Source organism: Pseudomonas sp. QC2 (genome assembly GCF_002859085.1).
GTDB classification, from domain to species: Bacteria; Pseudomonadota; Gammaproteobacteria; order Pseudomonadales; family Pseudomonadaceae; genus Aquipseudomonas; species Aquipseudomonas petroselini.
This window is the reverse complement of sequence record NZ_PKKS01000022.1, coordinates 1-57,671: the sequence shown is the minus strand read 5'-3', so window position 1 is coordinate 57,671 and position 57,671 is coordinate 1. Positions and strand designations below refer to the sequence as shown.

Genomic DNA, 57,671 nt, shown 5'->3' with positions numbered 1-57,671 from the left:
GCAGCGCGGGCTCATCCCCGCTGAGCACCGCCATGCCCGGCCGCCGCGCCGCAGCATAGAGTCGGTCAAGCAGATCGCCACCGGCCCACGTCAGCGAGTTTGCCGAGAGAGGCCAGGCGTAGTAACCCGACTTGGCTACCGAATACACCCTACCCTCCTTCTCCAGCAATGCGTAGGCGTACTGGATAGTGGAGATCGATACGTTCAGGCGCCCGGCCAATTGCCGCAGGGATGGCAGTTTTACCCGAGTATCGGTGCTGACTTCGTTGATCAACGTGATCAGGTAGCGGTAAACCGCCTGATACGCGAAATCCGCCTGCCGTTCGCCGTGCAGTGTCATCGCCCGGACAATTGACAGGCCTGCGCGCTGTCGCCGGACAGAGCGCCAGCATCGTGCAGTTTGCCACTCGCGGTAACCGATGGACGCTTGCGGTAAAGCTGCTGCAGCAATGGCATTGGTAAGCCGCTGGTGTCGGTGACCCACTGTTGCAGCATATCGGCGGATGGCTTGCCCTGCAGGACCTTGTGCAGTTCAGGCAGGGCCACCAGCATGCCCGGATGGCATTGGCGCAAGTAGCCTTCCAGCCGCTCTCCATGATGAATAAACGGCGAGAACAGCAGGCAAATCAATTGAGTTTCGTCCAGGCCAAAGAACTGCTGGGCGTACGTGCTCGCTAGGGTGCGCCCTTCACGGCTGCCCGCTTCGATGAGCAACGTTTCGGGCACGTGCATGCGGCGCAGGTAGTGGGTCGCCTGCTGGATAAAGCCCTGAACGCCGGCCTCATAATCCAGGTCTCGCAGGGATTGGGCCTGCAACCCACGCAAATGGGCCATCAACAGGGGGTTGGAATAGTTCGGATGGCTGAAATGAAACCCCAGCGGATCAGGGGTAAAGGCCATGAACTCGGAGAGCATGGACGAGGATGAGAGGTCTGCGTCGCTGAGCAAATCCGCAATGCCAATATAGGCCAAGTGACGGTGACCGGACTTGCTGGGGTTGTCACTTGCCGCATAGTGCTCGCCATACACATCGCGGTAGTAACCGACGCTCAACTCGTCCATGCGTGCAAACAAACCTGTGAGCGACGATGGCCAGGTCTCCGGCATGGCGACACCCGCGCCGGCCGCCATGCCCTTGAGCCAGGCAAGATACTGACCTTGCTTGCGCGGCGAGTCACCGCTGACCACCGCGTGCGCGCCGCCGCTCCACGTGGTGACGCGCTGGTAGAAATCCCCCAGGGCAAGGTAAGTATCACTGCACAGGGTCGTGCGACAGTCACCTGAGCTCATGTGGCCGACCATCAGCCTATTGCGTTGGCTGGTTTCGCGCCCAACCGTAGACGCGGGTCGCAGAGGGTTGAAGGGCAATACCTCCTGGTTTTCCACCATGAGTAGCTCAACCCTTGGATCATCGTGGAGAAACAGGCGGCCATAGCCCTGATTGAGGCCGTTGAGCGTCCCCTCGGTCATGCCTGCGTGTCGCAATGTTGCAACGCGCAACTGAAAGGTCCGGGGTGCTCGGCCAGCAATGGTCAACTGTGCAGCACGTAACAGCGCCAACGTATAGCTGCTGACGGCGCCGCCACCATGGGCAATCAACACCTTGTAGTCCCCCACTTGCTCCATGCCTCCCGCTGCCACAACGATACGTTGGACCAACAACTGGAGTGCCGTTCGTTCTACGCGAGCGAAGTGCCCGATCAAACGTTGCAGAACTTGTTGGTAAACATAATTCATGGCCTGCTCGTGAATAGTGCTCATTGCTGACTACCTGAGTTGAAATATTGGTTTCAAGCAACCGCTGAGCGTGTTTGCTCGACCTATTGCGTGTGTAAGAAATTTGCGCACAACCTTGTACGCCGATGACTAGACACTAGCACTGCGCAACAACGCGACACAGGTATCCTCGGGCAGCACCCAAGGCCTGCAAGCGCGTAAGCCACCGGATTTACTGGGGGCAAATGGATTCGCTTGCACTCCTAGGAGCTTTCCGACAAGCGCTTACACACCGTTAACCAATTATTAAAAGAAACGTCCGACCTGTAACTCAACCAACTTTCCCACTTATTGGATTGATACTTTTCAGGCGCCCACCTGTTTCCTTGTGGCCGCGCGCCTGACGCGCAATTAGTTACAGGCACTCGCGACAGTAGTGTCAGATAATCAATCATTGCTCAGTCCTTGAGATGAAAGTGAAGGCGCAATTATCAGTGTTGGAATAATGATTAATAGATACAGAAATTTGGCGAAAAGCAGTGCAGATGAATAACGGGCCACACATTAACTACGCGCACACGAAGACGCCGCGCTGGAATTCAGGGCGGCGTCAGCTAAAAAGTCACGATTCAGGGGTTAGCGTGCCGGGCAGGCACCTGATGGGCTATGCAGGTTCAGCCCTGCCAAATGGCGCATTTGCCCCATGTGCCAGTGGCAAGCAGTGTTTGTTAGAGAACATTCCTACACACTAAACAGCTTCGACCTGCAACGCGACACGTTCGCGGCACGGGCATTCATCCATGTAACGGTGCGCTTCGACGAACTGATTGAAAGGAAACACCGTGGTTTTCAGTGGCACCAGCACGCGGTCGGCGGTCAGTTGATTGATATCCCGCAGGGCTCGCTGCAAGGCCACCTGGTCCTGGATAATGCCCAGTTCAGGTTTGCCGGTGAAGTTACCGATGCAGTGCACAAAGAACTGAATGTTCTTCTGGAACGCCGCACACGCCGGGAACGGTGTCTGGTTACCGCCCTGCAGGCCATAAAGTACCAGGCTGCCACGGGGTGCCAATACGTCGCCGAGCAACGACATTTGCGGGCCGCCCAAACCATCGAACACCACGTCTACGCCGCGGTTATCGGTGAACTTGTTGATTTGCATCAGCAGGTCCTGCTCTTCGGTAACAATGACCTTTTCGGCACCGAGGGACAGCAGGTACTCACGCTCCGCGCTGTCCTTGGTGGCGGCAATTACCCGTACCCCCAAGGCTTTACCCAGTTGCACAAAGGACGGGCCGGCGCAGTGGCTGGCGTCAGTTACCAGCGCAAATTGCCCCGGTTTGACGCGTGCCAGATCCACATAGGCAAAGTAGGCGATCAACAGCGGCGTGTAATGCACGCTGGCTTCGATAGGGCTCAGGACATCCGGATAACGGGTCAGGGCCGAACGGGGCAGGACGATTTGTTCGCCATACACCGGATAATCATTAGGGCTCTCGGCCGGGAAACTGGCCACCTTATCGCCCACCGCCAAGTCATCCACGCCATCGCCTAAGGCGACCACAACCCCGGCCATCTCATGGCCAAGGCCGGACGGCAAGCGTGCATGGGAAGACGCCAGGTTCTGGCGCCACAGAATGTCATACCAGCTGATGCCAATCGCTTCGACACGCACCTGCACTTCGCCCGGTGCGGGCTGCGCGGCTGCATGCTCTTCGCATTTGAGCACCTCGGCCGGACCAAACTTGTGAAAACGGATCGTGCGGGACATCGCAAACCTCGTCAAAGTAACCTCTAATGCCATGAACTCTATCTGGGCTTTCCGGGTATGACCACCGGTCGCCATTAATAGTCGACATGCTTGTCATTGATTCCGCAACTGAGGAATAGACCTCAGCTCTTGTAAGAAAACTCAATTTTCTTGTGCAGAGTAACAGCCTTTGCCCGTAAGATTCATGCCGGTCATTCTTCCTATACGGCCGCTCTCGTCAAGTTTGCTGACTCTTCCAGGACACAAGATGAACCGTAACGACCTGCGTCGTGTCGACCTTAACCTCTTGATCGTATTCGAAACCTTGATGCACGAGCGCAGTGTGACCCGTGCTGCCGAGAAGTTGTTCCTCGGCCAGCCGGCGATCAGCGCGGCCTTGTCACGCCTGCGCGGGCTGTTTGATGACCCCCTGTTCGTGCGCACGGGGCGCAGCATGGAGCCTTCAGCCCGAGCGGTAGAAATCTTCGCCCTGCTCTCCCCGGCCCTGGACTCAATTTCCACCGCCGTGAGTCGCGCCGCCGAATTCGACCCCGCCACCAGCACCGCGGTATTCCGCATCGGCCTGTCCGACGACGTCGAATTCGCCCTGCTGCCGCAACTGCTCAAGCGCCTGCGCGCCGAGGCACCCGGCATCGTGTTGGTGGTACGCCGCGTGAACTACATCCTGATGCCCGGCCTGCTGGCCTCCGGCGAAATCTCCATCGGCGTCAGCTACACCGCCGACCTGCCGGCCAACGCCAAACGCAAAGTCCTGCGTCGCAGCCTGCCGAAACTGCTGCGCGCCGACAGCGTGCCGGGCCCTCTGAGCCTGGACGACTTCTGCGCTCGCCCTCACGCGCTCGTGTCCTTTGCCGGCGACCTGAGCGGCTTCATTGATGAGGAGCTGGAAAAACTCGACCGTAAACGCCATGTGGTCTTGGCCGTGCCACAGTTCAACGGCCTCGGCACGTTGCTGGCGGGCACGGACATCCTGGCGACAGTGCCGGACTACGCGGCCGAAGCATTGACCTCGGCGGGCGGGTTGCGGGCGGAAGATCCGCCGTTACCGGTGCGCAGCTTTGAGCTGCACATGGCGTGGCGTGGCTCGCAGGATAATGATCCGGGAGAGCGGTGGTTGCGGTCGCGGATTCAGATGTTTTTCGGCGATCCTGAGAGTCTTTGATTCAAGCCGTCGCACACTTAAACGCTGGAGGATCGGGCACTCACAACGGTCCGCAAAAGAGCTGCAGGCACTGCTGCTGAGCCAGGTGGGTGGCGACCAGCAAAGTACGCCAACCCGCAAGGTCATATGACAGCATCTGCCATACAAGCCACAGCCAAAGATAACTGAGTTGGAACATCCCCCAGGTCAATCCTGGCTATCCATGGCGGTCAAGCATGGCGATTGTCCGCACCGCCCATGATGCAGCGGGCCTTGGCGACCGTATCTGCGGCCAGGCGCCCTTGCTCCACCAGTGCCTGCAGGGCCGTCAGGCAGATCGCCTGGCTGTCTACCTCGAAGTAACGCCGCAGGGCGCCTCGGGTGTCTGAACAGCCGAAACCATCCGTGCCCAGCACCTTGAGCGGCGCACTGACATAGGGAGCGATGAGTTGCGCATAGGCCCTGACATAGTCCGTCGCCGCAACGACCGGCGCAGACCCGCCCAGGCATTGCTCGACATGCCCCAATGTCGTCTGCGTACCCGCCAGACGCGCGTGTTGGGCAGACCTGGCATCGCGTTCAAGCTCGCTGAAGCTGGTGACACTCCAGACCTGCACCGTCACGCCCCATCGCTCGCGCAGTCGGTTCGCCGCCGACAGCACTTCATTGAGGATCGCGCCGCTTCCAAGCAGGCGTACCAAAGGCGCTTCCGGCCCGGCGTCCAGTGTGTCGAGCAGGTACATGCCCTTGATCACATCCGCCTCGGCACCGTCCGGCAGCGGCCGCTGCAGGTAATTTTCATTGGTCACGGTGAGGTAGTAAAAGACGTCCTCCTGGGCGGTCATCATGCACTTGAGGCCATGGTCCACAATCACTGCCAATTCACCGGCAAAGGCCGGGTCGTAGGCTCGGCAGTTGGGCACGGTCGCCGCGACAACATGGCTTGAACCGTCTTGATGTTGCAGCCCCTCCCCGGCCAGGGTCGTGCGCCCTGACGTCGCCCCGATCAGAAAGCCGCGGGTGCGTTGGTCAGCCGCAGCCCAGATCAAATCGGCAACACGCTGGAAACCGAACATGGAATAGAAAATGTACACCGGCAGCATCGCCATGCCGTGGGTGCTGTAGGCGGTACCCGCTGCGATCCACGAAGACATCGCCCCAGCCTCGGTGATGCCTTCCTCAAGGATCTGACCATCGCGAGCCTCGCGGTACGACACGATAGAATCCTTGTCCTCGGGTGTATAAAGTTGGCCCTGGGGCGAATAGATACCGTACTTGTGGAAGAGATTGGCCATGCCGAACGTGCGCGCCTCGTCGGCCACGATCGGCACGATGCGCTCGCCTAACACCGGAGCCTTGAGCAATGAGCCCAACATGCGCACGAATGCCAGGGTGGTGGACATCGGTTTGCTTTCCCCGGCTGACGCAAAGCCCGCAAATGCGCTCGCCGCCGGCGTTTCCAAAGGCACTGCAACGCTGCTGCGGCTCGGTAGGTAGCCGTGGAGGGCCTGGCGACGGCTATGCAGGTAACGCATCACCAGGCTATCGGCTTCAGGTTTGAACAGACGGGCCGCGCGAACATCATCGTCGCTCAAGGGCAGCGCGAAGCGGTCGCGAAACGCCAGTAGCGCCTCATCGTCAAGCTGTTTCTGCTGGTGCGCAATCATCTTGCCCTGCCCCCAGCGCCCCATTCCATGACCCTTCTCGGTCTTGGCCAGGATCACTGTCGGGCGCCCCTTGCAGGCCAGCGCGGCCGTGTAGGCGGCGTGAATCTTCAACGGGTCGTGGCCGCCACGGCGCATTTTCTCGAGCTGGCTGTCCTCCAGGTGCGCGACTTTCTCCAGCAACCGTGGGTGTCGAGCGAAAAAGCGTTGGCGCCTGGCCGCGCCGTCCAGCGTGGAGAGCGACTGGTATTCACCGTCAACGGTAATGTCCAGGTAATGCTGGAGCACGCCATCATGGTCCTGGTCGAGCAGTGCATCCCACTCGCTGCCCCACAGCACTTTGATCACGTTCCAGCCGGCCCCCAGAAACTGGGCCTCAAGCTCTTCAATCACTTTGCCATTGCCACGCACCGGGCCGTCCAGACGCTGCAGATTGCAGTTGATCACGAACGTCAGATTGTCGAGCCCTTCACGTGCCGCCAGGCCCAGTGCTGCAAGCGACTCAGGCTCGTCCATCTCGCCGTCGCCAAAAAAGCCCCAGACGTGGCGTGTCGACGATGGACGCAGGTGACGATGTTGCAGATAGCGCATAAAGCGCGCCTGGTAGATGGCGCTGATCGGCCCCAACCCCATGGAACCGGTGGGAAATTGCCAGAAATCAGGCATTGACCACGGGTGGGGGTAGGAACACAGGCCCTCCCCGCCGACTTCGCGCCGGTAGTTGGCCAGTTGGCGCTCGCTCAAGCGACCTTCGAGGTAAGCGCGCGCATAGATACCCGGCGCTGAATGGGCCTGGAAGAACACCAGGTCATTGGTTTCCCCGCTGGGCCCGGCGCGAAAGAAGTGATTGAAGCCTACCTCGAACAGGTCGGCCGCCGACGCGTAGCTGGCAATGTGGCCACCCAATTCGCCCTCACGGCGGTTGGCCTGGACCACCATGGCCATGGCATTCCAGCGGACCCACGCCGCCAGCTGGCGTTCCAGTTCCAGGTCACCACTAAAGAGCCCTTGCTCACTGTGATGAAGCGTATTGCAGTAAGCCGTGCGCAATGTGGTAGACGCTGCAATGCCGCAACGCCCGGCCTGCTTGATCAGGCGCTGCAACAAGTAGCGCCCGCGCGCCACTCCAACGTGGCGCACGACGCCATCAAAGGCATCCAGCCATTCCCTGGTTTCCTCGGGGTCGACGTCAACGGGAAGCTGCAGCGCAGCACCCAGGTGCATCCCCCCAAGTCTGGCATCCATTGTCATGTTGATAGGCTCCGAAAAATTCAAAGTAGCGCGTCGGCATCCGGCGAGTGCTCAGCCGACCGCTCAGGTCACCAGGCCACCGTCCACCACCATGACCTGGCCGGTCACGTAGGCCGCGTCCTGCGACAACAGAAAAGCCACCACCTTGGCCACCTCTTGCGGGGCGCCGAAGCGACGCATGGGGATCCGGCTTTCCATTTCCGCCACCCGTCGCTCGTTAAGCTTGCGGGTCATATCGGTGTCGATAAACCCAGGGGCGACGACATTGAGACGTACGCCACGGGCAGCGAATTCAACTGCCATCGAGCGCGTCATACCGATCAAGCCCGCCTTGCTCGCGCAATAATTGGCCTGCCCAGGGACGCCGATCAGCCCGGAAATCGAGGCCATGTTGACCACCGCACCAAAGCCCTGCTCGACGAACAGCGGCAACACCGCCTTACAGGCATGAAACGCGCTGTCGAGGTTGCTGCCTATCACGCTGTGCCACTGTTCGGCGCTCATGGCCAACGCACTGCGGTCCTGGGTGATACCGGCGTTATTGACCAAGCCCTCCAGGGCACCAAAGTGCGCCACGCAACGCTTGACCGCCTGCTCGATGGCAGTGGCATCGCGCCCGTCGGCACGCACCGCCAGCACCCGGTCGGTGCCTAGGGACGCCGCCAGTTCTTCGGCCTGTTCCGCGTTATTGAGGTAGGTAAAACACACGTTCAAGCCCCGTGCCACGAGGTCTTCGACTACCGCGGCGCCCAGCCCGCGTGAACCGCCGGTTACCAGAACCGTACGCATTGAGCTAACAGCGCCGTTGGATGTATCGGTCATGGACGCGCCTCCCTGGCAGGTGTATCGAAGGAAAAAATCTTTCCGGGGTTGAGAATGTTGTCCGGATCCAGCGTGCGCTTGATCGCGCGCATCATCTCGACGGCGCCTGCGCCTGCCTGGTCGACCAGGTAGCCCTGTTTGTGCAGCCCGATACCATGTTCGCCGGTGCAGGTGCCCGCGAGCCGAATAGCCCGTGCCACCAGCCGATCGTTCAGTGACTCGGCCAATGCCCTTTGCTGAGGGTCGTCAGGATCAATCAAGTAGCCGAAATGGAAATTCCCGTCACCCACATGCCCTACCAGGAAATACGGCAGTCCTGTCGCATCGACTTCAGCGATGGATTCAAGCAGGCACTCGGCGAGGCGGCTGATCGGCACGCACGTATCGGTGCTGATTGCGCGGCAGCCGGGCTGCGACTGAATCGCGGCAAAATAGGCATGGTGCCGGGCCGTCCATAGCCGCCGACGCGCCTCGACGCTGGTCGCCCATTCAAACGCTTGGCCGCCCCACTCGCCAGCAATCTCTTGCACAGCCTGCGCTTGCTCACGCACACCCAGTTCGCTGCCATGGAACTCCATCAGCAGCATCGGCGTCTCGGGCAGTTCCAGTTTGCTGTGCACATTGACCATGCGCACGGTGTTGGCGTCGATCAGCTCGATTCGCGCCACGGCGATACCGGATTGAATGACCTGGATCGCCACGTTGACCGCCTGGTCGATGCTGTCGAACGAACATACGGCAGCGCAGATCGACTCCGGCACCGGGTGCAAGCGCAAGGTGATCTCGCTGATGATGCCCAATGTGCCTTCGCTGCCAACCATCAAATGGGTAAGGTCGTACCCGGCGCTGCTTTTTTTCGCGCGGGTGCCGGTACGGATGACATCGCCGCCGGCGGTGACCACTTGCAGGGCCAGCACATTCTCTTTCATCGTGCCGTAGCGTACGGCATTGGTCCCACTGGCACTTGTGGCGCACATGCCACCGATGGACGCATCAGCCCCAGGATCAATGGGAAAGAACAGACCGGTACTTTTCAAGGCTTCTTCAAGCTGGCGGCGGGTTACGCCCGGCTGCACGGTGACGCTCATGTCTTCGGTATGGATCGCCAGGATCTGGTTCATCTGGCTCAGGTCAAGGCTGATACCGCCCTGCACTGCCAAGAGATGACCCTCGACCGACGACCCCGCGCCGTAAGCGATCAGCGGCACGCGGTGAGCGGCCACCAGGCGTACGGTGTCAACAATGTCCTCGGTGCTGCGGGCAAACACCACGGCCTGGGGCAACGGCGCATCGACATAGGCCGACTCGTCGCGGCCATGCTGCTCACGTATGGCCGTCGCGGTCGAACAGCGCTCATCGAAACGCGCAGCGAGCGCCTCGATCAGCTCGGCCGGCGCTTCACGCAGTACCTGAGGGGTAAAGGCCTGGGCGAGTTGGGTCATGTCACTTCCTTATAAAATGCGCGGCATACTTGACGCTGCGCGCCCAGGCCAACCACTTCGGCCTCGACCACATCGCCGTCGCGTAGAAACGGCTGGTCTGGTCGTCCCAAGGCCATGCCGCCCGGGCTTCCGGTGAGGATCACGTCACCAGGGTGCAGCGTCATGAAGCGGCTGAGGTAATGAATCAGATGAGGTACGTCGAAGATCATGTCCTCGCTGCTGTCACGCTGCATGACCTCGCCATTGACCCGGCAGATCAGTTCCAGCGCCTGGGGCGACGGCACCTCATCAGCCGTCACCAGGTACGGTCCCAGCGGGGCAAACCCATCGAATGATTTGCCCTTGATCCATTGCCCGCCCCGTTCCAATAACCAACTGCGTTCGGACAGGTCATTGGCGGTGCAGTAACCCAGGATGCAGGCGGCCGCGTCAGCGGGCGTGGCGAGGTACTGAGCGCGACGCCCGATGACCACGCCCAACTCCACTTCCCAGTCGGTCTTGTCGCCGTCGACTGGCAGCACCAGGTCATCAAACGGGCCTCCCAACGCATGCACCGATTTGCTCGACACAATCGGCTCTTCCGGCACAGCCATCCCGGCCTCCCGCGCATGCCGGTGGTAGTTCAGCCCGATCGACAGGATCTGCCCCGGCCGTAAGGCCGGGCCAATACGCTCGTGCTCGATATGAACCTGGGGCAGTTGGGCCCATTCCAGCGTGAAGCGCCGTGACAACGTCTCCATTGCCGCTACGGCCAGCGCTGCCCCAGTCCAGTCATTGACCCACTCACTGAGGTCGCGCACCGAACCATCGACGCCGACTGCGCAGGGCCGCTCGCACCCCGGTGCACCGACCCTCAGCAGGCGCATGACAGCGCCTTGCGTGGGTTGAGGGAGCGTTCGAAAAACGCCGTTTCCTCATCGCTCATGGTGCGCGGATAGCGGCCTTCGTAATTGAAGGGTGCCATGGTGGTCGATGCCAGGGCGCACAACGTGTCGCCGTCGCGCACTTCATACTCGATCGTTACGGCGGCGGCACGAACGTCCGAGACCCACATATGGATGGCCACGGGTTCGTGGCGGTGGACCAGCGGGCGCTTGTACTCGATCGCATGCCTGACCACCACCGAGCCGCCGCTGAAGAAGGCATCGCCCTGCTCCGCGCCCAGGCGCCAGATAAAGTCCACCCGCGCTTCTTCGAGCAAGCGCAGGAACGAAACATTGTTGACCACCCCATACACGTCCATATCGGACCAGCGGACGGGGCATTGATAAATATGTACAGACATGGAAGTCTCCGCAGTGGCCGAAGGGGCAACGCGTGCGCTGGCGGTATTAGTCGACATTCGCGTGCACCTGCTTGCAGAACGCTTGGATATAGTCACCTTCTGCGATGGGCGCACGCAGTAGCTCAGGCGACAGGGCAAAGCCGTCGATCAGGGTCGACACGCAAGGGCGCAGGGCTACGCACTGCTGGTCGATCCTCCCTGGCAGCGACAGGGCCTGGCCGGCGTCGATAAGCTCATGAGCCAGAAACCACGCTGCGTCACGCTGCAGCAGGTTCAGGCCATAAAGCGATGCCAGGCCATTGAGTGCCGCCTTGGCCTCGTCCTGCTGCGCATGCAGCGCGGCACTCCAGAGTTGCTCCAGGGCCAAACGTTCACCACGCAGACGTGCAAGCTCAAGGCCGGGGTTCATGGCGTCGTTCCACACCTCGAAATAGCCGCGCTCGTCAGCGTTCATCTCCTCGCGAACCGTCAGCCACAGCTGGTACTCGCGAAAGGCGATAGCAGCGATCAACCACTCCGGCTCGGCCAGACGCCGCGCACGTGCTGGCCGCAGCGGCAACGGACCTTGCCAGGCCTGGGCGAGCAGTTGGCCGGCTACGGTCGCAAGCAGTACCAGGTTGTCACCTTCGGCCGTTACCAAACCTTGCAGCAGGGAACCGTAATCGGCGATGCGGTTAACGCTGAAAATGCCTTGTGCTCCACATCGCTCGCGGCACTCGGCGATAACGGCGGAGGCATCCCAAGTCGCCAGTGCCTTGGTGATGTTGATCAGGCTGACGACATCGGCAGCCGGCTCAGCTGTATTAGCCAGGAAACGTGCCTTGGCTTCGTTGAGCAGCAGCGTCATCGCATAGGTGCTGGCCAGTGCCGAGAACATCGCACGCTGGTAGCTGCGGTATTCGATGACCGGCATGTCGTTGGTCCCCGGGGCGTTGGTCAGCCGTTGCTGTCCATAGCGCAACGCGATGTACAGGCTCGCGCGACTTGCGCCCTGGGCGGCGCTGGCCACGCACAGGCGGCCTGGCACGATCCGCGACATGGCGCGCAGAAAGCGCGACCGGGCATTGCCTGCGCCGAGCACGAAGCTGCCATCTTCAGCGAAATGGCCCATGTCGCCGTGCAGCAGGCTGCTACGGGGCACACGCACGTTGTCGAACCAGGTCAGGCCGTTGTCCAGCCCTTGCACCGGTTTCTCCGGGCACAAGGCCGCGCGGATACCGGGGCATAGGCCTGCCTCAGTGGACAGCCTGATCAGGAACGGAAATACGCCGTGATCCTTGCCTTCGATTTTCAAGCGCGCCATCACGGTCGCGACTTTGGGGATATCGCCGAACCCACTATAGGACATGTACTTTTGCGCACCGGCACTCGGCGTGTTGAGCGTGAAGGTCTGGCTATGGCGGTCATACACCGCCTCGGTCTGCAACGCCGCGACGTTATTCCCAAAACCCAGTTCAGTCGCCATATAGGGGCCGAACGAGGTCAGTTCGTCCAGCGCCTCGGTGAGCCCGGCGATGTCCGGACGGCCCTGGGCATGATCGAATACCGTGCCCAGGCACAGGTTGTAGTGGACCATCAGCAGCGAGAAGCTGGCGACGTCCAACAGGCTTGGCCATTCCGCCAAGGCAAACAGCCGACGCGGGTTAGCCAGAATCTGCAGCGGGCGTTCGAGCGCCGCGTGCACATGGCGGCTGCGGGCATAGGCCAGCCGTCCGGCTTGCTCCATGTTCAGGCCCGGCTGCGGGTCGAAGATCGGGTCGAGCAGCACCTCGCGGATGCTCTGGTGATGGCTCTCGAATGTGCCGGCGAATAGCAGGTCGCGCAGTTCGTCGCGCGCCAAGGGGGCGACAGTTCCCGGGTTGCTTGGATGAGTCATGACATGTCCTGTGCAGTGAGCAGCGAGGTCTCAGGCGGCGAACACCAATGAGACATTCTGGCCGCCAAATCCGAACGAATTGGAAAGCGCCACCTTGATCGGCTGCGCACGCGCCTGGCCGTGCACCAGGTCAACCGTTATCTGCGGATCGGGGTTGCGCAAGTTGGCCGTCGGCGGCAGCAGCCCGTGTTCAAGCGCGAGCAAGGTGTAGGCCGCCTCGATGGCACCGGCAGCGCCCAGCAGATGCCCGGTGACGCCTTTGGTCGAACTGACCGGCATGCGTGCACCAAACAACTCGGCGATGGCACGCGACTCAATCACGTCGTTGCCCGGCGTCGACGTGCCGTGGGCATTGACGTAATCCACTGCGTCAGCCTCGATACCGGCATCGCGCAACGCCGCCTGCATCGCCAGGCGGGCACCGAGCCCCTGGGGATGGGGCGTGGTGACGTGGTGAGCATCTGCCGATGCGCCATACCCAAGCAGACGCCCGTGGCTGCGTGCACCTCGGGCGCGGGCATGCGCCTCGGACTCAAGCACGAACATCCCCGCGCCCTCACCGATGACGAAGCCGTCACGCGCGACATCGAACGGGCGCGATGCGCCGCCGGCATCGGTGTTGCGCGACAACGCCCGCATCTTGGCAAACGCGGAAACATACAAAGGGGTGATCGGTGCTTCCGCACCACCAGCCACCACGATATCGCAGAGCCCTCGGTTGATCAGGTCCTTGGCCATGCCCAGTGCGGAGGCCCCTGACGCGCAGGCCGAACAGGGGGCCAGGCATGGACCGCGTGCGCCCAGCTCAATGGCAACCTGCCCGGCGGCCATGTTCAACAGCCCCATGGGCAGAGTCAGCGAGGACACATCGTCAGGCCCCTCAGCAATCAGCACCGCGTGCTGCTGCTCCAGGGTGGCGGTGCCCCCAGCCCCGGAGCCGATGATCACCGCCACACGGCTCTCATCTTTCCAACTGCCGGCCTTGAGACCAGCATCCTCCAGGGCCTGGCGCGCTGCCAGCAAGGCGAACTGCGCATAACGGTCCCACTGCCAGGGGCTCTTGACGCCCAGCAAGGCGCTGTCAAAACCGGGTACACGGCACGATATCTCCACCGGCATCGCTTTGAGGGTCTTGTCAGGCGTGGCCGTGGCTTCACCTGCCACCACCCGCCGCCAGTTCGCCTCGATACCGATGCCGGCGGGCGTGACCAGGCCGATACCGGTCACAACCACCGCTTCGGCGACCATCACGCTTTACCGTTGGCCAGTGCCAGAACGTCACCGACAGTGGCGACCTCCGACAGCTGCGCATCGCTGATCTGCACACCCAGTTTCTTTCTCAGCAACTGGGCCAGGTCGACCTGCGACAGCGAGTCGAAACCCAGGTCTTCAAGGGAGGCATCAGGGACGATACGGCTTTCTTCGATGTTGAAACGCGCGGCAATGGCTTGGGCGATAGCTTCGTTACTTACGGTCATCACATGACTCCTGTTGTGTGGAACTGTAGGTTGGGAAAAGTCTGAATCAGTCCTGCCACTCGCTGTTGCGGGTAGTCAGTTGCGGCCAGCGCAGTACGGTCGAGCCCCACGAGAGGCCCGCGCCGAATGCACTCACCAACACACGTTGGCCGGCCTTGAGGTCGCCGCGCAGGGCCAGGTCGTTGAGAAGCAGCGGGATGGAGGCCGTCAGGGTGTTGCCCAGCCGCTGGATATTCACCGCCACCTTATCTGCGGGAAGGCCAAGCTCGAATGCCACGGATTGCAGGATGCGCACATTGGCTTGGTGACCGACGAACCAGTCGACCTGGTCCAGCGACCAGTGGGAGCGGTCCAGCACGCTCTGGGCCGATGTGGACATGCGTGCAACGGCCTGCTCATAGACCGCGCGACCGTCCATGTGCAGATAGAACTCACCCGGCGCTACCGCTTCATGGCCAAGCCCGGCGCTGGCCGAACGTTGTCGCGAGCCGCCGGCTGGGATGGCCAGCAGGTCCGAATGGGCACCGTCGCTGCCGAGGTCGAAGCACCCGAGCGCGCCGGCCTCGTCCACCTCGCCACGGCGCAGCACCACGGCACCGGCACCGTCACCGAAGATCGGTCGGGTGGCGCGGTCTTGCGGGTTGACGAAGGTGGTAAAGGCTTCAGCGCCGATCAGCAGGACACTGTCGGCGATGCCCGCGGCAATCAGTCCGGAAGCAGTGGCAAGCCCATACACGAAGCCGCTGCAGGCAGAGGTGATGTCATAGGCGGCGATGTCGCCCAGGCCCAGTACCGACGCCACTTCTGGTGCCACCGCCGGGCAGATGCGCTCCGGCGAGGTGGTCGCAACCACCACCGCCTGCACCGCCCGCCCCTCTGCCGAGGCGAGCGCACGGGCGCCGGCCTTGATGGCCAGGTCAAGCATGCTCAACCCATCACTGACCATTCGACGCTCACGAATGCCCGTGCGCGATTCTATCCATTCGGGCGTGGTATCCAGCCCGCTGGAAATTTGCTGATTGTCAATTATCTTAGGCGGAAGGCAGCCTCCCAGGCCACACAAGATCACAGTCACGATCAACTCCCTTGATTTAACGATGGTTCAGATGGTGTGTGGTGTTGGGCCCAGCCCTAGGTCACTTCCTGACGCGGGGCACGGCCCAGCGACCAACCAAAATTCATGCCCGCCGCCGCCAGCAGGATCGCGCTCGCGCCAAGCACTTGCAGGGCACTGAGCGGATGGGCGAAGGCAACCCAATCGACCAGGATGGCGACGATCGGATAGATGAACGACAGTGCGCCGACCAGCGCCGTGGGGATTTTCTGGATGGCGCTGTACAGCAGGGTCGACATGAGCCCGGTATGGACCACGCCGATAATGATCAAGTATGTCCAGGCGCCCTCGACCGTATCGACGCTGCTGAAATCCACGAACGGCGCCAGGACCAGCACACCTACCACCATCTGGATCAGCACGATCAGGTGCGCGGGCAGGCCCTTGAGGCGCTTGGTGATCGCCGCCGCCACGGCGTAGAAAAAGGCCGAAGCCAGGGCCAGGCAGACGCCAAGCACATAGTCGGCGCCGGGGGCCTGCCCACTACCCTTGGCGGACACGATCAGCATCAGCCCGGCGAAGGCCAACAGCAGCCAGCCAACCTTGGCGGCGCTGAGGCGCTCAGCGAAAAACAGCACACCCAGACCGACTAGCATGAACGGCTGAACGTGGTAGACCACCGTGGCGATGGCGATAGAGGAATGTTTGTAGGCACTGAACAGCAGCACCCAGTTGAGAATCAGCGCCACCCCGCCCAGGCACACCAGAATGAACTGCCGGGCGGTGATCAGCGAGCGACGCAGCACCCCAAGCACCAGGCACGCGACCAGCATCGCCATGGCGCCGAATACGCAACGCCAAAACACCACGGCCTCCGGGCTCTGCCCCGACATGATGACAAACCAGCCCACCGTGCCGGAGATCACCATGGCCGAAATCATTTCGAGCGTCCCACGGGTTTGCGACTTCATCACTCACTGCTTCCTTGCCGTCGACATTGCCGTAACCTAAGCCGTCGTTCGCGGGGGTGGCTCGGCAAATCAAACTTTATAATGAACTAATGACCGATATACTGAACAAGGCGCCTGAGAGCGTCAACCCTTTTAAGGATGATTTAAAAAACAAATGACCGACATAGCGAACACTCTATTGAAAAACAACCCGAGCCGAATCGATCTGCTGGCGCTTTCAATCAAGCGCGAACGCTTGGCCGCTGGGCTTTCCTTGACCGAATTGGCGAAACGCGCCGGTGTGGCGAAGTCGACGTTGTCTCAGTTGGAGTCGGGAATCGGTAACCCCAGCATCGAAACCCTATGGTCGCTGGCGATGGCAATGGGCTTGCAAGTCACCCGGTTCTTCGAACAACCCCAGCAGCCGTTGCGGGTGATTCGCGCCAACGAGGGCATGACCACCTATGCCGAGACTGCCAATTACGCAGCGACACTGCTTGCCGATTGCCAGGCGGGAGTACAGCGCGACATCTACCGGCTCAAGGTGCAGCCCGGCGAAGTTCGACTGTCTCAGCCTCACCCACCGGGAACCGTAGAGCACGTAGTGCTGTGCAGCGGCAGCGCCCATATTGGCCCGGCGACTGGGCCTGTATTGCTGAATGCCGGCGACTACATCAGCTACCTGGCGAATGTGCCTCACGTGTTCGAAGCACTTGAGGCGGACACTACTGCAGTGATGGTGATAGAGCATTCCTGAGGTAGGCGCCATGGACACGCCAAATGCTAAATTTTGCCAGCACTCGCCCTTTCCGTTCGCTCGTGTACCACGAGCGACTTAGGGGTAAACGTGGGGGCATATCTGAGGGCATGCTTTGGATGGTTTAAAAAGGATACCCCCCGTCCAAGCTCCCACACTTCCCTTCACGAAAAACATGCGTCGATGCCATTAAAAAAGCAGAGCGACCTTCAGGGCAATTCGGCATGCCCATCGGCGTGAGGCCCCCTCTCTCATCGATTTGGCACCCCGGCAATTTCAATTGCGGCGTAACAGCGTATTCGGCGCCACACCAAATGCCTTGCGAAACGCATGGCTGAAATGGGAGAAGTCAGAAAACCCGAAGTCCAGCGCCGCCTCGGACACGCTGCGTACCTGGCCGCGTTCAATCGCTTCTCGACTGGCATTCAGGCGTTCTTTCCAAATCTCTGCAACGGGGGTTTTCTGGTAGCGTGCGAAGGCCCGCGTAACGGTGCGGGTGGACACATTGTGGGCTTTGGCGATGGCTTCAATCGACAGGTCCGGCTCAGTCAAGTGCCGTTGGATGTACTGCATGATGCGGCCGTAGAGGTCCATCTCCTGATGGCTTGTTTTCAGGTCCTGGAGTTCCAGGCTGATCACAAGCAGATCAAGCAAAGCACTTGAGTAACGATTCGAGATGCGCTCGTCCTGCAGCGATGCCGGCGCGCTCGCGGCCTGATGCAGCATTTCGCGTAAGGGAACGACACCAGGACGCCGGTCGTCGAGGACCATCGCGGTGTACTCGGCAATACGCGGCAGGCGCTCGGTGAGCAACGCTCTCGGAATACGGATCAAGTGGTTTTCGGTACCACCCAGGCTGAAGCGAAACGCCTGAGTTGCGTCATAAAGAAACAAATTGCCGGTTGCCAGGCTGGCTTTTCTTGAGCCTTGTTCTATTTGCCCATGGCCATTTCGAGCGAAACCCAACCATAAATCTTCGGCCGGACCGCTGCGCAGGTGCTGCTCGGAACGCTCCCAGTAGTGCAGCGGCGAAGACAGCGAACAGATGTCCAGCTCGCCGACGGTATTGACGGTGAGCGAGCCATCAAAGCTGCTCAGGGACAAGGGTTTGCTATCGGCGGCCAGGCAATGGCGACAGACCACTTCTTTCCAATAATCAAACCGACGGGGTGCCGGAACAGCAAGGGTCGAATACTGAGTGCTTGGGTTCATGACACTGACCTCGACAACGATGCAAGAGGCGCTCGAGAAGGTGTAACGTGCGGCCAATTTTCAGGCATGAAAAGCAATTAACAGGCCAAGCGCAGTGGCAGGCCTGCTTGAGCGCGCTGCCACGTGGTTTCCATCGCGATTGTCGGCGGCCTTCGCGGGCTGTCGCCCGGTGCCGCCATCACCCTTTAAGGGCATGGCACGTCACCCGGTCGGTGCACGCGCACCAGCGCGGATCACGGGTAAACCTCAGCTCCAGCCTTGTCTTTTCTAACCAAATGGTTGTCTCGCCGAACAAAGCGCCCCCTCCTCGCCCAGCCTAATTTCCACCTCACAGCAGCTCATTCATCCGCTGATGAGGCACGCCATGCATCGACACGACTCACAACGATTGGCTGATTCCTCCTGGCTTCTGCAGCGGCGCGACCTTGCGCCTGAAGAGTCGGCTTATTGGTTGATTGAATGGAGTGCCATGCAGCTGCTGCACCGACGGCAGATCGCCAAGCGCGACCAGCCACCGACGCGCTAACGCCCAACCGTAGGCCTGAACGAAAATAACGAGGAGCTCAAGATGGAATCTGCAATCGACACACATCTCAAATGCCCGCGCACCCTGTCCCGCCGTGTACCGGACGAGTATCAACCGCCGTTCCCTATGTGGGTCGCACGCGCTGACGAGCAACTGGAACAAGTGGTGATGGCCTATCTGGGCGTGCAATATCGCGGCGACGCCCAGCGCGAGCCTGCATTGCAGGCGATGCGTCACATCGTCGGCAGTTTCAGCCTGGCCGATGGCCCGCAGACTTATGATTTGACCCACCACACCGACAGCAGCGGCTTTGATAATTTGATTGTGGTCGGGTACTGGAAAGACCCGGCCGCCCACTGTCGCTGGTTGCGGTCACCCCAAGTGAATGACTGGTGGAGTTCGCCGGATCGGCTCGGTGAAGGCCTTGGTTATTTCCGCGAAATCACCGCGCCGCGCACCGAGCAGTTCGAGACGCTGTACGCCTTCCAGGAGAACCTGCCCGGTGTCGGCGCAGTAATGGATACGACCAGTGGAGAGATCGAAGAGCACGGTTACTGGGGTTCGATGCGCGACCGTTTCCCGATCTCCCAGACGGATTGGATGAAGCCCACGAGCGAGCTGCAAGTGATCGCGGGTGACCCGGCCCAGGGCGGACGGGTCCTGGTCCTGGGGCATGACAACCTCACACTGATTCGTTCCGGCCAGGACTGGGCGGATGCCGAGGCTGAGGAGCGCTCGCTCTACCTCGACGAAATCTTGCCGACGTTGCAGGACGGCATGGACTTCCTGCGTGACAACGGCCAGCCATTGGGCTGCTACAGCAACAGGTTCGTGCGCAATATCGACCTGGACGGCAACTTTCTCGACCTGAGCTACAACATCGGTCACTGGCGCTCGGTGGAGAAACTCGAACGCTGGGCTGAATCTCACCCGACTCACCTGCGTATTTTCGTGACGTTTTTCCGCGTGGCCGCGGGTTTGAAGAAGTTAAGGCTGTACCACGAAGTGTCCGTGTCGGACGCCAAGAGCCAGGTCTTCGAGTACATCAACTGTCACTCGCAGACCGGCATGTTGCGCGACGCGCTGCCGCCAACCACCTGAGCGCCATCGGCGTTTACCTCCCCCCCTTTCTGCCGCCTTGCCACCCTCCTCGGGTGGCCGGTCTCCCTGTGCGAGGAATAAATGATGAATAAGATCCGCCTGCTGACGCTCTCTACGCTGTTGCCCGCGCTTCACGCCAACGCCGGTGAAGTAGCGCCCGGCGATTACGAGCAATACCCGGTCGGCGCTACGATCGGGGCGATTTATTACCAGCACGCCACCACGGACTCGGCTTATGCCAACGGCCACAAGGTCAGCTCTGACTTCAGGGTGAGCTCTGACATCGGCATCCTGCGGCTACTGCATGTCTACGCACTCTCCGACACCGTCACCATCGACCCGCAATTTCTTTTGCCTTTCGGACACGTCTCCAGCGCAGGTGACGCCTCAGCCCTGGGCAGCACTCGCGGCGTTGGCGACTTGATCCTCACGGCGCCGGTCAAATGGCGGTTTAACGAAGCCCGCGACACCCTCAGTATCGCCCCCTACCTGTATGTGCCGACGGGTACGTATGACAAGGACGACGCGCTCAATCTCGGCGAGAACCGCTGGAAATTCGAACTGCAGAGTGCGTACGTCAAACACTTCACAGAAAAATGGGCGATGGACCTGGTCGGCGGTGCCACCTGGTATGGCGACAACACAGACTACGGTGCCAATGCCGACCGTATGAAGCAGGACGTTTCCTACGCAGCGCAGATCATGGGGCGTTACATGCTAGACGCCAGCACCGCGTTTGGTATCGGCTTCGGGCGCACCTGGGGAGGTGAGACGAACATTGAGCACGTCAATCAAGATAACGAGCTTGGCACCACCAACTTCCGTCTCACCGCCACCAAATTCGTCACCCCCCAAGACCAGATCCAACTGCAATTGGGCAAGGACCTCTCGGTGGACAGCGGCACCAAGGAAGACTTCCGCATGAACCTGCGTTATGCGCGCATTTTTTAACGCAAGGGTCTGCGACCGCGTGCCCTTTGCTTCTTTGCACAGCGGTGTCCGGCTCAGCCAAGTCGATGTCTTTCTCAACCAAGCCTGCGACTTGAGGCGCGGACTATCTTGAGCGCCAGGCCCACTGATATTGATGAGCAGCAGTGCTCTTCGGCCACTTACGATAAGGACAGCCCAACCATGCCAATTGTGCGCCCCACCCTTGAACAGCTATTGGATGTATCGAGCCGCCTGCACATGCAGATCAGTGCGGAGCAAGCCCACGAATACCTGGCGCTTATGCAGTCAAGCTTCGATGCTTATGACCTGATTGACGAGCTGCCTGACTTCATTCCGCCGGTGCGTTACGAACGCAGTTCGGGCTATCGACCCTCGGCTGCACACAACCCGCTCAACGCCTGGTACTTCCGCACGGAAGTCAGCGGTGCCCGCGAAGGCAAGTTGGCGAATAAAACCGTGGCACTGAAGGACAATATTTCACTCGCGGGCGTCCCCATGATGAATGGTGCAAAGCCCCTTGAAGGCTTCGTTCCATCATTTGATGCCACCGTTGTCTCCCGCTTGCTGGATGCCGGCGCAACCATCCTCGGCAAGGCAACCTGCGAGCATTACTGCCTGTCCGGGGGGAGTCACACCTCCGATCCGGCGCCGGTGCACAACCCCTATCGCCACGGATTTTCCTCGGGTGGGTCGTCTTCCGGCAGCGCCGCACTGGTTGCCGCGGGCGAGGTTGACCTGGCAGTCGGCGGTGACCAAGGAGGGTCGATCCGGATTCCTTCCGCATTCTGCGGCACTTACGGGATGAAGCCGACTCACGGACTGGTGCCTTACACCGGGATCATGGCCATCGAGGCGACTATCGATCATGCCGGCCCCATCACGGCAAACGTACGCGACAACGCCTTGATGCTGGAGGTCATGGCGGGAGCGGATGGGCTCGATCCGCGACAAGCCGCGCCCCAGGTCGACACGTACAGCGATTACCTGGAGCGCGGTGTGAGCGGGCTGAGGATCGGAGTGCTGCGCGAAGGCTTTGAACTGGCCAACCAGGACCCGCGTGTTGCCTCGTCTGTGCGCAATGCCATCGACGCATTTGCACGGCTGGGTGCGCAGGTCGAAGAGGTGTCAGTGCCTGAGCACAAGATTGCCGGTGCGCTGTGGCACCCCATCGGCTGTGAAGGCTTGACGATGCAGATGATGCACGGCAATGGGGCCGGCTTTAACTGGCAAGGGCTGTATGACCTCGGGTTGCTGGACAAGCAAGCCGGATGGCGCGACCAGGCGAATGACCTGTCCGCGTCTCTCAAGCTGTGCATGTTCGTCGGGCAATACGGTCTGGAGCGCTACAACGGTCGTTTCTACGCCAAGGCACAAAACCTCAGGCGCCTGGCACGCTCCGGCTATGACGCCGCATTGGCGCGCTATGACCTGCTGGTGATGCCTACCGTGCCGATCATTGCCCAGCCCCATCCGGAGCCCGGTTGCTCGGTCACCGAGTACGTGGCCCGAGCGCTGGAAATGATCGGCAATGCCTCCGCACAGGACATCACTGGCCATCCGGCCATGTCGATTCCCTGTGGCCTGGTAGACGGTTTACCTGTCGGGCTGATGCTGGTGGGCAAACACTATGCCGAAGGCACGATTTACCAGGCTGCCGCGGCATTCGAGGCATCGGTTGACTGGAAAAACAGTCAGTAGCCGGTGCGTCCCCTTGCAGCGCAAGAGAATAAGCCGCCGGGCGCTGCCTAGAAGCTCAACGATGAGGAACCAACTGATGACCACACCTGAAAATAAAACATCAACCCCGGGTGAGCGAGCACAGGCATTACTGCACGTGCTCAAACAAAAGGACCTGATCCCCGACGGTTACATCGAGCACATGACACAGCTGATGGCACACGAATGGAGCCCGCAGAACGGTGCTCGGGTGGTGGCCAAGGCATGGGTGGACCCGCAGTTCCGCGAGCTGCTGCTCAAGGACGGTACCGCTGCGTGCGCCCAATTTGGCTATACCGGCCCGCAGGGTGAATACATTGTTGCGCTGGAAGACACGCCCAGTGTGAAAAACGTGATCGTGTGCAGCCTGTGCTCCTGCACCAATTGGCCCGTCCTGGGCTTGCCGCCGGAGTGGTACAAGGGCTTCGAGTTCCGCGCTCGACTGGTTCGCGAAGGGCGCACCGTGCTGCGTGAACTGGGCACGGAGCTGCCGGATGGGGTCACCATCAAGGTGTGGGACACCAGCGCCGAAAGCCGCTACCTGGTGCTGCCTCTGCGGCCAAAGGGGAGCGAATCCATGGATGAAGAGGCACTTCGAAAATTGATTACCAAGGATGTCCTTATTGGCGTGGCGCTACCGTACGTCGCCTAATCAGGGTGCTTTGTTTCTTTCAATTTTCATTCTCTATTCATTCGCTATTAAGAGGTATCCACGATGGATGGCTTTCACGATCTCGGCGGTTTCCAAGGCTTTGGCAAAGTCCCTCACACCGTCAACAGCCTGAGCTACCAACCTGTGTTCAAGCAGGACTGGGAGCACCTGGCGTACAGCTTGATGTTTATCGGTGCCGATCACTTGAAGAAGTTCAGCGTGGATGAAGTGCGCCACGCCGTCGAACGCCTGGACGTGCGCCAGCATGTCGGCACCCAGTACTACGAACGCTATGTCATCGCCACTGCCACCCTGCTGGTCGAAACCGGCGTCATCACCCAGGCGGAGCTCGATCAGGCCCTGGGTGCTCACTTCAAGCTGGCGAACCCCGCGCATGCGCAGGGTCGCCCGGCGATCACTGGCCGACCGCCTTTTGAAGTCGGCGACCGGGTTGTCGTGCGTGACGAGTATGTGGCCGGGCATGTCCGCATGCCGGCCTATGTGCGCGGCAAGGAAGGCGTGGTCCTGCACCGAACTTCAGAAAAATGGCCGTTCCCGGACGCCATAGGTCATGGCGACTTGAGCGCTGCGCATCAGCCAACCTACCACGTCGAGTTTCGCGTCAAAGACCTGTGGGGGGATGCAGCCGACGACGGTTTTGTGGTGGTCGACCTGTTCGAAAGCTACTTGGACAAGGCCTCCAGCGCGCAAGCGGTGAACGTATGATTGACGGCGCCCAGGCGGGCCGACTGCCGGTGACCGTGCTTTCTGGCTTCCTCGGCGCCGGCAAAACCACCCTGCTCAATCATATCTTGCGCAATCGCGACGGCCTGAAAGTGGCAGTCATCGTCAACGACATGAGCGACGTCAACATCGATGCTGAAGAGGTACAGCGCGACGTGGCGCTGCACCGTGGTCGAGATGAATTGATCGAGATGAGCAATGGCTGTATCTGTTGCACGCTGCGCGCCGATTTGCTCGAGCAGATCAGTGCCCTGGCACGCCAGCAACGTTTTGACTACCTGCTCATCGAGTCCACGGGCATTTCCGAGCCGATGCCGGTTGCCGAGACGTTTGCATTCCTTGACGCAGAAGGCTTCAGCCTCAGCGAACTGGCGCGGCTCGATACCTTGGTGACGGTGGTCGATGGCAGTCGTTTTCAGGCGTTGCTCGACGCGCCAGACATCGTGGCCCGCGACGACGCCCAAGCGGACGCACCCAAACGCCATCTGGCAGATCTGCTGATTGAGCAGGTGGAGTACGCCAACGTCATTCTCGTCAACAAACTGGACCTGATCGACGAGCCCGGTTACCAGGCCGTGCACGCGATCCTCACCGGCCTTAACCCGACCGCGCGGATCATGCCGATGACACACGGCAACGTTGAGCTATCAGGCATTCTCGGTACTCATCTGTTTGATTTACCCAGCTTGGCTGCATCACCCGGCTGGATGAAAAAAATGCAGGCCGATGACACACCGGCCTCCGAGTCGGACACCTATGGCGTGACGTCATGGGTGTACCGCGAGCGTGCCCCCTTTCACCCACAGCGATTATTCGATTTTCTGCAGCGCCCCTGGTGCAACGGGCGCCTGTTGCGCAGCAAGGGTTACTTCTGGCTCGCCAGCCGGCACCTGGAAACCGGCCTGCTGGTGCACAGCGGCAGGCAGTTCCAGTGGGACTATGTCGGGCACTGGTGGAACTTCATCGAGCCGTCGCAATGGCCGCGGGATGAATATCGGTTGCGAAGCATCATGACCAAGTGGGACAGCATTGTCGGCGATTGCCGGCAGGAGTTGGTCTTTATCGGCCAGGATATGGATACCCACGTGTTACAGCGCGCCCTCGACGACTGCTTGCTGAGTGCCCAGGAAATCGCCGCCGGCCCATCCGCCTGGCAAGCGCTGCCGGGCGCGAACGTCTTTGACGCCCAGGCCTTATCCGCCCCAATGCAATCCTTGCAGGCTGTTCCCATTTGACCGAGGTAGAGGTGCCCCATGCTCTTTTTCCGCCGCACCACACACCGGGTATTGGCGCAGCTCGCCGACCGGCTGGACCAGCCTGGGCAGGCGAGCACGCCATTGTCGTCGAACAACCGGTCAGTGCACCGCATCCTGGCAAGCGTCGAACACCTGCTGCAAGAGCGGCAAGCCGTTAAGGAGCAGGCCAGCGCACTGACGTTTCGCGTCAGCCAACTGGAAGAGCACCTGGCCGGCCGTGACAAGCTGTTGCAGCAATGGGAGGCGCGCTGGGCACTGATCATACAGGGCGCAGATGAGCTGTTCTGGGAACTGGAGCTGGATGGAACCGCTGCACCTGGGCCGGAATGTGCGATGACGTGGACGGGGCCTGCGTCGAACCCGGCCCAGGCGATGGATCAGCTCGGCGCGTGGAGTGAACAGTTGCACCCGGATGACCGGCAAGCGCATCTGGCAGCGCTCGCCAGGCACCTTGCCGATCGTAGCGGGCGGACGGCATTTGCGCTCGAGGTGCGCATGAAGCCTGCACCCGGCGATGACTACCGTTGGTGCAGCATCAGCGGTGCCTCGCGGCGCGATGCGCAAGGCGCAGCGCTCTGCATCGCGGGGACCGTGCGTGACATTCATGCACAGTACCTGCACAACGAGGCGCTCGAACTGGCGGCCACACGTTTCGATATTTCCCGGGAGATGCTGCATGACGGGCTCTGGGACATCGAGGTGGTGGCAGGCGACCCGGCGAACCCAAAAAATACCATTTGGTGGTCTTCGCAAATGCGCCGACTGCTGGGATGCAACACGGTTGAGGAGTTCCCCAACACCCTGGAAAGCTGGACCTCGCGCTTGCATCCCGACGATAGCGCAGGGGCCATCGGCGCATTCGTCGCCCATGTGGACGACCGCAGCGGCAAGACACCGTTCGATGTGGATTATCGACTCAAGCACAAAAACGGCACTTACCGCTGGTTTCGCGGCCGCGGGCAAACGCGCCGCGCGCAGGACGGCTCTGCGCAACGGGTGGTGGGTGCCATCACCGACATACATGCCCACCATGAAGAAAGCACGATGCGCGAGGCCCAGGCGCAACAACATCGGGTGATGCAGGAAACCCTCACCAAGCTGACGCAGATTGTTGCCACCATCCAGGGCATTGCCAGCCAGACCAACCTGCTGGCGTTGAATGCCGCCATTGAGGCGGCGCGAGCAGGCGAAGCCGGTCGCGGGTTTGCCGTGGTCGCCGATGAAGTGCGCAAGCTCGCCACGCGAACCAGCCAGGCGACCCAGCAAGCGGCCGAGATGATGGACAACTAGCCACATCCCTGCGCCTGCGCGGCGTGCGTGGGCACAGGGCAACTTCCAACAATAATAATCAGGTACGTTATGCGCGATTACGACTCAGCGGTGTCAACGTTCGACTATCTACAACTGGCGGCTCAAGACTTGCACGGCGAACCGGAAGCCTTGAACGCCTGCATCGAGTGCTGCGACCGGCACGCTCATGGCAATGCCGTGGCGTTGTACTGCGAAACGCGGGATGGCCGCGCCACGCGCTATACGTTCAGCGAATTGCAGGTGCACGCTGCGCGCTTCGCAAACTTCCTGCGAGCGCAAGGGGTACAGCCGGGAGATCGTGTCGCCGGACTGCTGCCACGCACAGTTGAACTGGTGATTACTGTCCTCGGGACCTGGCGCATCGGCGCGGTCTACCAACCGCTCTTTACCGCATTCGGGCCCAAGGCGATCGAGCAGCGATTGGCGTGCTCCGGGGCACGCTGGATCGTGACCGATTCCCACAATCGTCCCAAGCTGGATGACATCCCCGACTGCCCTCGCGTCATTGTGGCCGACGGCCCCCCACAGCACCCGAACGATGACGGTTTCTGGGACGCCCTCGGCCGTCAACACGCCGACTGCACGCCTGAGCTGCTGGACGCCAGTGCGCCTTTCCTGCTCATGTGTACCTCGGGCACTACAGGACCTGCCAAGCCGCTTGAGGTGCCTTTGAGCGCCATTCTGGCCTTCAAAAGTTATATGCGCGATTCAATCGACCTGCGCGAAGACGACCATTTCTGGAACCTCGCCGACCCCGGCTGGGCCTATGGCTTGTATTACGCAGTCACCGGGCCACTGGCGTGCGGCCGGGCCACGCTGTTCCATGACGGCCCTTTCACCGTGGAAAGCACCTGCCGGATTATCGCCAAGTATGCGATCAGCAACCTGGCCGGCTCGCCCACGGCCTATCGCCTGCTGATTGCCGCCGGGGCCGAGTTCGCCGACGCCGTGCGTGGTCAACTGCGTATCGTCAGCAGCGCCGGCGAACCGCTCAACCCGCAAGTCATCCGTTGGTTCGCCGAACAGCTCGGCGTGGTCATTCACGACCATTACGGCCAGACCGAAATCGGCATGGTGCTGTGCAATCACCATGGGCTACGCCATCCGGTACGTGAGGGTTCTGCCGGTTACGCGGTGCCGGGGTACCGGATTGTCGTGCTGGATGATGCGTATCAGGAATTACCGACGGGTCAGCCGGGCGTACTGGCGGTGGACCGCGAGCGCTCGCCCCTGTGCTGGTTCAATGGCTACTTGCATATGCCCACCAAGGCTTTTGTCGACCGTTACTACTTGAGCGGCGATATCGTGGAGCTCAATGCGGACGGCAGTATCAGCTTTGTAGGCCGTAACGACGATGTGATCACCACATCCGGCTACCGCGTGGGGCCTTTCGATGTCGAGAGTGCGCTGATCGAACATCCGGCAGTCGTCGAAGCCGCGGTGATCGGCAAGCCCGACCCGCAACGCACCGAGCTGATCAAGGCGTTTGTGGTGCTGAACCGTCAGTACCTGCCCAGTGCGGAGTTGGCGGAAGTCTTGCGCCTGCATGTCAAACAGCGCTTGGCTGCGCATGCGTACCCCCGGGAAATCGAGTTCGTCGAACAACTGCCCAAGACCCCGAGTGGCAAGGTGCAGCGGTTCATTCTGCGCAACCAGGAAATTGCCAAACAGCAGGCACTCGACACATGACTCACGGGCGTATGGCTCCCGCGCTGAGCCGCTCGGAGTTTCAGCGCAGAGCCCTGGAGCTGTTCAAGGAGCGTAGTTTCAGCCAGGTCAGCATGCGCGAATTGGCGGCGCATGTTGGCATCAGCCCGGGGGCGATTTATCACCATGTCGAGAGCAAGGAAGCCATGCTGTTTGAATGGCTGACAGAGCTGTATCAGGCACTGTTGTCGCACGTCGACCTGCTCAAGGCCCGAAGATTGACGCCCGCGCAACGCCTGACAAAACTGATCGAAGGCCATCTTAAATTGCATGAACAGATGACCGGGCACTTCAAGTTAGCGGTGATGGATGCCAATTGCCTGGGCGCCCCGATGCAGGCACGCGTTGAGCGATTGAGGCTAGCCTATGAGTCAGAATTCATGACATTGGTCGGCCAACTGGGCCATCCGCCCGGCGGGCCGTTACGCGAGGGTGCGCTTACTGCGATTTTGCCCATGCTGAACAGCCTACCCACCTGGCTGAGCCCGACGGTTGACAAGGGGCAACGTCGGCTTATTACAAAGACCATCGCCGATGCGGTCATTCACGCCATAAACGCCCTGCCTTGAGTGCCCCTACCCAGCGCTGGATGTCAAAACTGACTCAAGGCCCTTTGTTCGCGTCCACGACCCATTGGCGACCCTGAAGTCTTTGAGAAACCGACATCACCTTCACAAATAACACGGGCACCCACAACACGCCCAGCACTGTTGCCGCGAGCATTCCACCGATAACCCCGGTTCCGATCGCTTGCTGGCTGGCAGCACCCGGCCCGGTGGCGAGCGCCAGGGGCACCACGCCCAGGATAAATGCCAGTGACGTCATGATGATCGGGCGAAAACGCAGGCGTGCGGCCTGGATCGCCGCATCTGCAAGGCTCGCACCTTGGGCGTGCAGCGCTTTGGCAAACTCGACAATCAGGATCGCGTTCTTCGCCGACAGGCCGATGATGGTGACCAAGCCCACCTTGAAATAGACGTCATTGGGCATGCCCATGACGGTGACGGCAGCCACTGAACCCAACACGCCCACCGGCACGATCAACAGCACGGCAAACGGTATCGCCCAACTTTCATACAAGGCCACGAGCACCAGCAGGACCGTCAACAGTGATAAACCCATCAACAGCGGCACCTGGGCACTGGATTGTTGCTCCTGCAAAGACAACCCGGCCCATTCCAGGGTGAAGCCGGCCGGCAGTTGCGCAGCGATGTCCTGCAATGCCTGCATCGCCTGGCCGGTGCTGTAGCCGGCAGCGGCATCACCGGTAAAGCGCAGCGATTGCGAGCCGTTGTAACGCACGATCTGCAGCGGGCCGACTTGCCACTCGAAACGGCTGAAGGCTTCCAGGGGTACCAGTTTGTTCTGCCGGTTGGGCACTTGCAGGCGCAGCAGCGCTTCAGGTGTCTGGCGGCTACTGCCGTCGGCCTGGACGATCACGCGCTGCATGCGCCCCTGGTTGGCGAATTCGTTGATTTGTTGTGAGCCCAAGGCCGCCGATAACGCGGCGCTGATCACATCGAAACTCACACCGAGGGCCTCGGCTTTTTCCCGGTCGATGTCGATTTTGATCTGCGGTGCGTCCGCCAGGCCTTCATCGCGCAGGCTGCCGATCACGGGGGACGCCTTGGCCGCCGCGAGCAGTTGTGCGCGGGCTCCCAGCAACTCGGCGTGAGGGTGGCCGGTCAGGTCTTGCAGGCGCAGTTCGAAGCCGGCGGACGTGCCAAGGCCATCGACCGCCGGCGGCACGGTGCTGAACACGGTGCCGTCGCTGACATCTTCAAAGGCCCGGGTCGCGCGCTGTGCCACGGCGCGGCTGGCCTGGTCCGATCCGCGAACCGACCAGTCCTTGAGGCTGATATACGACAAGGCGGCATTGGCCCCCTCGCCCGAGAAGCTGAAGCCCAGGATACTGAGCACCTGGTGGGTGGCCGGTTGTGCCAGGGCGTATTGCTCCCAGGCGTTCACCGTCACCTCGGTACGCGCGGCGGAGGCCGCTGGCGGCAGTTGGATATCGGTGACGGTGTAGCCCTGGTCCTCACTGGGAATAAAGGAGGATGGCAAACGGTGATAGGCCAACACCAGCACCGCCAGCAATAGCAGGTACAGACAGACGCTGCGAGTGCCGCGCCGCACCCAGGTGCCGGCGACGCGCTCATAGTGTGCGGTCAACCTATCAAAGTGGCGGTTGAACCCAGGCACCCGCCGTGTCGGATCAAAAGGCTTCAGCAATGCCGCACACAGCGCCGGAGTCAGGGTCAGCGCGAGGAACCCGGAGAACAGAATCGACACCGACAACACTAGGGCGAACTGCTGGTAGATCACGCCCACCGAACCGCCCATGAAGGCCAGCGGCAAAAACACCGTTGCCAGCACCAGGGTAATGCCGACAATGGCTCCGCTGATCTGACGCATGGCCTTGCGGGTCGCATCCTTGGGCGACAGACGCTCCTGGCTGATCAAGCGCTCGACGTTTTCCACCACGACAATGGCATCGTCCACCAGCATGCCGATGGCCAGCACCATGCCGAACAGCGTCATCATATTGATGGAAAACCCCAGCACCCCCATCACGGCCAGCGTGCCCGACAGGCACACCGGCACGACCACTGCCGGGATCAGGGTGTAGCGCAGCTTCTGCAAGAACAGCCACATCACCAGGAATACCAGGACCATGGCTTCGATCAAGGTGTAGACGACCTGCTTGATCGCGGCCTGGACAAAGGGCGCCGTGTCGTACGGCACGCTCAAGCGCATATTGCCCGGCAAGGTGCTCGACAGATGCTCCAGACGCGCCTTGACCGCCTGTGCGGTCTGCAACGCATTGCCACCCGGCGCGAGTTGCACCGACATGGCGGCCACGGGCTTGCCGTTGAGACGGGCATCGAAGCGGTAGTCCTGGCGCCCCAGCTCCACCCGCGCCACATCGTGAATCCGCACACTGGCGCCATCATCATTGGCGCGCAGGACAATATTGCCGAACGCCTCCACCGACTCCAACTGGCCTTGAACCATGACGGTCGCGGTGATCTGCTGGTCCACCGGGCCCGGACGTTCCCCCATGCTACCGGCCGGTACCTGCAAGTTCTGCGCCGCGATGGCTTTGCTCACGTCCGCCATCGACAGGCCGTAACCCACCAGCTTCGCCGGGTCGACCCAAATGCGCATGGCGCGTTCGGCGGTATACATCTCCACGCGGCCGACCCCGGCCACACGACGAATTTCGTTGTTCACCGCGCGGGCTGCAAAGTCGGCCAGGCCGACCGAGTCCTGCTGCCCGTCGGTGTACGACAGGGCGTAGATCATCAGGAAGTTCGCGCGTACCTGCTCGACTTTCAATCCTTGCTCGATCACCGCCTGGGGCAAACGCCCCACCACCCGTTGCAGGCGGTTTTGCACGTCGATCTGCGCGCGATCCGGGTCAGTGCCCGGTTTGAAGGTGACGGTCGTGTCTGCGCTGCCATTGGCGCTGGTGGACTCGTAGTAGAGCAAGTCCGGCAGGCCGTTGAGTTCCTCTTCCAGCAGGCTGGTGACGTTGAGGTTGATGATCTGTGCCGACGCGCCAGGGTAGCTGGCACTCACGCTGATTTGCGGCGGCGCAACGTCGGGGTACTGGCTGACCGGCAAACGGCCGAGCGTCAACGCCCCAGCCAGTACGATAAACAGCGCGATAACCCAGGCGAAATTCGGACGCTCAATGAAAAAGTCGACCATTTCAGTCTGCGGCCTGTCGTGCAGCCAGGGTATCGACATTGACCTTGCTACCGGCGCTGAGCTTGTCGGCCCGTTCCACCACCACCCGCTCACCCGCCTTCAATCCTTGGATGATCTGCCAGTCGGGGCCGAGCATCGCGCCGGTGCTGACGATGCGCTCCTGTACCACGCCTTGGGCGTCGACCAGCATCAGCCGGGCTTGTCCGTCGGTGCCACGCTGCACCGCCTGCTGCGGCACGAACAGCGCCTGTGGGTCGACCCCCGCCGGTGCCACCACCCTTACGTACATGCCGGGCAGCAGCACGTTATCGGGGTTGGGAAACTCACCGCGCAAGGTCACCTGGCCGGTGCTGCGGTCTACGGAAATATCGGAGAACAGCAGCTTGCCCGCGCGAGTCTGCGCCGGGTTGCCGACCTGCAGCGAGACCTGGGCCGCGCCCTCCCCGGTTAACACCAGGCGGCCGTTGGCCACGGCTTGGCGCAGCGCCACGACCTGTTCGGCGGGCTGGGTGAAGTCAGCGTAGATCGGGTCCAGTTGCTGAATCCGTGCCATCTGCGTGGCTTCGTCCTGGCCGACCAGCGCGCCCTCGCTGACCAGCGCACGGCCTATGCGGCCGCTGATCGACGCACGCACCTGGCAGTAATCCAGATTGAGTTGTGCGGTCGCCCGGTCAGCTTCTGCGGCCAGGCGGTCGGCCTTGGCGCGTTTGAGGTCGGCGATTGCATCATCAAACAACTGCGGACTGACCGCATTGATCTCGACCAATTGCTTGTAGCGCTGCACATGCGCATTGGCGCGATAGACATCCGCCTCGGCCCTGGCCAGGTCACCTTCGACGCGCATCAACTTGGCCTTGAGCGGTGCCGGGTCGATGCTGAATAACAGCTGGCCGGCCTTGACGTCACTGCCTTCGACAAAATGCCGCGCCAGCACCACCCCGCCGACCCGCGCGCGCACTTCTGCGACGCGCACTGGTTCGATGCGGCCCGGCAGTTCGGCCGTCATGGCAAAGGCGCGGGGTTGTACGGTCAGGGTCTTGACCTGCGCCGGCAGCGTCCTGGACGCAACGGGCGGCGGCGCAGGGTCGCAGCCGCCAAGGGCCAGCGCCGCAAACAGCAGTGTCGATACAGCCTTGTGCATGTGTCGTCCTTACGCTGAAAAATGCGCACTGCCATGCCTTTGGCAGGCGCCGGGCATCGCTCGATCAGGGCTGCGTGGTGATCGAGTGGGCGGCTTGGAACAGGATCTGCGCAACAAAATCAATTTCCTGCTCGGTGATGATCAGCGGCGGCAGGAAGCGCACCGTTGCTCCGTGACGCCCACCCAGCTCGACGATCAACCCATGTTTGAGGCACGCCTGCTGGAAAGCCTTGGCCCGCGCAGTGTCCACCGGCGGATGCCCTTGTACATCAGGCACCCCGCACGGGTCGACGATTTCCATGCCGAGCATCAGGCCGCGGCCGCGCACGTCGCCGACCCAGGTGAATTCACTTTGCAGCGCCTGCAACTGCTTGCGCAGGTGCGCGCCGACCGTCTCGGCGTGGGCCACCAAGTCATTGTCGCGGATGAAGCGCAAGGTCGCCGTACCCGCCGCCATTGCCAACTGATTGCCACGGAAGGTGCCGGCATGCGCACCGGGCTGCCAGACATCCAGCGCGTCGTTATAGACCATGACCGACAACGGTAGGCCGCCACCGATGGCCTTGGACAAGGTGATGACGTCCGGGGTGATGCCCGATTGCTCGAAACCGAACATACGGCCGCTGCGGGCAATGCCGCATTGGATTTCGTCGACGATCAGCGGGATACCGTGGGCACGGGTCAAGCGTCGCAGTTCCTGCAGCCAGCGGTCCGGCGCGGCGATCACACCGCCCTCGCCCTGGATCGGCTCCAGGATCATCGCAGCCGGCAACGTCACACCGCTTTCCGGGTCGTTGAGCAGATGTTCCAGGTAGCGCACGTTGAGGGTGACGCCTTGATCGCCGGCGACGCCAAATGGGCAGCGGTAATCATGCGGGTACGGCAGGCGTTGCACGCCCGGCATCAGGGCGCCGAGGGCATTTTTCGGTGACAGGTTGCCGCTGATGGCCAAGGTGCCCAGGGTCATGCCGTGATAGGCGCCTTCGAACGCCAGCACCGAATGACGACCGGTGGCGGTGCGAGTCAGTTTGAGTGCCGCTTCCACGGCGTCCGCACCGCTGGGGCCGCAAAACTGGATGCGCGCGTTGCGTGCGAAGTCTGCCGGCAGGCAGCCGAAGACTTCCTGGACAAAGGCATCCTTGACCGGCGTCATCAGGTCCAGGGTATGCATCGGCACACCGGCCGCCATCACTTGCGTGATCGCCTCGATGACCACGGGGTGGTTATGGCCCAACGCGAGGGTTCCGGCGCCGGCCAGGCAATCGACGAACACCTGCCCGCGACTGTCCTGTACGTAGATCCCATAGGCACGTTCAAGCACCAAGGGAATACGTCGGGGGTAGCTGCGGGCGTTTGATTCCTGCTGTTGCTGGCGCTCGAGCATCGGCGTCAGGTCCAGGCAATAAGGTTGGGACAGCCCGGTATGCGCCAGGCGTAGCTGTGGCGCACCACCGTGCGTGGCATTCGAAAAAGCGCTCATGAGATCCTCCATGGAGGCTGGGTGTGGAAGCAAGTGGGACTGCCTGGGCGCGAGCGCCCCAGGCAGCAAACAGCTTGAAACCAGACGCTGGGAATGCGCATCCCTGCGCCCATCGACTTACATGTCGTAACGCAGTACCAGGCCGAATGTGCGCGGGGCGCCCACATCGATGATGTCGCCAATGCGGTTGCTCGTGACGTATTCCTTGCCGAAAGCGTTTTTCAGGTAACCGGACACCGCAACGTTCTTGGTCACCTTGTATTCGGTGCTGAAGTTGGTCAGCACGTAGTTGTCACTGCGGCGTACTTTGCTGACGTTGCCGTTGGCGTCGAACTCGAAGTCGGACGGCGCGGTGCTCTGGTAGGTGAGGTCGGTGTTGAGGGTCAAGCGGTCGTTCCAGCGGTAGGTACCGCCCACCGACATTTTGTATTTCGGCGAGTAGAGGAATGGCTGGCCGCTACGATCCAGGCCGTCGCCGGTGTTGAAATCCTTGTATTTGGCATCGGTGATGGCGCCGCCGATGTTGAGGGTCAACTGCTCACCGAAGTCTTTTTCGACGCTGACTTCCAGGCCCTTGATGTCGCTGCGACCGGCGTTGTACACAAGGAAGAAATTGCCCGACGGGTCGAGCACGCTGACCTGCTGGTCTTTCCAATCGGTGTAGTACAGGTTGGCGCGCGCACGCAGGCTCTTCTCGAGGAACGAACCCCGATACGACAGCTCGTAGTTGGTGGTGTACTCCGGATCGTAAGCCTCGTGGCCGCCACCGGCACGCACGTTGACGCCACCGCCTCGGTAGCCTTTCTGCACCATGAAACCGACGTACTGATCAGGAATGAACTGATAATCGACGCCCAGTTTCGGCAAGAGTGCGCTGAAGGATTTCTTGACCTTGCCAGGGCTGGAGAAGTCATCCTGCTCGATATCGGTGTCGTTGGTTTCGTAGTCGTAGCGCAGGCCGGTGATCAAAGTCCAGTTCGGCGCGAAATCCCAGTCCACCTCGCCGAACAGCGCGGCGTTGTTGATAGCGACATCGCCTTTGGCTGCACCGCGTTGCACATTGTTGAACAGCAAGCGATCGTGGAAGCTGTTGGTGGTGCGGCCAAAATACACGCCACCGAAGCTGCGGATCGTGTCGGACTCATAACCCAGGCGCAGTTCCTGGCTGAACATGTTGCCAGCCTGGTTACGCAGGATCTCGTTGTTCGCCGTGGCGGTCTGGTCGAAGTCCTTGCGCGCGGTGTAGTCCGAGTGGGTGTAGGTGGTCAGGTTGGTCAGTGTCCAGGCATCGTTGAGACGCCAGTCGATCTTCGCGCTCAAGGTGTCCTGGTTAAGGTTGTCGTAGGCCTTGGTGTTCGAGGCGATCTTGTAATACTGGACCTTGTCGCCGATGCGGGTGATCGAGTTGTCGCCCTGACGGTGTTCGTTGTGTGCGTAGGTCAACAGCACATCGGTGTCGTCGTTCGGCGTGATCAACAACTTGCCGCGATAGTTGCTCGTGCGGTGCGGGTTGGCATCGTCGTGATTGGTGGTGTTGCGGATATAACCGTCGCCGTCCTGGGTATCGATGGCGATGCGGCCGGCGATCTTGTCGTCGACGATCGAGCCACCGCCGGCCACGGCTACACCGCGCTCACCGTAGTTGCCGATGTTGGTCTGGGCGGAGAAGGATGGGTCGAAGGTTGGGTTCTTGGTCTGGATCACCACCGCGCCGGCCAGGGAATTGCGGCCTTGGGTGGTGGACTGCGGGCCGAGGAAGACTTCAACCTGCTCCGTGTCCCACAGGCCGATCGGGCTCAACGTCAGCGCCCGGTTCGGTTGTTGGGCGCCATCGACGTACACCGACACCGCGCCGTTCAAGGTCGCCGGGCCCTGGTCATCGAAACCCGACACCGGCACACCACGGATACCCCAGTTTTCGTTACCGGCTTGGTTGTACACGCCAGGGGTGCGGGCGAATACGTCGATCAGGTTGTGATCGGCCTTGTCGCGCAGTTGCTGTTCGGTCACGACGGCCACGCTCGACTGGGTCTTCTCAAGCGAGCGGTTGATCTTTTCGCCGGTGACGGTGACCGGCGCAATCTCCAGTGCGGCGGGTTGATCGTCCGCCCATGCGCTGTTCAACAGGTACATGGCTGAGCCTACCGCCAACGCAAGTGTATTAATTTTGTAATTCACGCCCCGCTCCCCTACCGCAGTTATTTGTATTTTTATCCGTTGGCAAATCGCTGTTTTTTCCCAGCGGGGCGGAGTCTAGTCGAAAAAAAATATTAAAGGAATAGTATTGATAATCCCTCTCATTCACACCTAATATACTTTCTGTATTCACATATACACATTAGGTTTCAAAGTCTCGCCGAGGCCACTGCCCAGTTTTAACGGCCTGCTGTCACGTTGCTACAGAGCCAAGAAAAATAAACAGGATGTGCAAAGGATGACCTCAATCGAACACCCGAACGGACGTTCCGAGCCTGTTTCAATCAAGGATCAAGCCCACGGCGCAGCGGTATTGCCAAGGTGTGTGCAGGCTGCCCCAGGCCAATCGATCCATGCGCTCGAGCCGTCGATCCGCGACAGCCTTGATGACAGCCTGCGTACGGTGGGCGGCGTGCTGTTTCGCGGCTTCAACGTCCCCACCCCAATCGACTTCAAACGCTTTGCCGCCAGTTTCGGCGCGCCGCTGGCCAGCTACGAATTCGGCTCCACGCCACGTAGCAAAGTGTTCGCCGGGGTCTACAGCTCGACGGAATACCCGGCCCACCAATTCATCCCTTTGCACAATGAGCAGGCCTATACCCGCCCCTGGCCTTCGCGCATCTGGTTCCACTGCATCAAGGCCAGTGAAACCGGTGGCGAAACGCCAATCTGCGACAGCCGCCTGATCTATCAGCGCATGCCCGCCGAGATTCGTGAGCTATTCGCCAGCCGCGAGTTGCTCTACGTGCGCAACTACAGCGGGGCCCTCGACCTGCCCTGGCAAAAAGTGTTCAACACCGAAGACCGCGCCCAGGTCGAACGCTATTGCCAGGACAACGACATCGAGTGGGAATGGAAGGCCGACGGCGACCTACGGACCCGCCAACGCTGCGCCGCCGTGTTGCAGCACCCCGAGACCGGCGAGTGGGTCTGGTTCAACCAGGCGCACCTGTTTCACGTCTCGGCCATTGAACCCGCCGTGCGTGCCAGCCTGCTGGCGGCCGTCGGTGAAGAGAACCTGCCGCGCCATGTGTATTTCGGCGACGGCTCGGCGATTCCCGATGCGATGCTCGATACGGTGCGTGCGGTCTATGACCAGACCGCCGTCAGCTTCCCTTGGGAACCCGGCGACATTCTGATGCTCGACAACCGACTGGTCGCCCACGGGCGCAATCCTTATACCGGTGACCGTAAAGTCATCGTGGCCATGGCGTAAATCCCACCATGTTTGCATTCAATCACTGGATCGAAGTGCTGGAGGCTAACGCCCTGCACTTCCCGCAGCGTGCTGCCTTGCATTTCCTGCCGGACGGCGTCGAGATCGGCGAAACCCTCACGTTTGCCCAACTGCACGAGCAGTCCCAATCCCTGGCGGCCGCCTTGCAGGCGCGTTGCAGTCCAGGCGACCGCGTGTTGTTGATGCTGCCGAGCAGCCTCGACTATGCACGCGCGTTCTGCGCCTGCTTGTATGCGGGGCTGATCGCCGTGCCGCTGTTCCCGCCGCCGTCCCGCAAGCCGCGCCATCTGGATCGCGTGCGCAATGTCGTGATCGATGCGCAGCCAGCGCTGATCCTCGCGCCCTTGGATCATTGCGAAGGTCTACGCGAATTGGTTGAACATCGCGTCGATGTGTTGACCGTCAACAACCTCGGCACCCCGGCGCCTGACACGTGGCAACGGCCGGCGATCGACGGCGCCAGCGTGGCGTTCCTGCAATACACATCGGGCTCCACCGGCACGCCCAAAGGCGTCGAAGTGCGCCAGCGCAACCTGATCGCCAACGTCGAATTGATGCGCAAGGCCTACGGTTTCGATGAGCACGGCGCCATGGTCAACTGGCTGCCGCTGTACCACGACATGGGCCTGATCGGCGGCGTACTCGCCCCGCTCTACAGCGGCATGCCGTGCTACCTGATGGCCTCGCAGACCTTCGTGAATGCACCGTCCACCTGGCTGCAGGCCTTGAGTCGCTACCGCGCTACCGCGAGCTTCGCGCCGAATTTTGCCTTTGCCCTGTGCAACCGCGTGGTCAGCGACAGCCTTATCGCCCAGCTCGATCTGAGCGCCTGGCAGCACGCAATCAACGGCGCCGAGCCGATCCACCCGGCCACCCTCGACGCCTTCGCCCGACGCTTTGCCGCGTGCGGCCTCAACCCCATGGCCATCAGCCCCGGTTACGGCCAGGCCGAAGCTACCCTGTGCGTCAGCGCAACGCCCGCCGAAGCCCTCCCGGTGGTGTTGCGCCTGGACAAAAGCGTGTTGGAGACCGGCCACGTGGCCCTGGCGTCCGGCGACGCCACTGCGGTTGAATTTGTCGCCTGTGGCTACCCGCAAGCGCTTCACACCATCGCCATTGCGGACCCGAACACCCACGAACGCTGCGCCGTCGACCGCATCGGCGAAGTCTGGCTGCAAGGCCCGAGCAACGCCGAGGCCTACTGGAAAAACCCCGATGCCAGCCGCTACGCGTTCGAGGCGCAGATAGTCGGTGAGCCCGGCTATTACCTGCGCTCAGGTGACCTGGGTTTCATGCATGAAGGTCAAATCGTCATCTGCGGCCGCCTCAAAGACCTGCTGATCCTCAACGGCCGCAACCTTTACCCCCACGATATCGAGTTTGCGATCACCGACAGTGAGCCGGGCATCCGCACCGGACGCATCGCGGCCTTCTCGGAGATGGACCCGCTGCTCGGCCGCGAGAAACTGGTGATCGTTGCCGAGCCGCAGCGCAAGTTTGTCGACCCGGCACATCACCCGGCGCTGTTCGCGTCGATGCAAACCGCCGTGCGTGAAGCGGCCGACTGCGGCATCGACCAGATTGTGCTGGTGGAAGCCGGCACCATCCCGATGACCACCAGCGGCAAGATCGCCCGCCAGGGTGCGCGCAACCAATGGGCGGCCGGCACCCTGAGCATCATCGCCCAGAGCGGCGGGCAGGCAAGCACGCCCGTTGAACGCATCGCTATCGAGCAACTGCGCCGGCAGCCGAGCCTTTCGGCCTGCCAGCAGTGGCTGGAACAGACGCTGATCGAGGTCAATCCGTACCTCAGCGTCGACGTCGAGCTCAGTCTGATCGGCTTGGGCCTGGACTCCATCGGCATTGCCGATTTTGCCGCGCGCCTGCACCGCGACCTGGGCTGGGACCTCGACACCCAGAGTCTGTTCGGCGAACGACGCCTGGCCGAATGGGCGCAGGCGCTGCTCGTGTACCTCGGGACTCCGGCGCCCGGTGCCCGCCTCGAATCAGACGCTACCCCCCACCCTCGCCGCCAATCCTTCGCCCAGCGTCGCCTGTGGTTCCTGCACCAGTTGAACCCGCAGGACACCCACCACAACCTGGTATTGCACCTGAAGCTGCAAGGCCCAGTTGACAGGGACGTCTTGTCGCAACGGCTCAATGCCCTGGTCGAGCGTCACAGTGTGCTGCGCACGGTCTATCACGATAGCGTTGATGGCCCGCAGCAACAGGTGCTGCCGGCCAGCAACGTGCGTTTGACCCTCCATGATCAATTGGCGGACTGCCTGGCCCAGGAACACGCCACCCCGGTCGACCTCAAGCAAGGCCCACTGCTACGCGCCCACCTGATCAGCCACGATCACCAGCACGACCTGCTGCTGACCCTGCACCACATCGCCTTCGACGGCCGCTCCGCACAACTGCTGCTGGCTGAACTGGCGGCCCAGGCCGCCAATGAAACGCCGGTGCAATATCTGGACTTTGCCCGTTGGGAAGCCGCGCACTGGACAGACCAGCGCATCGCCACGCACCAGGATTTCTGGCGCGAACACCTGGCCGATGTGCCGCAAACCTTGGACCTGGGCGGCAGCGGCACTACCCACGGCGAACACAGCCTGAATTTCAGCCTGCCGCAAGCCACCTGCGACACGCTCGCCTGCGTCGCCCGTGAACACGGCATGACGCTGTTCATGCTGCTGTTGGCCAGCTATCAACTGGTGCTCAAGCAATTGGGCGGCCAGCAACGTTTTCTGCTCGGCACTGATGTGAGCGGCCGTCCGCTGGCCGCGCACAACGAGGTGATCGGCTTCTTTGTCAACCAGCTGACCCTGCGCTGTGAGATAGCCGGGGAAGGGACGCTGGCGGATTTTTTCGCGCACGTGCGCGATGAGGCGCGACTGGCGTATGCCCACCAGGACCTGCCGTTTGACCTGGTTGTCGCGGCGCTGGCCCCAACCCGGCGCGCCGGCCATTCGCCGCTGTTCCAGGTCAAGCTCAACTATCAACCGTCGCGGGTTGCGCCGGTCACTCTTGCCGGTGCACAACTGACGAGCATGGACGTTGCGCAGGCGCCGGGAGACTTCCATCTGGTGCTCGACCTGGTGCATGCCGGCCACGGCATTGATGCCACGCTCAAATACCGTGGCGAGTACTTCGATCAGCCCCGAGCCTTGCGCCTGCAGCATTTGTGGAGCGGCCTACTCGGCGAAGTTCGTGATCTGCTCGGCGAGTCCCTGCCCGCCCTGGCCCAGCGCCTTGACGATTGGGATCAAGCTTTCCAGCGCGAAAGCCAGCAGTCCCACGCCCTCGCCGGTCGCAGTCAGTTGCTGCAAACCAAACGTCGCTCACTGACCCTTTGATCAAGGTGGATGCTTGTATGCCTATCGTGCCCCCAGCACCCCGCACACTGGGCAGTGTGCGCCGCAAAGCCATGAACGTTGCCCCCCAGCAACTGGTCAGCGAACGCCTGCTCAGCCCCGATCACGCCTTGCCGTTGGTGATCGAACCCGCAGTCAGCGGCGTCGATCTGGTGGCCTGGGCTACCCGTGAACGCGAAGCCCTGGAACGGAAGCTGCTGCAATACGGCGCCCTGCTGTTCCGCGGATTCGACGTCGCGTCGGTGGAACAATTCGACCACGTCATCGCTGCCCTGTCCCCCGGTGCCCTGGAATATATGTTCCGCGCCTCCCCGCGCACCCGGGTCGGCGGCAACATCTACACCTCGACCGACTACCCGGCCGACCAGATGATTTTCCCGCATAACGAACACTCCTATTCGCCGCGTTTCCCGCTGCGCCTGTTCTTCTATTGCCAACTGCCGTCCGAGACCGGCGGCGAAACCCCGATCGGTTCAACCCGCGCAGTCAAGGCCCGGATCAGCGCCGACATCGAGGCGCGTTTTCGTGAAAAAGGCGTGCTCTACGTGCGCAATTACGGCGACGGTTTCGGCCTGCCGTGGCAGAGCGTCTTCCAGTCCGCCGACCGCAGCGAAGTCGAAGCCTACTGCGCCAGCGTCGGCATCGAAGTGGAATGGAAAGAAAACAACCGCCTGCGCACCCGCCAACGAGGCCCGGCAGTGGTACGCCATCCGCGTACCGGCGAAGAAGTCTGGTTCAACCACGCGACGTTTTTTCACATCAGCACCCTGCCGCCGGCCATCCGCGATTCGCTGCAAGGCAACTTCAACGACCTCGACCTGCCGACCAACACCTTCTACGGCGACGGCACACCGATCGAACCGGAGGTGCTGGCGTCGCTGCGCGCCGCCTACCTGGATTCGCTGGTGCGTTTCTCCTGGCAACAGGGCGACGTGCTGTTTATCGACAACATGCTTGCGGTGCACGGTCGCGAACCGTTTACCGGCAAACGCGCAATCATGACCGGCATGGCCGAGGCCTTGCTGTCCGCCGACGTGGCTGTCTGACCGCTATCAACCCCATTTTGCAGTTGAGCTGAACATGAACGGACTTCAAGGCTTTCGTATCTCACCGCAACAAGCGTCGCTTTACCCGCACCTCGATGGCGCAACCGAACACACGTTCAGTTGCCAACTGCAATGGACCATCGCCCAGGCGGTAGACGCCAACACCCTATCCCAGCGCCTGCAGGCATTGGTCAGCGGCAGCGAAATACTGCGCACACAGCTGACTCCGGTGCCAGGCCTGCGCCATCCGGTGCAAGTGATTCACGACCAGGCCGCGCTGAGCGTGGGCGTTAAGGACCTGCGCCACCTCAGCCCAGCCGATCAGCAGGTTGCCTTGGCCACCTTGAACGGGACCGCGCCGCTGGCCGTGACGCTGGTGCAACTGACCGAGGGGCACGTGCTGCACCTGGCCGCCGCCAGCAGCCATCTTGACCTCGCCAGCCTGAAACTGGTGGCCATTGCCCTGCTGCAAGACACCCCGCCGGACCTGTCCGAAACCCTTCAATACGCCGATTACGCCGAGTGGCGCTGGAGCCTTGCCGAAGACGAGCCCGAACACCCCGGCGCAATGTTCTGGAAACCCTCAGCCGACAGCGAACAGCACAGCTTGCAACTGTCGCTGGAAACGCCCCGCCCCGGTGGATTCAGCCCGCAGCGCATCGACGTGCACCTGCCCCACCACCCGGTACTGACCGCTGAGCTGATGCTGGCGGCCTGGGCGGTGCTGCTCGGGCGGTTGTCCGGTCAACAGCAGGTGCCGATCACCCTGATCCATGCCAGTCGCGGCCCGGAACTCGACAACGCCTTGGGCCTGTTCGAGCAAACCTTGCCTGTGCGGATCGACCTGCAAGCCCAGGCGACCTTGCTGGAACAAAGCCGCCATGTCAGCGCCCTGGTCGAACAGGCCACAGGCTGGCAGGACTATTACACCCAGGACCTCAAGGGCGGTTATGCCTTCGCCTGGCGTGCCAGCGATGCGCGCGAACGCGACGCCAGTGTGGTAATGAGCCCGGCCAAGGCGTGCCTGCACGTTCATCAAGGTCCCGAGCGGCTCAACGCGCAGATCATCTACGATCGCCATCTGCTCAGCCACAAGGCGGCCGCCTGCCTTGCCGAACAGTGGGCGCAGTTGCTGCACTCCGCGTTGGCCGCACCGCACCAGGCCTGGGCGCAGTTGCCCATGGGCGGGCCGCTGCAAGCGCAGATCATCGCCCCCCAGGCACAACCGCCGGTGATAGAAGCCGTGACGCTTGTTGAACTGATCGGCCGCCAAGTGCAACTACAGCCAACCGCCATCGCCCTGAGCGACCCGCAGGGCGACCTGAGCTACGCGCAACTGGACGCAAGCGCCACGCAGTTGGCGCACCAACTGGTGGCCGCCGGCATCCGTGCCGGTGTGCCGGTCGGTATCCTGTTCCCCCGTGGCAACGCCGCGATCGTCGCGCTGCTTGCCGTGTTGAAGGCCGGTGGTGCCTATGTGCCGGTGGACCCGACTTATCCGCAGGACCGTCGCGCCTACATGCTCGCCGACAGCGCCATTGCGCACATCGTCGTCAGCCCTGAGCTGGCCGATAGCGTGCCGGCCGGCCTGCGGAGCTTTGTGCTGGACGACTTGCACGCCCCCAAGAACCTGCCGCCATTGCCGCTGCCGCGTGCCGACGACCTCGCGTACCTGATCTACACCTCCGGTTCCACCGGTGCACCGAAAGCCGTCGAAATCAGCCACGCTGCCTTGAGCTATTCCACCCAGGTGCGCATGGCGGCGTATGAAGCGCCGGTGAGCGCTTACCTGCTGCTGTCCTCGTTTGCCTTCGACAGCTCCGTGGCCGGGATTTTCTGGACCCTGGCCCAAGGCGGCCGCCTGGTATTGCCGGCACCCGGCGAAGAGCTGGACATGGCGCGCCTGTCGCACTTGATCGCCCAACACCAGGTCAGCCACGGCCTGTCGCTGCCCTCGTTGTATCAAGCGTTGCTGGATCAACTCGGCAGCGCCGACAGCCTGCAATGCTGGATCGTTGCCGGGGAAGCCTGCCCGCCGTCGTTGATCGCCCAGCACAGCAACACCCTGCCCCACACGCTGCTGGTCAACGAATACGGTCCTACTGAAGCCACCGTGTGGGCGACCTACGATGTACTGAGCCCCGACCGCGCCTTGACCATCGGCCGCCCGATTGCCGGCATGGACCTGCGCGTCTTGAATGAACACGACATCACCAGCGGCATCGGCGAACCCGGTGAAATCGTGCTGGCCGGCCCAACCCTGGCCCGTGGTTATCGCAATAAGCCCGAGGAAACCGCCAAGGCCTTTGTCACCCTGGCCGACGGCACCCGCGCCTACCGCACCGGTGATCTGGCCTGCTGGCTGGCCGATGGGCGCCTGGCGTTCCTGGGGCGCAAGGACCATCAGGTCAAATTGCGCGGCTATCGCATCGAACTCGGCGAGATCGAGCGACAACTGTGCAGCCACAGTGACGTGCGCGAAGCCGCCGTGATTGTGCAGGAGCAACCCGCCGGCAAGCGTCTGCTGGCCTATGTGCTCGCCGCCCATGGCTACGCGCCGGATTCAGAAGCCCTCAAGCGCTACCTCGGCGAGCGACTGCCGTCGTACATGGTGCCAACGCGGGTGCTGACATTGTCAGCCTTCCCACGCACCCCCAACGGCAAACTCGATACCCGCCAACTGCCAGACCCGGACCAGTTCGACCAAAGCACCCATGTCGCCCCGCGCACGCCGATGGAAACCACCTTGCACGCCATAGTCACCAAGGTCTTGAAGCTCGACAGCGTCAGCGTCACCGAGAGCTTCTTTGCCATGGGGGGCGACTCGATCCTTAGCCTGCAAGTGGTGGCCCAGGCCCACGAACAAGGCATTGCGCTGTCGGCCAAGCATGTGTTCGAACACCAGACCATCGCCGCCATGGCCCATGTCGCCCAGCCGCTGCACGCCCGGCATGTCGACACTGAGAGCACCGAATTCAGTGCCTCGGGCATGTCGCAAGATGAACTGAACGCGCTGATGGCCGAGCTCAACGACGCCGACCTGTAACCGCCACGCCCATCGCCGTTGCCCCTTTTTCTGCAGGACGTTTTGAATGACCACCGAAAAGACCACCAGCAATCCGATCGAAGATGTTTACCCGCTGTCACCGCTGCAACAAGGGATGCTGTTCCATTCCCTGCTGCATGAAGACTCCGGCGTGTATTTGATGCAGGATCGCTACCGCATCGGTGGGGCCATTGATGAAGGCGCATTCCTTGAGTCCTGGCGCCAGGTGGTGGCGCTGCACCCGTCGCTACGCGCCAGCTTCCAGTGGAAAACCCAGAAGCAACCGGTGCAGGTGATCCACCGCGAGGTCAAGGTGCCGCTGGACACCCTCGATCTGCGCGGCCTGGCTCCCCATGAGCAGGAGGCGCGGATTCGCAGCCTGCTCGAAAACGAGCAGAAAATCGGCTTCAACCTGTCCAAGCCACCCTTGATTCGCTTCCGCCTGGTGCGCCTGGCGGATGAGTCCTATGAGTTCATCCGCAGTTTCCATCACATTCTGATGGACGCCTGGTGTATTTCCCTGGTGACCGTGGACTTTCTCAAGGTCTACGAAGCACTGTGCAACGACCGTACGCCACAGATCAAAAGCCCACGCCCATTTCGGGACTACATTCAATGGCTGCAACGCCAGGACGCGGGCAAGGCTGAGCAGTTCTGGCGCGGCCAATTGCAGGGGCTCAACGCCCCCACGCCGCTGACCGTGGACAACGGCGTAAGCCGCGACCGCTACACCGACGCGGTGCGGGTGGCCGACCAGTTGATCCATCTGAGCGAAGACGACACCCAGGCCTTGGCCGCTTTTTGCCGTCACCGCCGGATCACTCCCAATACCTTCTTCCAGGGCGTCTGGTCCCTGTTGTTGTCGCGCTACAGCGGCCAGCGTGACGTGGTCTTCGGCGTCACCGTGGCGGGGCGTCCCGCTGAGTTGACCGGCGTCGCCGAGATGATTGGCCTGTTCATCAACACCCTGCCACTGCGGGTCAGCGTCGACCCGCAGGCGACCTTGGGTGACTGGCTCACGGCGTTGCAGGGGCTGAACGTCGAGATGCGCGACTTCGAGCACACGCCGCTGACCGATATCCAGGGCTGGAGCGATTTCCCCCGTGGCGAAACGCTGTTCGACAGCATTCTGGTGTTTGAAAACGCGCCGATCGATGAACAGATTCTGGACGGCGGTTTTGAGTTCAGCCTCGACGGAATGGACCACAGTGTGCACACCCACTATGGCTTGACCGTGGTGATCCTGCCCGGCGAGCAGCTCGGCATTCGCGTGTCCTACGACCGCGAGCGTTTTGAAGCGGATACGGTGCAGCGCCTGCTCGGCCACTTGGCCAGCCTGGTACGCGGCATGCTCGCCGCGCCTGAAGCGCCGCTGGGCAGCTTCGAGCTGCTGGCCGCCGACGAGCGCCAGCAATTGCTTGGCGAGTGGGCACTCAACCCCCACGATTTCCCGCTGCATAAAAGCTACGCCGAGCTGTTTGCCGCCCAGGTCGCCGAGCGTGGCGATCAAATTGCCGCGATCTGCGCCGGTGAATCCCTGACCTATGCCGAGCTCGACTTGCGTGCCACGCGCCTGGCCCAGGCCCTGCGCACAGCCGGTGCGGGTGCCGATCAATTGGTCGCGCTGGTCGCCCCCCGTGGCCTGGCGTTATTGACCAGCATGATTGCCGTGTTCAAGGCCGGCGCCGCGATGCTGCCGCTGGAGGTCAACCACCCGCCTGAGCGTCTGCGCGAGATCCTCAACCTGTCCCGCGCCCCGCTGCTGGTGGCGAGTGAAGAGTGCCGTGGCCTGCTCGACCCACTGCTCAGCGGCCTCGAGCACGCGCCTACGGCCCTGTTCGCCGAAGCCGCCTGGAACACGCCCAACGACGCGCCATTCACGCTGGCCGGCGGCCCGGACAGCCTGGCCTACGTGCTGTTCACTTCGGGCTCGACCGGTACGCCCAAGGGCGTGATGATCGAACAACGCGGCATGCTCAATAACATCTTCGGTAAAGTCCCGGCCCTGGGGCTGAGCGCCAATGACCGTATTCCGCAGACCGCCTCGGTGGCCTTCGATATTTCCGTGTGGCAATTTCTCGCGGCGCCGGTGTTGGGCGCCACCGTGCATATTCTGCCGGACGAAGTGGCCCACGATCCGCAACGCCTGCTGCAAGTGCTGGCCAGCGAACGCCTCAACGTACTGGAAATCGTCCCGAGCCTGATGCGCACGCTGCTTGCGCTGTGCCCGTGCGACCTTCAGTTGCCTGACCTGCGCTGGGTACTACCGACTGGCGAGGCGCTGCCGCCGACCGTGGCGCGCGACTGGTTCGCACGCTTCCCGGACATCGCGCTGATGAACGCCTACGGCCCAGCCGAGTGCGCCGACGACGTGGCGTTCCAGCCGATTACCCAGGCGCCGCACGCCAACGTCAGCCATATGCCCATAGGCCAACCCACGGCCAACAACCGCCTTTATGTGCTCGATGAGGCCCTGCGCCCGGTGCCAATCGGCGTGGCTGGGGAAATCTGCGTCGGTGGCGTCGGCGTCGGCCGTGGTTACCTGCACGACCCGCAGCGCACCACCGAGGCATTCATCCAGCACCCACAGATCGACGGTCGTCTGTACCGCACCGGCGACCTCGGCCGCTGGTGCGCCGACGGCGTGATCGAGTACCTCGGCCGTCGCGACCAGCAAGTGAAATTGCGTGGCCACCGCATCGAACTGACCGAAATCGAACACCGACTGGCCCAGCACCCGAACGTGCGTGAAGCCGCGGTATTGCTGCGCGAGAACAGCGCGGGCGAAGCCTGGCTCGTGGCCTATTGGTCAGCCCACGACGACACGCTGGGCAGCACCGGCCTGAGTGAACACCTGCGCGCACAACTGCCGCCTTACATGGTCCCGGCCGCGTTCGAATGCCTGGAACGCTTGCCCCTGAACAACAACGGCAAAGTCGACCGCAAAGCCTTGGCCGCGCTGCAACTGAACTGGCAGGCCGATACCCGGGAAAGCCTTGCGCCGCGCAACGAACACGAAGCCACCATCGCCAAGGTGTGGGCCGACGTACTCGGACGCGACAGTGTCGGCGTGGAAGACAATTTCTTCACCCTAGGCGGCCACTCGCTGCTGGCCACCCAGATCGTCGCGCGCCTGCGCAGCCAGTTCAAACTCGACCTGCCGTTGCGCGTGCTGTTCGAACAGCCGACCGTCGCCCTGCTGGCCGTGGCCATCGCCGAACGCGAAGCGCAAGCGGCTGCACCGCAAGCCGTCGCCCTCGACACGCCGCACGCCAAGGCGCGCCCTGCCCTGCTGCCGTTGTCGTTCTCGCAACAACGCCTGTGGTTTATCGAACAACTGACCCCAGGCACCACGTTGTTCAATATCCCGTTTGCCCTGCACCTCAAGGGTGAACTCAACGTCCCGGCGCTGAACGCCAGCCTGAATGATTTGCTCGCGCGCCACGAGATCCTGCGCACCGGTATCCGCAGCGTGGATGGCGTGCCGAGCCAGCACATCAGCGACGCACTGGAAGTTGCACTGCCGTTTGAAGACCTGTCCGGCCTGGGCGCAACCGCCCGTGAAGGCGCGCAATTCACGGCGCTGCAAGCCACCTTTGAACAGCCCTTCGACCTGACCGAGCCACCGCTGCTGCGCGCCCGCCTGCTCAAAGTGGCACCGGGCGAACACGTGCTGGGCATCGCCCTGCATCACCTGGTCTCCGACGCCTGGTCGGCGACCATCGCCCTGCGTGAGCTGGCCTTGGGTTACGAGGCCCGTTGCAACGGCAACGCGGCGCAATTAGCGGCGTTGCCGCTGCAATACGCCGATTTCGCCCTGTGGCAGCGTGACCATCTGCAAGGCGCCGAACTCAAGCGCCAACTGGATTACTGGACCCGCACCCTCGACCGTCGCGACCAGGACGCCAGCCCGCTGCTGGCGTTGCCCACCGACCATCCTCGGCCCTCGGTGCAGAGCTATCTCGCCGGCCTGGTACAACGCGAGCTGAGTGCCGACTTGAGTGGCCGCGTGCAGGCGCTGGCCAGCCGCCTCGGCACCACGCCGTTCAGCGTGGTGTTCGCGGGCTTTGCCGTGCTGATGCACCGCTTGAGCGGCGATGCCACGGTGTTGATCGGTACACCGGTCACTCACCGCGAGCAACCGGGCACCGAAGGTCTGTTGGGGATCTTGCTCAACAACCTGGCGATCCGTGCCGACTTCACCGCCCAGGCGGATTTCAGCGCCGTGGTCAGCCAGGTCGCCACGCGGCTGCGCGAAGGCCTGCAGCATCAGGACCTGCCCTTCGAACAACTGGTCGACAGCCTGCAACTGCCGCGCAGCCTCAGCCATGCGCCGCTGTATCAAGTGATGGTCGCGCAGCAATTGGCCATGGAGTCCCGCCTGCAATTCCCGGGGCTGGCCTTCGAAGCCCTGGACACGCCGCTCAAGCACTCCGAGTGCGACCTGGACCTGCACGTGCTGTGCCCGGCCAATGCGCCGATTCAGCTGGAGCTGATGTTCGCCCTTGACCTGTTCACCCAGGACAGCGCCCGCCAGACGCTCGCGCGCCTGGAACACCTGCTGCAACAGATGCTCGCCGAGCCGCAACGCCCGGTCGCCGCCTTGCCGCTGCTGATGCCGGCTGAATGGCAGCGCACCGTGGTCGAGTGGAACCGCACCGAAATGGACGTGCCGCAGCACCTGACGTTCGCCCAGTTGTTTGAACAGCAGGCCGAACGCACGCCGCAGCGCGATGCGTTGTGCTTTGAAGGCCAGCGCCTGAGCTACGCCGAACTGAATCGCCGTGCCAACCAGGTCGCACATTACCTACGCGCCCAAGGGGTGGTCGCCAATTGCCCGGTGGCGTTGTGTGTGGAGCGTTCCCTGGAGTTGTTGATCGGCCTGTTGGGCATCCTGAAGGCCGGTGGCGCCTATGTGCCGCTGGACCCTGGCTACCCGGCCGAACGCTTGGCCTACATGCTCGAAGATGCGCAACCCGCGCTGTTCCTCGGCCAGCAGGGCCTGCTTGAACAGTTGGGCGGCGACTTACCGCGCCTGCGCCTGGACGCCGATGCCGCGCTATTGGCCGCTCAGCCTGAGAGCAACCCCGCAGCATTGGCCGGCCCGGATGACCTGGCCTACATCATGTACACCTCGGGCTCCACGGGTAAGCCCAAGGGCACCCTGGTCACCCACACGTCGGTGGTCAACCTGGCCTGGGCGCGGATCCATGGCCTGTATCGCCGCTACACCGACCAGCCGATGCGCACCAGCTTCAACTATTCGTTCGCCTTTGATAGCTCGGTGGCGGAATTGATTCTGCTGCTCGACGGCCACAGCCTGTACCTGACGCCGGAAGACGTGCGCTACGACCCTGCAGCACTGGCGCAGTTCTTCCAGGAAACCCGACTGGACGCGTTCGAATGCACCCCGGCGCAGCTTAAAAGCCTGCTCGAAACCGACGGCGTGCGCCGTGGTGAAACCTACCTGCCGCGCTTCGTGCTGTTTGGCGGTGATGCGGTGGACGCGCAACTGTGGCAGCGTTTGCCGTCGATCAGCGGCAGCCGTTTCTTCAATACCTACGGCCCAACCGAGTGCACCGTGGACGCCACCGGATGCGCGGTGGACGACTTCCCGCAACGGCCGATCATTGGCCGGCCAATCGCCAACGTACGCACCTATGTGCTGGATGCGTTCTTGAATCCGATGCCGGTGGGTGTGCCTGGCGAGCTGCATATCGGCGGCGCCGGGGTGACCCTGGGTTACCTCAACCGCGCCGAACAAACCGCCAAAGTGTTTATCAACGACCCGTTCTCGCCACTGCCGCAGGCGCGCATGTACAAGTCCGGTGACCTGGTGCGCTGGCTGCCGGACGGCCAGCTGGAATACCTCGGGCGCATGGACCACCAGGTGAAAATCCGCGGTTTCCGCGTCGAGCTGGGCGAGATCGAAGCCTTGATCGGCGCACAACCCGGCGTGCGCCAGGCGGTGGTACTGGCCCGTGAAGACGTACAGGGCGACAAGCGCCTGGTGGCGTACGTCACCTGTGATCAACCGGCCGATATGAATGCCTGGCGTAACCGCCTTGGCGCCGCCCTGCCCGACTACATGGTGCCGTCGGCGTTTGTGGTGCTGGACGAACTGCCGCTGACCGACAACGGCAAACTCAATCGCAAGGCCCTGCCCGCACCAGATATCCAGGCTGAACCGAACGCCGAAGACCCACCGCGCACCGACGCCGAACGCCAGCTCGCGGCCTTGTGGGCAGAGCTATTGAATGTGCCGTTGGGCGCCATTGGGCGAGACAGCCAATTCTTTTACCTGGGTGGCCATTCGTTGCTCGCGGCCGTGCTGTTTGCCCGCCTGCGTCAGCAATTTTCCACGGTGCCGCCGCTGCGCGCGGTGTTTGAACACCCCACCTTGCAGGCTTTGGCGGCGCTATTGGCGCAACCGCTGCAAGCACCTGCCGCGACGTTCGTCCCCATGACTCGCCCCGCGCGCTTGCCGTTGTCGTTCGAACAACAGCGCCTGTGGTTCCTCGAACAACTGAGTGGCGCCAGCGAATACAACGTCGTCAGCGCCGTGCAGTTCGACGGTGAGTTGAATGTCCAGGCGTTGCAATCAGCGTTGAACACCGTGATCCAACGTCACGAAATCCTGCGCAGTCGCATCCTGCGTGAAGCCGACGGCGAGCTGGCGTTGGTGATTGAGCCGCAGGGTGAACTGACATTGGCGGTGGCGCAGTGGGATGCTGTCAGCGATGAACGCTGGCAGCAACTGACCGACGCCGCGATCCAGGCCGCTACCGCGCAGCGCTTTGACCTGGCGCACGAGGTGCCGATTCGCGCCGCGTTGCTTCAGCGCAACCGCCAGGCATTGCTGGTCCTTACCTTGCATCACTGCGCGACAGACGATGCTTCCACACAAAACCTGCTCGACGAATTGGCCCAGTGCTACAGCGCCGACTGCCAGGGCCACGCCGCCCACCTGCCGGCGCTGGCGTTGCAATACCCGGATTACGCGCTCTGGCAGCGCGAGTCGGCCCAGCAAGCACTGTTCGACAGCCAATTGGCCTACTGGCGCACTCAGCTGGAAGACGGCAGTTACCAACTGGAACTGCCCACCGACCAGCCACGCCCGCACGTCCTTGACCCGCGTGCCGGTTCCGTCCAACTGCAGTTGCCCGCAGAACTGAGCGGTCGTTTGCGCCAGTTTGCCCAGCAACGTGGCGCCACGCTGTACATGCTGCTGCTCAGCGCCGCGCAACTGCTGCTGGGGCGCTACGCCAACCAGCGCGATGTGCGTTTCGGCAGCCCGGTGGCCCAGCGGCCATTGGCCGAGTTGCAACCGCTGATCGGGTGCTTCGTCAACACCTTGGTGATGCGCGCCGACCTGGCGCCGGGCCTGGACTTCATCGGTCTGCTCGATCAGGTGCGCAACACCGTTCTGGATGCGCAACAGCATCAGGACGTGCCGTTCGATCAGGTGGTCGAACACCTGGCACCGGAACGCAGCCTTGGCCAGACACCGTTGTTCCAAGTGCTGTTCGTGATGCAGAACGCCAACACCGGTGCCAGCCAGTGGCCGCAGTTGCAGGTGAGCGAACGTGCGGTGACGGCCGACGCCACCAAGTTCGACCTGAACTGGGAAGTGCATGACGGCGAGGTGTTGTCGGTATTGCTTGAATACCGCAGCGCACTGTTTACCCAGGCCACCGCCGAGCGTTGGCTGGCGCAATGGCAAGCCCTGCTGGAAAGCATGCTGGAAGCGCCACAGACGCGTTTGACTGACTGGTCGCCGTTGGCCGTCGCAGAGCGTCAACAACAGTTGGCGTGGAACACCACTGAGCGTCATTACCCTGGCCCGCAAGACCTGCGTACAGCCCTGAGCCAGCAAGCCGCCCTGACACCGAACGCGCCGGCGCTGGTGTTTGAAGGCCAGCGCCTGAGCTACGCCGAGCTGGACCAGCGCGCCCAACGCGTCGCCCGCGCCTTGCGTGCGGCGGGCATCGGTCGCGAGTCGATTGTGCCGGTGTGCATGGAGCGCTCGGTGGACATGGTCGTGGCCTTGCTCGGTGTGGTGCATGCCGGTGCCGCGTGGTTGCCGCTGGATCCTGAGTTGCCGGCTGCACGTTTGGCGTTCCTGATTGCCGACGCCGAGGCCCAGGTGACGCTGACGCAACCGCAATGGCTGTCACATTTGCCCGTCGGGCATACCGCCTGGACCCTGGAAACGCTGCCCGCGGCTGCAAACGGCGAGCCACTGAGCGTGGAGGCCAGCGACCTGGCCTACGTGCTCTACACCTCCGGTTCCACCGGCCAGCCCAAAGGCGTGATGAACGAACACGGCGCCCTGATGAACCGCCTGCATTGGATGCAGGACGCGTTCCCGATTGGCCCGGATGACCGCGTGCTGCAAAAGACCCCGTACAGCTTCGACGTGTCGGTATGGGAATTCTTCTGGCCGCTGATCACCGGCGCAACCCTCGTGGTTGCGCGTCCGGATGGCCATCGCGACCCGGCCTACCTGAGCCAGTTGATCCAGCAGGAACAGGTCACCACCCTGCATTTCGTGCCGTCGATGCTGCGGGTCTTCGTCGAAGAGCCGAGCCTGGTCAACTGCCGCAGCCTGCGCCAGGTGTTTGCCAGCGGCGAGGCGTTGCCGGTGGATCTGGTGCAGCGGTTCATGTCCCAGCACCCGGCCGCGCTGGTCAATCTGTACGGCCCAACCGAAGCGGCCATCGACGTGTCGGTATGGCGTTGTTCGGTCAACGACACGCTCGTACCAATCGGCAAGCCTATCGCCAACCTGCGCCTGCATATCCTCGATGATGCCCAGCAACCGCTGCCGATTGGCAGCATCGGCGAGCTGTACATCGGCGGCGTCGGCGTGGCACGGGGTTACTTGAAGCGCGCCGACCTGACTGCCGAGCGCTTCCTGATGGTCAACGGTGAGCGCCTGTATCGCACCGGCGACCGTTGCCGTTTCCTGGCCGACGGCAATATCGATTACCTCGGCCGCCTCGACCATCAGGTCAAGCTGCGCGGCCAACGTATCGAACTCGGCGAGATCGATGCCGCCCTGCTGGCCCAGCCAAACGTGCGCGACGCCGCTACTCTGCTGCTGGACCATCGCCTGGTGAGTTTCTGGAGTGGCGATGCGGATGAAGCGACCCTGCGCGCCGGCCTTGGCGACCACTTGCCCACGCACATGCTGCCGGGCCTGCTGGTGCGACTCGACCACCTGCCGCTCAACAGCAACGGCAAGCTCGACCGCAAAGCGCTCGCTGCCATCAACCTGCCCGATGCAAGCCGCGAAAAGCCCCATCGGGCACCGCACACGCCTACGCAAAAGCTGCTCTGCGAACTATTCAGCGACGTCCTGGCGTGCCCGTTGGTAGGCCTCGACGACCACTTCTTCCACCTTGGTGGTCATTCCCTGCTGGCCACGCGCTTGGTCGCCCAAGTGCGTGAACGCCTGGGCGTTACATTGCCATTGGCGCTGGTGTTCGCCCACCCGACGGTGGCGGCATTGGCCGAACACTTGCGCGACGCCTTGCCAAGTGAGGAGTTCACGGCACAACCGCGTCCGGCAGCCTTGCCGCTGGGCCTGGCGCAACACCGCTTCTGGATGCTCAGCCGTCTGGTACCGGACTCCCGCGAGTACCACATGCCGTTCGCCCTGACCTTGAAGGGCGCGCTGGACCTGCCCGCCTTGCGCCGCGCCTTCGACCAGGTCAGCGAACGCCATCTGGTGCTGCGCAGCCGCATCGTTGAGATCGCTGGCGAAGCGCGGTTGCTGATTGATCCGCAAGGCCCGGCGCTGCGTGTGACCTCGGTCGCCACCGATGACTGGGAGACCGCGTGCAGCCGCGCCGAAGCCGACTTGATGGCCCCGTTCGACCTGGCCACTGCCGCACCGTGGCGCGCCCAGTTGCTGCAACGTCAGGACAGTGACGAAAACCGCTTGCTGCTGTGCCTGCACCACAGCGCCACCGATGGCTGGGCCATGCAGTTGCTGATCGACGAATTGGCGCAGGCCTACCGTGCCGGACGGGACGGGCAGGCACCCGACTGGGCACCACTGGACCTCGACTACGTTGATTTCGCCCTGTGGCAACAACACCCGCAGACCCAGGCCCGTCGCCAGGCCAGCCTGGATTACTGGAAAAATCATCTGGGCGCGGACGATTACTCACTCGACCTGCCCCTGGACCAACCCCGTGCAGCTGAAGTCGATCGGCGTGCCGGGCAACTGCACATCAGCCTGGGCACCGAACGCTCAGCCGCGATCCGCCAATTTGCCCGCTTACGGGGCACCACGCCGTATGTGGTGCTGGCGAGTGCGTTGAGCGCCCTGCTCGCCCGTTACAGCGGCCAGCGCGATATTCGCCTGGGTACCCCGTCCGATCAGCGCGAGCAGCCGCAAACCCAGGCGCTGCTGGCCTGCCTGGTCAACACATTGGTGATCCGCTGCGAGGTCGATCAACAGGCCCCGGCGTCGGCCTTGCTGGCGGCCCTGGAGGCTGACCTGCGCACCGCTCAGGCCCACGCCGACCTGCCGTTCGCCACGCTGGTCGGCGCCATCACCCAGCGACGCGACTTGAACCGCACACCGTTGTTCCAAGTGCTGTTCTCCCTCAACCACGGCCGCATGGACAGCCGCCAATGGCCGGGCCTGGACCTCACAGAACAGCCCCTGCCAGCCATTGACGCCAAGTTCGAGCAAAGCTGGGAAGTCCACGACGACGGCAGCGACATGACCCTGGCGCTGGAATATCAGACGGCATTGTTCAGCGCCGCTACGATGCAGCGCTGGAGCGCGCAGTGGTGTGCGCTCCTGGATGCGTTGATCGCCGCGCCGGAGCGTGCACTGGTCGAGTTGTTCCCGCAGCAGCAGGACCACGCGCAACTTGCTCGGTGGAATGCCACCGAGCGTCATTATTCCGGCCCGACGAACTTGCACACGGCGCTGAGCCAGCAAGCCGCCCTGACGCCCAACGCGCCGGCGCTGGTGTTCGAAGGCCAGCGCCTGAGCTACGCCGAGCTGGACCAGCGCGCTCAACGCGTCGCCCGTGCCTTGCGTGCGGCGGGTATCGGTCGCGAGTCGATTGTGCCGGTGTGCATGGAGCGCTCGGTGGACATGGTCGTGGCCTTGCTCGGTGTGGTGCATGCCGGTGCCGCGTGGTTGCCGCTGGATCCTGAGTTGCCGGCTGCACGTTTGGCGTTCCTGATTGCCGACGCCGAGGCCCAGGTGACGCTGACGCAACCGCAATGGCTGTCACATTTGCCCGTCGGGCATACCGCCTGGACCCTGGAAACGCTGCCCGCGGCTGCAAACGGCGAGCCACTGAGCGTGGAGGCCAGCGACCTGGCCTACGTGCTCTACACCTCCGGTTCCACCGGCCAGCCCAAAGGCGTGATGAACGAACACGGCGCCCTGATGAACCGCCTGCATTGGATGCAGGACGCGTTCCCGATTGGCCCGGATGACCGCGTGCTGCAAAAGACCCCGTACAGCTTCGACGTGTCGGTATGGGAATTCTTCTGGCCGCTGATCACCGGCGCAACCCTCGTGGTTGCGCGTCCGGATGGCCATCGCGACCCGGCCTACCTGAGCCAGTTGATCCAGCAGGAACAGGTCACCACCCTGCATTTCGTGCCGTCGATGCTGCGGGTCTTCGTCGAAGAGCCGAGCCTGGTCAACTGCCGCAGCCTGCGCCAGGTGTTTGCCAGCGGCGAGGCGTTGCCGGTGGATCTGGTGCAGCGGTTCATGTCCCAGCACCCGGCCGCGCTGGTCAATCTGTACGGCCCAACCGAAGCGGCCATCGACGTGTCGGTATGGCGTTGTTCGGTCAACGACACGCTCGTACCAATCGGCAAGCCTATCGCCAACCTGCGCCTGCATATCCTCGATGATGCCCAGCAACCGCTGCCGATTGGCAGCATCGGCGAGCTGTACATCGGCGGCGTCGGCGTGGCACGGGGTTACTTGAAGCGCGCCGACCTGACTGCCGAGCGCTTCCTGATGGTCAACGGTGAGCGCCTGTATCGCACCGGCGACCGTTGCCG

General features: G+C 62.3%; 34 protein-coding genes and 2 pseudogenes (1 of these 36 running past the window's edge). 18 read left to right on the top strand and 18 right to left on the bottom strand.

From position 1 onward, the window contains the following. The 3 genes from QCBJ_RS20330 to QCBJ_RS20320 all read right to left on the bottom strand — a co-directional run. A protein-coding gene (locus tag QCBJ_RS20330; RefSeq protein ID WP_102061471.1) for a PLP-dependent aminotransferase family protein crosses the window boundary here: on the bottom strand, nt 1-340 show its beginning. It extends 1,067 nt beyond the left edge of the window; only the first 340 of its 1,407 coding nucleotides appear in the window; its start codon is at nt 338-340; its stop codon lies off the left edge, out of view. Then, nucleotides 337-1,761, bottom strand: coding sequence for a hypothetical protein (locus QCBJ_RS20325; protein WP_102061470.1), 1,425 nt, complete (start codon nt 1,759-1,761; stop codon nt 337-339). Before QCBJ_RS20325 ends, QCBJ_RS20330 begins: the two co-directional genes overlap by 4 nt. A gap of 703 nt (nt 1,762-2,464) precedes the next feature. Then, complete coding sequence (locus QCBJ_RS20320) at nt 2,465-3,487, bottom strand: zinc-dependent alcohol dehydrogenase family protein (protein WP_012724334.1); 1,023 nt, start codon at nt 3,485-3,487, stop codon at nt 2,465-2,467. A gap of 247 nt (nt 3,488-3,734) precedes the next feature. Between QCBJ_RS20320 and QCBJ_RS20315 the strand changes: the two genes are divergently transcribed. Further along, the gene (locus QCBJ_RS20315) at nt 3,735-4,649 is read left to right on the top strand and encodes a LysR substrate-binding domain-containing protein (RefSeq protein ID WP_012724335.1); all 915 of its coding nucleotides are present in this window, start codon (nt 3,735-3,737) and stop codon (nt 4,647-4,649) included. Between the two features lie 209 nt (nt 4,650-4,858). On the opposite strand, the gene aceE is transcribed toward QCBJ_RS20315, so the two are convergent. The 10 genes from aceE to QCBJ_RS20265 all read right to left on the bottom strand — a co-directional run bounded on the left by aceE (nt 4,859) and on the right by QCBJ_RS20265 (nt 16,471). Continuing rightward, nucleotides 4,859-7,537 carry a pyruvate dehydrogenase (acetyl-transferring), homodimeric type gene (aceE, locus tag QCBJ_RS20310; protein WP_256581548.1) on the bottom strand — a complete coding sequence of 893 codons (2,679 nt, stop codon included), beginning with the start codon at nt 7,535-7,537 and terminating at the stop codon, nt 4,859-4,861. Nucleotides 7,538-7,606: 69 nt separating this feature from the next. After that, nucleotides 7,607-8,365, bottom strand: a complete 759-nt coding sequence (gene fabG, locus QCBJ_RS20305) for a 3-oxoacyl-ACP reductase FabG (protein WP_102061468.1) — start codon at nt 8,363-8,365, stop codon at nt 7,607-7,609. Then, entirely contained in the window at nt 8,362-9,807 is a 1,446-nt protein-coding gene (locus QCBJ_RS20300) for an FAD-binding oxidoreductase (protein WP_012724358.1), read from the bottom strand. Before QCBJ_RS20300 ends, fabG begins: the two co-directional genes overlap by 4 nt. Beyond that, nucleotides 9,804-10,673: a fumarylacetoacetate hydrolase family protein gene (locus QCBJ_RS20295; protein ID WP_012724359.1), complete on the bottom strand. Its 870-nt coding sequence runs from the start codon at nt 10,671-10,673 to the stop codon at nt 9,804-9,806. The genes QCBJ_RS20300 and QCBJ_RS20295 overlap by 4 nt, the downstream gene beginning before the upstream one ends. After that, entirely contained in the window at nt 10,661-11,092 is a 432-nt protein-coding gene (locus QCBJ_RS20290) for a thioesterase family protein (protein WP_102061467.1), read from the bottom strand. Before QCBJ_RS20290 ends, QCBJ_RS20295 begins: the two co-directional genes overlap by 13 nt. A 46-nt stretch (nt 11,093-11,138) precedes the next feature. Continuing rightward, entirely contained in the window at nt 11,139-12,968 is a 1,830-nt protein-coding gene (locus QCBJ_RS20285) for an acyl-CoA dehydrogenase (protein WP_012724361.1), read from the bottom strand. 30 nt (nt 12,969-12,998) lie between these two features. Further along, nucleotides 12,999-14,216: a beta-ketoacyl synthase gene (locus QCBJ_RS20280; protein ID WP_043205371.1), complete on the bottom strand. Its 1,218-nt coding sequence runs from the start codon at nt 14,214-14,216 to the stop codon at nt 12,999-13,001. Next, nucleotides 14,216-14,446, bottom strand: a complete 231-nt coding sequence (locus tag QCBJ_RS20275; protein ID WP_007936684.1) for an acyl carrier protein — start codon at nt 14,444-14,446, stop codon at nt 14,216-14,218. The genes QCBJ_RS20280 and QCBJ_RS20275 overlap by 1 nt, the downstream gene beginning before the upstream one ends. A 46-nt stretch (nt 14,447-14,492) precedes the next feature. Continuing rightward, nucleotides 14,493-15,515 (bottom strand): beta-ketoacyl-ACP synthase III, encoded by a 1,023-nt coding sequence (locus tag QCBJ_RS20270; RefSeq protein ID WP_244886009.1) that lies wholly within the window; start codon nt 15,513-15,515, stop codon nt 14,493-14,495. 62 nt (nt 15,516-15,577) lie between these two features. Then, nucleotides 15,578-16,471 (bottom strand): DMT family transporter, encoded by an 894-nt coding sequence (locus QCBJ_RS20265; protein ID WP_046036558.1) that lies wholly within the window; start codon nt 16,469-16,471, stop codon nt 15,578-15,580. 154 nt (nt 16,472-16,625) lie between these two features. On the opposite strand from QCBJ_RS20265, the gene QCBJ_RS20260 reads away from it, so the two are divergent. Next, complete coding sequence (locus QCBJ_RS20260; RefSeq protein WP_012724366.1) at nt 16,626-17,207, top strand: helix-turn-helix domain-containing protein; 582 nt, start codon at nt 16,626-16,628, stop codon at nt 17,205-17,207. 276 nt (nt 17,208-17,483) lie between these two features. Here the strand turns inward: QCBJ_RS20260 and QCBJ_RS20255 are convergent, their stop codons facing one another. Beyond that, nucleotides 17,484-18,419, bottom strand: coding sequence for a helix-turn-helix domain-containing protein (locus QCBJ_RS20255; protein ID WP_102061466.1), 936 nt, complete (start codon nt 18,417-18,419; stop codon nt 17,484-17,486). Between the two features lie 364 nt (nt 18,420-18,783). Here QCBJ_RS20255 and QCBJ_RS30230 point away from each other — a divergent pair, with 364 nt between their 5' ends. From QCBJ_RS30230 to QCBJ_RS20210, 11 genes and pseudogenes are all read left to right on the top strand, one after another. Beyond that, nucleotides 18,784-18,945 (top strand): hypothetical protein, encoded by a 162-nt coding sequence (locus QCBJ_RS30230; protein ID WP_163825841.1) that lies wholly within the window; start codon nt 18,784-18,786, stop codon nt 18,943-18,945. 42 nt (nt 18,946-18,987) lie between these two features. Next, nucleotides 18,988-20,046: a phenylacetaldoxime dehydratase family protein gene (locus tag QCBJ_RS20250; protein ID WP_102061465.1), complete on the top strand. Its 1,059-nt coding sequence runs from the start codon at nt 18,988-18,990 to the stop codon at nt 20,044-20,046. Nucleotides 20,047-20,130: 84 nt separating this feature from the next. After that, the gene (locus QCBJ_RS20245) at nt 20,131-20,997 is read left to right on the top strand and encodes a transporter (protein ID WP_102061464.1); all 867 of its coding nucleotides are present in this window, start codon (nt 20,131-20,133) and stop codon (nt 20,995-20,997) included. Nucleotides 20,998-21,177: 180 nt separating this feature from the next. Further along, the gene (locus QCBJ_RS20240) at nt 21,178-22,695 is read left to right on the top strand and encodes an amidase (RefSeq protein ID WP_102061463.1); all 1,518 of its coding nucleotides are present in this window, start codon (nt 21,178-21,180) and stop codon (nt 22,693-22,695) included. Between the two features lie 76 nt (nt 22,696-22,771). Next, nucleotides 22,772-23,365, top strand: coding sequence for a nitrile hydratase subunit alpha (nthA, locus tag QCBJ_RS20235; RefSeq protein ID WP_012724372.1), 594 nt, complete (start codon nt 22,772-22,774; stop codon nt 23,363-23,365). Between the two features lie 63 nt (nt 23,366-23,428). Beyond that, the gene (gene nthB / locus QCBJ_RS20230; protein ID WP_102061462.1) at nt 23,429-24,091 is read left to right on the top strand and encodes a nitrile hydratase subunit beta; all 663 of its coding nucleotides are present in this window, start codon (nt 23,429-23,431) and stop codon (nt 24,089-24,091) included. Further along, nucleotides 24,088-25,344: a GTP-binding protein gene (locus QCBJ_RS20225; RefSeq protein ID WP_102061461.1), complete on the top strand. Its 1,257-nt coding sequence runs from the start codon at nt 24,088-24,090 to the stop codon at nt 25,342-25,344. Before nthB ends, QCBJ_RS20225 begins: the two co-directional genes overlap by 4 nt. Before the next feature lie 18 nt (nt 25,345-25,362). Then, nucleotides 25,363-26,361: pseudogene (locus tag QCBJ_RS30570) on the top strand (PAS domain-containing protein); the annotation flags it as partial. Then, nucleotides 26,362-26,646, top strand: a pseudogene (locus tag QCBJ_RS30795) (methyl-accepting chemotaxis protein); the annotation flags it as partial. Between the two features lie 78 nt (nt 26,647-26,724). Continuing rightward, nucleotides 26,725-28,365 (top strand): AMP-binding protein, encoded by a 1,641-nt coding sequence (locus QCBJ_RS20215; protein WP_043205376.1) that lies wholly within the window; start codon nt 26,725-26,727, stop codon nt 28,363-28,365. A gap of 11 nt (nt 28,366-28,376) precedes the next feature. Then, complete coding sequence (locus QCBJ_RS20210) at nt 28,377-28,952, top strand: TetR/AcrR family transcriptional regulator (RefSeq protein ID WP_102061521.1); 576 nt, start codon at nt 28,377-28,379, stop codon at nt 28,950-28,952. Between the two features lie 34 nt (nt 28,953-28,986). Here QCBJ_RS20210 and QCBJ_RS20205 read toward each other — a convergent pair whose 3' ends face one another. From QCBJ_RS20205 to QCBJ_RS20190, 4 genes are all read right to left on the bottom strand, one after another. Continuing rightward, nucleotides 28,987-32,097, bottom strand: a complete 3,111-nt coding sequence (locus QCBJ_RS20205) for a multidrug efflux RND transporter permease subunit (protein ID WP_102061459.1) — start codon at nt 32,095-32,097, stop codon at nt 28,987-28,989. Between the two features lies 1 nt (nt 32,098). Next, nucleotides 32,099-33,238 (bottom strand): efflux RND transporter periplasmic adaptor subunit, encoded by a 1,140-nt coding sequence (locus QCBJ_RS20200; protein ID WP_102061458.1) that lies wholly within the window; start codon nt 33,236-33,238, stop codon nt 32,099-32,101. 64 nt (nt 33,239-33,302) lie between these two features. Then, nucleotides 33,303-34,718 carry a diaminobutyrate--2-oxoglutarate transaminase gene (locus QCBJ_RS20195; RefSeq protein WP_080567193.1) on the bottom strand — a complete coding sequence of 472 codons (1,416 nt, stop codon included), beginning with the start codon at nt 34,716-34,718 and terminating at the stop codon, nt 33,303-33,305. Nucleotides 34,719-34,835: 117 nt separating this feature from the next. Then, nucleotides 34,836-36,896 (bottom strand): TonB-dependent receptor, encoded by a 2,061-nt coding sequence (locus tag QCBJ_RS20190; RefSeq protein WP_012724381.1) that lies wholly within the window; start codon nt 36,894-36,896, stop codon nt 34,836-34,838. Between the two features lie 256 nt (nt 36,897-37,152). On the opposite strand from QCBJ_RS20190, the gene QCBJ_RS20185 reads away from it, so the two are divergent. The 5 genes from QCBJ_RS20185 to QCBJ_RS20165 all read left to right on the top strand — a co-directional run. Then, nucleotides 37,153-38,130, top strand: a complete 978-nt coding sequence (locus QCBJ_RS20185) for a TauD/TfdA family dioxygenase (RefSeq protein WP_093545635.1) — start codon at nt 37,153-37,155, stop codon at nt 38,128-38,130. Nucleotides 38,131-38,138: 8 nt separating this feature from the next. Beyond that, on the top strand, nt 38,139-41,510 hold the full coding sequence (locus QCBJ_RS20180) for a condensation domain-containing protein (RefSeq protein ID WP_102061457.1): 3,372 nt from the start codon (nt 38,139-38,141) through the stop codon (nt 41,508-41,510). A 17-nt stretch (nt 41,511-41,527) separates the two neighbouring features. Beyond that, a complete protein-coding gene (locus tag QCBJ_RS20175) occupies nt 41,528-42,574 on the top strand; it encodes a TauD/TfdA family dioxygenase (protein ID WP_102061456.1) in 1,047 nt (348 codons plus the stop codon). Nucleotides 42,575-42,608: 34 nt separating this feature from the next. Further along, nucleotides 42,609-45,620: an amino acid adenylation domain-containing protein gene (locus QCBJ_RS20170; protein ID WP_102061455.1), complete on the top strand. Its 3,012-nt coding sequence runs from the start codon at nt 42,609-42,611 to the stop codon at nt 45,618-45,620. Nucleotides 45,621-45,666: 46 nt separating this feature from the next. After that, nucleotides 45,667-57,671 (top strand): non-ribosomal peptide synthetase (locus QCBJ_RS20165; protein ID WP_102061454.1); only part of this gene is annotated, 12,005 nt, incomplete at its 3' end.

Bases quoted from the DNA above. Each gene is read 5' to 3' on its own strand.
- QCBJ_RS20300 (WP_012724358.1), bottom strand. From the start codon at position 9,807: ATGACCCAACTCGCCCAGGCCTTTACCCCTCAGGTACTGCGTGAAGCG.
- QCBJ_RS20275 (WP_007936684.1), bottom strand. From the start codon at position 14,446: ATGACCGTAAGTAACGAAGCTATCGCCCAAGCCATTGCCGCGCGTTTC.
- nthA (WP_012724372.1), top strand. From the start codon at position 22,772: ATGACCACACCTGAAAATAAAACATCAACCCCGGGTGAGCGAGCACAG.
- QCBJ_RS20245 (WP_102061464.1), top strand. From the start codon at position 20,131: ATGAATAAGATCCGCCTGCTGACGCTCTCTACGCTGTTGCCCGCGCTT.
- QCBJ_RS20265 (WP_046036558.1), bottom strand. From the start codon at position 16,471: ATGAAGTCGCAAACCCGTGGGACGCTCGAAATGATTTCGGCCATGGTG.
- QCBJ_RS20280 (WP_043205371.1), bottom strand. From the start codon at position 14,216: ATGGTCGCCGAAGCGGTGGTTGTGACCGGTATCGGCCTGGTCACGCCC.
- QCBJ_RS20290 (WP_102061467.1), bottom strand. From the start codon at position 11,092: ATGTCTGTACATATTTATCAATGCCCCGTCCGCTGGTCCGATATGGAC.
- QCBJ_RS20225 (WP_102061461.1), top strand. From the start codon at position 24,088: ATGATTGACGGCGCCCAGGCGGGCCGACTGCCGGTGACCGTGCTTTCT.
- QCBJ_RS20255 (WP_102061466.1), bottom strand. From the start codon at position 18,419: ATGAACCCAAGCACTCAGTATTCGACCCTTGCTGTTCCGGCACCCCGT.
- QCBJ_RS20285 (WP_012724361.1), bottom strand. From the start codon at position 12,968: ATGACTCATCCAAGCAACCCGGGAACTGTCGCCCCCTTGGCGCGCGAC.
- QCBJ_RS20240 (WP_102061463.1), top strand. From the start codon at position 21,178: ATGCCAATTGTGCGCCCCACCCTTGAACAGCTATTGGATGTATCGAGC.
- QCBJ_RS20205 (WP_102061459.1), bottom strand. From the start codon at position 32,097: ATGGTCGACTTTTTCATTGAGCGTCCGAATTTCGCCTGGGTTATCGCG.
- QCBJ_RS20180 (WP_102061457.1), top strand. From the start codon at position 38,139: ATGTTTGCATTCAATCACTGGATCGAAGTGCTGGAGGCTAACGCCCTG.
- QCBJ_RS20315 (WP_012724335.1), top strand. From the start codon at position 3,735: ATGAACCGTAACGACCTGCGTCGTGTCGACCTTAACCTCTTGATCGTA.
- QCBJ_RS20295 (WP_012724359.1), bottom strand. From the start codon at position 10,673: ATGCGCCTGCTGAGGGTCGGTGCACCGGGGTGCGAGCGGCCCTGCGCA.
- QCBJ_RS20210 (WP_102061521.1), top strand. From the start codon at position 28,377: ATGGCTCCCGCGCTGAGCCGCTCGGAGTTTCAGCGCAGAGCCCTGGAG.
- QCBJ_RS20185 (WP_093545635.1), top strand. From the start codon at position 37,153: ATGACCTCAATCGAACACCCGAACGGACGTTCCGAGCCTGTTTCAATC.
- QCBJ_RS20215 (WP_043205376.1), top strand. From the start codon at position 26,725: ATGCGCGATTACGACTCAGCGGTGTCAACGTTCGACTATCTACAACTG.
- QCBJ_RS20195 (WP_080567193.1), bottom strand. From the start codon at position 34,718: ATGAGCGCTTTTTCGAATGCCACGCACGGTGGTGCGCCACAGCTACGC.
- QCBJ_RS20325 (WP_102061470.1), bottom strand. From the start codon at position 1,761: ATGAGCACTATTCACGAGCAGGCCATGAATTATGTTTACCAACAAGTT.
- QCBJ_RS20175 (WP_102061456.1), top strand. From the start codon at position 41,528: ATGCCTATCGTGCCCCCAGCACCCCGCACACTGGGCAGTGTGCGCCGC.
- aceE (WP_256581548.1), bottom strand. From the start codon at position 7,537: ATGGATGCCAGACTTGGGGGGATGCACCTGGGTGCTGCGCTGCAGCTT.
- QCBJ_RS20260 (WP_012724366.1), top strand. From the start codon at position 16,626: ATGACCGACATAGCGAACACTCTATTGAAAAACAACCCGAGCCGAATC.
- QCBJ_RS20170 (WP_102061455.1), top strand. From the start codon at position 42,609: ATGAACGGACTTCAAGGCTTTCGTATCTCACCGCAACAAGCGTCGCTT.
- nthB (WP_102061462.1), top strand. From the start codon at position 23,429: ATGGATGGCTTTCACGATCTCGGCGGTTTCCAAGGCTTTGGCAAAGTC.
- QCBJ_RS20320 (WP_012724334.1), bottom strand. From the start codon at position 3,487: ATGTCCCGCACGATCCGTTTTCACAAGTTTGGTCCGGCCGAGGTGCTC.
- QCBJ_RS20200 (WP_102061458.1), bottom strand. From the start codon at position 33,238: ATGCACAAGGCTGTATCGACACTGCTGTTTGCGGCGCTGGCCCTTGGC.
- fabG (WP_102061468.1), bottom strand. From the start codon at position 8,365: ATGACCGATACATCCAACGGCGCTGTTAGCTCAATGCGTACGGTTCTG.
- QCBJ_RS30230 (WP_163825841.1), top strand. From the start codon at position 18,784: ATGCATCGACACGACTCACAACGATTGGCTGATTCCTCCTGGCTTCTG.
- QCBJ_RS20250 (WP_102061465.1), top strand. From the start codon at position 18,988: ATGGAATCTGCAATCGACACACATCTCAAATGCCCGCGCACCCTGTCC.